Origin of the sequence: Flavobacterium tagetis (assembly GCF_016735615.1) — a bacterium.
In the GTDB taxonomy this organism is placed as follows: domain Bacteria; phylum Bacteroidota; class Bacteroidia; order Flavobacteriales; family Flavobacteriaceae; genus Flavobacterium; species Flavobacterium tagetis.
On record NZ_JAERSF010000004.1, the window covers coordinates 288,358 to 346,028 of the forward strand.

The window sequence follows — 57,671 nt, forward strand, 5'->3', positions numbered from 1 at the left end:
TTTCTGTCCGAAAAGATTTTGTTCCTGTTCATCCATTCCCATTTTTCGGTAACGCCAGTCGAAGCCAATAAAAGGCATTAACCATTGATTTTTCCCAATGTAACGTCCGATATGTGTTTCGGTTTCGTAACCATGTTTATCGTTATAACCCAATCTCCATTCAGTTCCAATGCTCCAACGTGTGTTGCTGAACATTGCTTCACCATCATTTCCGTTGGTTGCAAAATCATTTTCAGCCATAAAATGAAACATACGATCGTCCATTTTCAGCATTTTAAAAGCCATTTCAGGATGATGCATCAACGGATTTGGCGCTGAATTTTCATAACTAAAAATCCTTCCCATTCCAGCCATCATGTGATATAAAATATGACAGTGAAAGAACCAGTCGCCATCAGCATTGGCCTGAAACTCGATCGTATCGGTTTCCATTGGCATAATGTCAATTACGTTTTTTAGCGGAGAATAATCGCCATGTTCGTTCAAGATTCTAAAATCATGACCATGTAAATGCATCGGGTGTCGCATCATCGAACCATTGTATAAAACGATACGAACGTTTTCTCCTTTTTTAATTAAAATTTTATCGGTTTCAGAAACCACTTTATTATCTAAACTCCACACATAACGATTCATATTTCCAGATAAAGTGAAACGCAATTCTTTTACAGGTGCATCTTTTGGAAGATTTGTTTTAAAAGGAGATTTCAGCATTCCGTAATTCAAAGTCACAATTTCAGAAGTTTCAGTGCTGTCACTTTCCATTTTCATGCCTTTCATATTATGATTCGAATGATCCATTTTTGGTTTTGCATTTTCATCTTCACCCGAAATTTCAGGATACATTACAGCATTCATATCCATTTTGTTCAAAGACATATTCATGCCCATGTCGTTCATGTCGCCGTTCATTTTCATCATGTCGTTCATCATTTTCATCCCTTCAAAATATTTTAATTTCGAAAGTTGATGAACAGGCTGTTTTTCTCCACTTCCTAAAAACAAAGATGCAGATCCCGTTCTATCTTCGGCTGTAGCCAAAAAGGCAAAAGATTTATTATTTTCTGGAATTGTAACCACAACATCATAAGTTTCAGAAACCGCAATAATTAAACGATCGACTTCTACTGGTTCAACATCGTTTCCATCACTTGCTACAACGGTGATTTTTCCTCCACCATAAGCCAGCCAAAAGTAACTGGAAGCACCTCCATTGGCAATTCGTAAGCGGACTTTTGAACCTGGTTTAAGATCTGAAAACTGCTGTTCATTTTTTCCGTTAATTAGAAACTTTTCGTAATAAACATCGCTGACATCCATGGCGTTCATTCGTTTCCATTCGTTGGTCACTTTGGTCGAAAAATGCCCTTGTTTGATAGCTTCGGAATAACTTTGAGTCGTTCCTTTTTTAATCGCAAACCAGTCATTGGCATTGTGCAGCATTCGCTGAATATTCTCTGGTTTCAAATCTGACCATTCGCTTAAAATAACTGGAATCGTCGGCAAATCGTCAATTCCCTTTCTAATTGTTGAATCGTCTTTTTTCTTATTGATGATAAAAAGTCCGTACAAACCAATTTGTTCCTGCAAACCAGAATGACTATGATACCAATACGTTCCATTCTGAATAATTGGAAACGTATATTTATGTGTTGTTCCAGGTTCAATTGGCATTTGCGTAAGATATGGAACTCCGTCTTCTTTATTAGGCAGAAACAATCCGTGCCAGTGCATCGAAGTAGTTTCCTTTTTCAATTCGTTATGTACATAAATTTCTGCAATATCGCCTTCGGTAAAAGTCAGCGTCGGCATCGGAATTTGTCCGTTCACAGCAATGGCTCGTTTTTCTTTACCCGAAAAATTGACAATCGTATCGTGAACATGTAAATCGTAACGTACGTATTTCTGCGCCTTTAACTGAAAAGCAATTAAAAATAAAAAAAGAATATATTTGATTTTCATGATAGATTATAATTTTAAGTCTTTATTTTAAATTGAACACAATTTAATTTTAACACATAGAAACATAGTTATTTGAAGATTAAGAAAGGCGTTTCACTTATTTAAACACACATAGTTACTATGTGTGGAAACTTGTTTCTTCTCTTATCTTTTTTTAGACACAAAAATCTATGTTTCTATGTGTTAAAATAATTACGTTCCAACTTACAATTTTAAATTTCTCAATCGCAAAGCATTTACTATTACGGATACTGAACTCAAACTCATTGCCACCGCAGCTAGCATCGGCGAAAGCAATATTCCTAAAAACGGATATAAAATTCCAGCTGCAATTGGCACGCCCAAAGTGTTATATATAAAAGCAAAGAATAAATTCTGTTTGATGTTTGACATCACTGCGTGACTTAGATTTTTAGCTTTTACGATTCCATTTAAATCGCCTTTTACTAAAGTAATTTTAGCGCTTTCGATGGCAACATCAGTTCCCGTTCCCATTGCGATTCCAATATTGGATTGAGCCAGAGCAGGCGCATCGTTGATTCCGTCACCCGCCATGGCAACGATTTTTCCTTGTGCCTGAAGACGTTCGATTTCTTTTAATTTATCTTCTGGAAGACAATCTGCCTTGAAAGAACTCAGATGCAAATGTTCGGCAACGGCTTTTGCAGTATTATGATTGTCACCAGTCATCATGATTACCTCAACACCTTGAGCGATTAATTCTTTAATGGCTTGAGCACTGTTTTCTTTAATAGCATCGGTAATGGCTACGAAACCTAAAACGCTTTTTTCAATAGCGATGTACGAAATAGTTTTTCCTAAATTCTGTTCAGAAATTACTTTTTGTTCTAAATCATTAGAAACAGAAGCACCAATTTCATCCATTAATTTTTTGTTTCCTAAAGCGACACTTATGTTTTCTATAGTTCCTAAAACTCCTTTTCCTGCAATAGTTTCGAAACCTTCAACTTCTTTTAATGAACTACTTTTTGCTTTCGCGAAATTTACAACGGCCTGCGCAAGTGGATGTTCGCTATGCTGATTTAAAGAAGCAATGTTTTGAAGCAGAAAATCTTCGTCATTATTTATGGCGTAGATTTTTTCTACGGATGGTTTTCCTTCAGTTATCGTTCCTGTTTTGTCTGTAATTAAAACATCAATTTTATTCATGTTTTCCAGAGCCTCGGCATTTTTGATCAGAATTCCGTTTTGAGCTCCTTTTCCAACGCCAACCATAACTGACATTGGCGTAGCCAATCCAAGTGCACAAGGACAGGCGATAATTAAAACTGCAATCGCATTGATTAATCCGTAGACATAAGCGGGTTCTGGACCAAATTTTGCCCAGACAAAAAAGGTTACAATCGAAATGAGAACTACAGTTGGCACAAAATATTTAGAAACGCGATCGGCTAATTTCTGAATTGGAGCGCGAGATCTGCTTGCATCATTTACCATTTGGATAATTTGTGAAAGCATAGTTTCTGAACCGACTTTTTCGGCAATCATAACAAACGATTTTGTGCCGTTTATAGTTCCGGAAATTACTGCATCGCCTGTTTTTTTATCAACCGGAATTGGTTCTCCGGTAATCATCGATTCGTCGATACTGCTTTCTCCAGAAGTTATTTTTCCGTCAACTGGAATTTTTTCTCCTGGTTTTACACGAAGTAAATCACCTTTTTTGATATTGTGAATGGAGATTACTTTATCTACACCGTTTTCAACCAAAGTTGCTTCAGTTGGTGCTAATTTTAATAATTCTTTTATTGCCCCATTTGTTTGGCCGTGCGCTTTGGCTTCCAATAATTGTCCTAATAAAACTAAAGTGATAATTACAGTCGCAGCTTCAAAATACAAATGAATCGTTCCGTGATGTGATTTGAATTCCGAAGGGAAAATATCTGGAAAAAACATTCCGACAATACTAAATAGGAATGCAACGCTGGTTCCGATTCCGATTAAAGTAAACATGTTTAAATTCCAAGTTACTATTGATTTGTATGCGCGGACAAAAAACATCCATCCCGCATAAAATAAAACTGGAATCGAAAATAAAAGCTGAACCCAATTCCATTTTTCAATAGACATAATATTGTAAAGTGGATTATTCGGAATCATTTCTGACATAGAGATAATGAAAATAGGAAGCGTAAATAGAATCGCAATCTTCATTTTCTTCAATAAATCAGTATAGGTTTTGTTTTCTTCACTTTCTGAAGCCTGCATCGGAACTAAATCCATTCCGCAAATCGGACAATCGCCTGGTTCGTTTGAAACGATTTCAGGATGCATTGGACACGTAAACTGTGTTGCGGTTACGGCAACTTGCGGAACTAAGTCCATTCCGCAGACTGGACAATCTCCAGGTTTGTTATACGTTTTATCGCCTTCACAATGCATTGGACAATAATAAACACCATTTGCAATATGCGGGTGTATTTTTTTAGTTTCTGTTTTATGATGATTGTGATTGTGACCATTATGTTCTTTTTTATGACTAGAACAGCAAGATTTAACGGCAGTTTCCCCATGATTTTTAGGAGAATCCATTTCAATAGTATAATTTCCCGCAGCCGATAAAACTTCCTGAAATTTTTCTGTCGAGACGTGCTTATCCATTGTTATGGTTGCTGTTGGCGGATTCAAACTAACTTCTGCATGAACGCCTTCAACTTCATTTAAAGTTTTTTCGACTTTAGTTCGGCATCCATTGCACGACATTCCTGAAATTATATATTGATGAGTCATTGTATTGGTTTTTAAGTATTACAATGCAAATTTCCGAAGTATCTGTGAGTTCGGTTTGTATAATTTTGGGAATGATTTGTAAGATTTACTAAATGTTTTTTTAACCGCAAAGGTCGCAAGGATTTTTGAAATGCTGGGTTTTATAAAAAGCGCAAGGTTCGCAAAGCTCTTCGAACTATAAAAAGTTAGCCACAGATTAAAAAGATTAACACAGATTTTTAAAAATCCTTCTAATCCCTTTAATCTGTGGCTAAATAACTTTGCGAACTTTGCGTAAACCTTTAGCGTCTTTGTGGTTAAAAAAACTACAAATTCTCGATCTGAATACGCTTATTATCTTTCAATTGTTTAAATGAAGTAGGAGTGTAGCCAGTATTTTTTTTGAATTGATTGCTCAAATGCGCCACATTGCTGTAATTAAGAATATCGGCAATTTCGCTTAACGAAAGCTCATTATAAATCAACAATTCTTTTACTTTTTCAATTTTCTGGCTGATGAAATATTTTTCGATAGTTGTATTTTCAATTTCCGAAAATAAGTTGCTTAACGAATTATAATCTTGATTGAGGTTTTCTGCCAGATATTCTGATAGGTTGATTTTTAAATCATTGTTTTTATGATGAACCAAATCGACGATCAGGTTTTTTATTCTTTCGACGGTTTTTGTCTTTTTATCATCAATTAAATCAAAACCTAAGGCTTGAAGATTTTCTAATAAAACTTCTTTTTGCTCGTCGCTGATTTCTTCTTGTAACTCAACTTCTCCTAATTCTACAGAAATAGGTTGAAGTCCGAGTTTTTCGAACTCAGACTTCACTACCATTTTGCATCGGCTGCACACCATATTTTTGATGTAAAGCTTCATATTATTTAATCGTTTCTACCACATTTCCACAAGTCAGCATAGAAGAACCGTAGTACGGATTCTTAACTGCTTTTTCTTTGCTTAACCAGTCTGCATCTGCCATTGGGCAATATTGTTTGTAAACCGGCTGATCTGGATTTGCAACTTTTATTAAATCGTAAGTGTTTTTTGATAAAGATTTAAAAGTCTCACGCTGTTTTTTAAGATCTGTTGTTGTCGAAATACTTTTGGCATCAGCAGTCAGTTTTTTAACTACTTTCATCCAAGCTGTATGTTCGTTGCTTTTTAACTTATCCATTTTTACCGCTGTAATGGCAGTTAATAAAGCTGCGGCTTTCGCCGAAGTTAATTTGCTGTCACTTTTAATAAGAGCATCTTTTACAGAAAAATAAGCATCGTAAACCGATTGCAATTGAGAATCTGCAGTTTCGAATATTGTTAATTCAGAATTATTGTTTTTTGCCTGAATCGTATTTGCACCAAATATTACCGTAAGTGCTGTTGCTAAAGCTATAATTGATTTTTTCATTGTATGTTTTGTTAGATTAAAGGTTTTAAATTTCCTTTAAAGTTAATTAAAAATTGGTTTCAAAAAGACCCAATATGGGCTGTCACAAATACAATAATTATATTTTCGGCTTAAGCCAAATAGAAACAAATCCAGAAGAAATATTGGATTCGTTATAAGAAGAAATAGTATTTTTTAAAGAAAAATTGAACGCGTCATTTTGTAAATCAAAATCATTTGAGTTTAAAATAACAAATTGCATTGTAGAAGTTGTACAGCCAGAATGACTGCATTTGCCGTCACAATTGTGTTTTTCTTGTTTTGAAGTTTTCTTTTCACAGCATTTTTTTGAACAGCTGTTTTCTTCTTTGGCAGTAATTTCTTTAGAGTGTCCAGTATGGCATGCGTAAGTATAACTTGGGTTCAAAAAGAAACTAAGTATTATAAAAAGCATTATTATGTGGATTTTCTTTTTCAAAGAAATTGTTTTTAGTAGCACAAATTTAGCTAAAAATGTTCGAGGAAATAACTTTTTAAGATTTCGCTAACTAGAGTTTTTTAAAATCTGTCGGTTTCATGTTTTTACGTTTTTTGAAATAATTGGTCAAATGACTTTCATCGGTAAAGCCAAATTCGTACGCAATCTGTTTAATCGGCAATTGATTGTTGTGAAATCTTTTTTCGATTAAAGTCAATCGTAAATTATGAATGTATTCGCGATAACTAATGCTGAAAGTTCTTTTAAAATAAGCGCTAAAATAGGTTTGAGCGATATTAAAATGCTCTGCAATTACTTTTACTTGCACCAATTTCGGCTGGTAAATATTCTGATGAATGTAATTAGCAATTTGTTCACTATCCAAATGAGTCGATTTCATCTGCAAATTCATACCTCGAATTGTTTCTTTAATTAAACCAAAAAGGGAAAGAATTTGATAGAAAACTATTGGAGATGAGGTAACATCTATATAATGTCCATAAGTTACAATGTTTTCAACTGTATTTTTTAGAATCGTTTTGCAAGGTTCGTCAAACTTCAAAACAGTTTCTTTTAAGATTTTATCTCGCATGAAACTTTCTGGAGTATTTACTAAAAATTCATCGCAAGTAAGATTCTGTTTTGAGTTGAAATAATTATCAGTGAATTTGATAAAAATGAATCGGGTACTTTTCTTTATGTCAAAATAATGTTCGTCATCTGGAGAAATAACAAATAAATCCCCTGCTTTATACGGCAGCAGATTATTATTCAAGTGATGGATACCACTTCCTTTCTTTATATAAATGATTTCGTAATAGGTATGAGTATGCGGAGGAAGATGAAATTTCTCTTCTTCAAATTCATCCAAAACAAGCGTTTTAAACTGATTTAATTTCGGCATAACATAAATGTACAATTTTATATCGCAAATTTACAACTTTTTTTAAGGTTAACGGTGTTAATTTTGCGTCGTAGAAATCTATTCCTTTCTACAATAATCAAAATGAAAAAAAGTCTTATTGCACTCTCTTTAGGAGGGTTAACTATTGGTATTACAGAATTTGTAATGATGGGATTACTCCCAGATATTGCTTCAGATATGAAAGTGTCAATTCCGGTTGCTGGATATTTAATTTCATCTTATGCACTTGGAGTTGTTATTGGAGCGCCTTTATTAGTAATCGCAGGAAGAAATTATGCACCTAAAAAAATGCTTTTAATTCTAGCTTTAATGTTGGCAGTTTTCAATGCGTTGTCAATTATAGCTCCTAATTATAATATTTTATTTGCTTCTCGATTTTTATCTGGATTGCCTCACGGTGCATTCTTTGGAGTGGGAGCGGTAGTCGCAAGCCGTTTAGCAGATAAAGGAAAAGAGGCACAGGCAATCTCTATAATGTTTGCCGGTTTAACCATTGCTAATTTAATAGGCGTGCCGATTGGAACCTATATTGGCCATCATTTTATTTGGCGATATACTTTTGTATTAATTGCTATCGTAGGTTTACTAACCTTTCTGGCTATTTATTTATGGATGCCAAATCTTGAAAAAGGAGAAAGTGTAAACATGAAAACACAGCTTCAATTTTTTAAGAAAACAGAGGCTTGGTTAATTATCGGAATTACAGCAATTGGTTTTGGAGGTCTTTTTGCCTGGATCAGTTACATCGCACCTCTTTTAATTAATGTATCAAAGTTTTCACCAGAAGACGTTTCATCAATCTTGATTTTAGCAGGATTAGGAATGGTAGTGGGGAACTTTGTAGGAGGTAAATTGGCAGATCGTTTTTCACCAGCTCCAACCACTTTAGCTTTATTGCTTGTTATGTCTACCGATTTGGTTTTGGTTTATTTCTTCTCGTTCAATCAATACGTATCCTTATTTCTGACTTTCTTAACTGGAGCTATTTCATTCTCGGTTATTGCACCAATTCAGATGCTAATGATTCGTACGGCAAAAGGAGCAGAGATGATTGCTTCAGCTTCTCTTCAAGGAAGTTTTAATATTGGAAATGCTTTAGGAGCTTTTCTAGGGGGATTGCCTTTAGCTGCTGGATTTAGTTATTCTTCTCCTAATCTTATTGGAGTGTTAATGTCAGTAATCGGAATGGTTATTACATTTGTATTGATGAGGTTACATCAAAAACAACTACAATTGCAACGTATTTAAATATACTTAGAATTTATTTTTTTAGCCCTTAACTTTTGTTTAAGGGCTTTTTTGTGCTTATAAGGGTGCAAACTTATAGTCAAAACTACCTTTTCTTTCATCTCGTTAATCTTATTTATAGGTAAAATCATTGTAATTTTTAAAACATCAATAAAAATTTTTCATTTTTTTTGGCTTGATTTTAACTTTTTAAGTGTAAAAATAACACCTAATATTTTTGTAAGTAATATTCATGTAATCGATTGTTTTTTTTGTAAAAATCAAATCAAATGAACGATTAGTAATAATATTATTAATATTTTATATTGTTATAAATTGTATATGTCATATAAAAAAGCAGTAAAATTTTCAATATGTAATTTTTTTTATGAATTTTTTGGGAAATTTTATTTTTCGTTTAGAAAAAATATCTATGTTTGTGTAATCGATTACAACTTTTTTTTGATAATCCGAAATCGATTAAGTAAAGGAGAAAAAATAGAGCAGGAATAAAGCTTTAATAGAGATATAAAGAAAATACTGTTAAAATAAAACCGCAAAAATTAACTATAAAATGAATTGAAAGTAACCACAAAAAACCACTAAAACCACCAAGAAAAAACATTTAATAACTTAAACAATCAACCATGAACTTTAAAGAACTATTAAACAAAGGAGCAAATTTTTGCTTTAAACTTGTTTTCTTACTGTGCTTATTGATCGGTAGACAAGTACACGCTCAGGGCACAACGATAGAGGGAACCGTTAAGGATGCCGCGGGACTTTCTCTTCCTGGGGTAAACGTCTTAGAAAAAGGAACTAAGAACGGAACTTCTACCGATTTTGATGGACATTATAAACTAAAGCTTACCAATCCAAAAGCGGTTTTAAGTTTTTCATTTATCGGATTTAAAAGTATTGACATTTCTGCAGATGGAAAATCGAAAGTAAATGCAACGATGTCTGAAGATTCTAATAATTTAAATGAAGTTGTTGTAATTGGATATGGAACTTCTAAGAAATCTGATTTGACTGGTGCAGTTGCTACGTTTTCTGGAAGTGAGGCTCGTAAAATTCCAGTTCCAAACGTAGCAGAAGCTTTAACGGGACGTGTTGCGGGGGTTCAAGTAACTTCTTCCGAAGGGTCACCAGATTCAAATGTGCAAATTAGAATTCGAGGAAATGGATCATTAACACAAGACGCATCTCCATTGTATATCGTAGATGGATTTCCGGTAAACAATATTAATGATATTTCTTCTTCTGATATTGACACTATGACGATATTAAAAGATGCATCATCTACTGCAATCTATGGTTCTAGAGGAGCTTATGGAGTTGTTATTGTAACTACTAAAAAAGGTAAAGATGGTAAAATTGCTGTAAACTTTAATATGTTCTATGGAATGAAAAAAATGGCTAATACTATCGGTGTTACATCTCCAGAAGACTACGTAAAATGGCAGTACGAATATGCGATGCTTAAAGATAATACTGATGTAAGCTCTTACGAAAAATATTTTGGAGCATGGCAGGATTATGATATGTACAAAGGCATGAAAGGAAACAATTGGCAAAAGCAAGTTTTTGGACGTACCGGGGAAGTGCAGAGCCGTGACTTATCTATTCGCGGTGGAAGTGAAAAAATGAATTATAACTTCAATTATGCCCATTATGATGAAAAAGCAATTATGTTGGGATCGGATTTTAATAGAAACAACTTATCTCTTGCATTAAATAGCAAAGCTTCTGATAAAATTGATTTAAGTTTCACGATGCGTTATTCTGATACAGAAATTAATGGTGCGGGTATGAATGAACAAAACGAAGCTTCTTCAGCAGATTCTCGTTTAAAAAATGTTGTAGGATATGCCCCAATTCCGGTTCCAGGTTTGACAACAGATGATACAGATGAGGCAGTTTCTGATAATTTAACACATCCTTTTGTGGCTATTACAGACAACAACCGTCAGCAGTTTAGAAAAAACTTTAACATGTTGGGGAGTTTTTCATGGAAATTCACTCCAAATCTAATTTTCAAGACAGAATTAGGTTTAGATAACTATAACTATCAAGATTATCGTTACTACGGACGTACAACTTATTACGTAAAAAACACTCCGGCAGCAGAAAGACAAGGAATGCCAGCGATGATAATGGGAGATAGAAAAGATACACGTTTTAGAAATGCAAACACGCTTAACTATGACATGAAAAAAATAGTTGGGGAGGATCATTCTTTAAAATTTCTTTTGGGAGAAGAGTCTATCGATTTTAAAAGAAACGATTTGACAAATACTATTCACGGATTTCCATTATCTTTTGATTTAGATGATGCTAAAAAATTAACCACACAAGGAACTCCAGTTTCGGTTGATAATTTCTACTATCCAGATGATAAATTACTTTCTTTCTTTGGACGTGTAAATTATGATTATAAAGATCGTTATTTATTTACAGCTACATATAGAGCGGATGGGTCTAGTAAATTTTCTGAAGGTAATAAATGGGGATTCTTTCCTGCGGCGGCGGCAGCTTGGAAAATATCAGGGGAAGAGTTTATGAAAAATGCAACATGGATTAATTTGCTTAAACTAAGAGTAAGCTACGGTGAAGCGGGTAACAACAATATTCCAACAGGACAGATGGTTCAAAGTTTTGTTTCTACAAGTTCTACTTGGATTAATGGCGTTAATAATTATTGGGCATCTTCTAAAATTATGGCTAACCCAGATTTGAAGTGGGAAACTACTGTAACACAAAATATAGGTTTAGATTTTGACTTGTTTAAAAATAAAGTAACAGGATCTGTGGAGTTTTATAAAAACATCACAAAAGATTTATTGATCAATTTCCCAATTTCGGGAGGAGGTTATGATTCTCAATACAGAAATATGGGTGAAGTTCAAAACAGTGGAGTTGAAGCTACTTTAAACCTTAACCTAATTGAAAAAGCTAAATATGGATTAAGCTTATCTTTCAATGCAGGATTTAATACTAATAGAATTAATTCACTTGGCGTGATGAACAATTTTGGATGGGCTTCTGGATGGGCTTCTACAGCCATCGGAAATGACTATTTAGTAAACGTAGGAGAGCCAATTGGTATTATGTACGGATATAAAAGTGATGGACGCTACGAAGTTTCAGACTTTGATTATAATGCAGGAGCATACACTTTAAAAGCAGGAGTGGCAGATGGGACTACAATTGTTGGACCAATGAAACCTGGCGCTATGAAATTAAAGGATATTGATGGTGACGGTAAAGTGAATGCTAATGATCTTACTGTTATCGGAAATGCTAATCCTAAAACTACAGGAGGTTTTGTTCTGAATGGAAATGCTTATGGTTTTGATCTTTCGGCAGCATTTAATTATAGTATAGGTAATGATATCTATAATGCTAATAAAGTTGAATTTGCTACTTCAGTCCCAAATGGACAATATAGAAATTTAAATTCTGAAATGGCTGATGGAACAAGATGGACGAATCTTGATCCTAATACTGGACAGTTAGTAACTGATCCTGTAGCTTTAACAGCTTTAAATGCAAATACTACAATGTGGTCTCCTTATATGCCTCGTTATGTTTTCAGTGACTGGGCTGTTGAAGATGGGTCTTTCTTAAGACTTAATACTTTAAGTTTAGGTTATACTACACCAGAAGCTTTAACCTCTGCATTAGGGGTTTCTAAATTGAGGTTTTATCTTACGGCTAGTAATGTTTTTGTTTGGACTAAATATTCAGGTCCAGATCCTGAGGTTTCAACAAGAAGAAACACACCGCTTACACCAGGAGTTGATTATTCAGCTTATCCAAGAAGCAGACAGTTGATATTTGGTTTAAACCTTAATTTCTAATTCAGTAAAATTTTCACAAGATGAAACATAAAATATTAATTGCAGGAATTGCACTGGTAAGCCTTTTTACATCCTGCTCAGAAGATTACTTAGATGCTCCAGCAAAATCAACATTAGACGAGTCAGTTATTTTTTCTAGTCCAGGATTAGCTGAAGGAGCGATTGACGGGATTAAAATTCCGTTTGCAGAAACTAACTCTTACAGAGGCCGTTTTCTTCCTTTTTACGGATTGAATACAGATGTAGAGTGGTACAATTCTTCGCAAACTGTTAGTGATGCATCAGATTTATGTACTTATGATGCACAAAAAAATAACTCTCAGATGAATACGACAAACAACGCTTGGGCAATGATGTATTCTGGTATTGAGCGTGCAAATATTGCTATCAGAGGTTTGCGTACTTATGGTAATCCAACACCAGGATCACAGTTAGGATATTTGCTTGGAGAAGCTTTAACGTTAAGAGCTATTTATTATGCAGACTTGATTAAAGCTTGGGGAGATGTCCCTGCTAGATTTGAACCAGTAAACAATGCAACACTTTATGTTGAGAAAAGCAGTAGAGATATTATCTACAAACAACTTCTTGCTGATTTAGCAGAGGCATCCACATTAGTTCCTTGGCCAGGTGAAAGCACAGCAACAAGTACCGTAGAAAGAATTAATAAAGCATTTGTAAAAGGATTTCGTGCTCGTTTAGCAATGGCAGCCAGCGGTTATCAACAATATCCTGATGGTATTAGAAGAAGCACAGATCCTGAATTGTCTGTAGGAAATATGTATGCATTAGCTTTAGCAGAATCTCGTTCTGTTATTGCAAGTGGAAAAGCGCATCTAGAATCTTCATTTGAAACTTTTTGGAAAAACTACAACCAAGAAAAAATTAATGCAGGAGGTGAGTCACTTTGGGAACTTCCATTTGCAGACGGTAGAGGTCGTATGTTATTTACATTCGCAGTACGTCATACTACAGAAGACCAGTTTCATAGTAATGGTCCAAATCGTGGTGGAAGTGCTGGCCCTCTTCCTACAGTATTTTATGATTACGATCAAGCAGATACGAGAAGAGATGTAACTTGTGTCCCTTATAAATATGGTACCGCAGTAAATAATATTGCAAAACAAGAACTAGGAGCCTTAAATACATGGTATTTTGGAAAATACCGTTACGAATGGATGACGCGTTTTGTTACTTCGGATAATGATGATGGTGTAAATAAAATTTATATGCGATATGCAGAAGTTCTTTTGATTGCAGCAGAAGCAGCGAATGAATTAGAAGGGCCAGCAGCAGCAGCACCTTATCTCAAAGAAATTAGAAGAAGAGCATTTCCAACTGCTGTTCAAACCGAAAAAGTAGAAAACTATGTAAATGGATTGTCTTCTAAAGAAGCGATGTTTAATGCTCTTGTTGACGAGAATAAATATGAGTTTACAGGCGAAATGGAACGTAAACAAGCTCTTATTCGTTGGAATTTATTAAAGGTAAAATTAGATGAAGCCAAAGTAAAAATGAGGCAGCTTGCGGATCGCACAGGTGATTATTCAGATGTTCCTGCAACATTATATTATAAATACCAAGCGGATAATGTAAGTTTAAATATTTACGGACTTAATCGTGGGGAAACAACTAATCCAGGTGCAGACTGGACACAATTTGCATGGACATGGACAGGTGCTGCAACCGAAACTAAGATCAGTACTTTATATAAACCTGGAGTTAATCCAGACAATAGACAATTCTGGCCAATCTGGCAAGTATTCCTTGATGGAAGCAATGGAAAATTGACTAATGATTATGGGTATTAATAACTTGCTGAAAATTAATAAAGTATTATTATGAAAACAAAATATATAGTAAAAGGGTTAATTGCCACATTAGTATTCATGCTTACTTTTTCTAGTTGTGAGACCTTTAATGAGGCTGTGATTGAAAATTTGGATGTAAGTAGAGAATTCTCTCCACTTGGACTTACAGCTAAAATTAGAAACTCAACTACAGTAGAATTAAACTGGACTGTTAAAAAAGAAGAAAATCCAGATCATTATGTAGTAGAATTTAGTGCTGATGATCCAAATTTTACAACAATTTTTAAAACTGTAAATGTAGCGCCAACAGAACTCCCTGTTCAAGTAGCATTAGAAGGAGAAACTGTTTATTCTATCCGAGTTAAGGCGGTTAGTGCTACAGGGTTAGAAGATTCTAAATGGTCTGTAACTACTGCAACTACTTTGTCAGAGCAAATTTTCTTTCCAGTGCAAGATGCAGATATAGATGCTACTAAGGTAACTTTGAGATGGACTCCAAATAGCGCCGTTACACACATTACGGTTATGCCAGGTAATATTTCACATACAATTACTGCTGACGAAAAAGCAGCTGGTGTTGCTACTATAACAGGCTTAACCGGTGAAACTGATTATGCGGCGACTTTGTATAATGGAACAAAGAAAAGAGGTAATGTTACTTTCAAAACAGGAATCGATATTGGAACTGGTATTTTGGTTAAACCAGAAGATGATTTAAATGCAAAAATTGCAGCTGCTGAAGCAAATGCTGTTTTAGTACTAATGCCTGGAGACTACAATGTTTATACGGGAGAAATTATTTTAAACAAGCCAATTACAATAAGAGGTTTACGTGTTGCAAATAAACCAAAACTGAGCGTTAGATTTACTTTAAATTCTGGAGCATCTACTTTAAGTTTAATAGATTTAGAATTAGATGGTAAAAATACACAAACAGATATTATAAAGTACAATCAAAATGGCAACTACGGAAAATTACTAGTTAGTGGTTGTACAATACACGATTATCAAGGTTCATTTACTAATACAGCAACAGGTGTTGTGGCCAAAATTGAATCTATTACTGTAGAAAACTCTGTAATGACGAATATCGATACAGCTTCTACTGGAGAATTTATTGATTTCAGAACTAGTATTGTTTCGAGTATTGTTTTAACAAAAAGTACATTTAATAGTTGTGCAGCAGCTAGAGCATTTATTAGACTAGATGCCGCTACAGGAACAGGAACAGGTCTAACAAGTAATGTCTTAATAGATGGTTGTACGTTGTATAAAGTTACAAATACGACTTCGGCTGGAGGTTATCAAATATTATACATTCGTTTTGTGGGTAATGCTACAACAGTGCGTAATTCATTATTTGCGGAGACAATTGCTAGATATGCAAATCAAGCAGCTACAGTAGCTCCAACATTTGCAAATAATAATTATTACATTGCAACAACACTTAATGCTGCGGCTCCAACAGCTCCTTTGAAATCAGATAGTGCTGGAACTTCATTAAATCCTCAGTTTGTTGATGCTGCAACAGGGAACTTTAAAGTTCAAAACCAAACAATTATTGATAATAATATCGGCGATCCTCGTTGGTTAAAATAAAAAATCGTGGTTGATTAAATAGAAAAAGCGGGATACAATTTACTTTGTAATCCCGCTTTTTTAGTTTTCAGTCGCGGTCCCAGTCTTCAGTCATGGGGGTAGCTGAAAACTGAGACTGAAAACTAACAACTACTCAATAAATAAATCAAATTTTTCTAATAAACCTGCAAGTGCCGTATGAGAAACCTTTGTTCCTTTAATCTTATTTTCTGATGGATCAAAAGCATAGTTTCTGGAAGTTCTAAAATCTGTTTTTTCCAAAATGCTTTCCACGAAAGTGGCACCCGAAAGATCGCAGTTTTTAAAAATAGCCAGCGATAAATCGGTATTCGAAAAGTCAGTTTCTTTTAAAGAACAATCTGTAAAATAGGTTTTCTTTAGTTTTTTGTAAATGAAAGTAGAATAGTCCAAAACACAATCTTCAAAATTCATAGAAAACAAAAAACTATTGCAGGCACTAAAATCAAGCCCCATTAATTTACAGCCAATAAATTTGATGTTTTTCAAACCTGTATTTCTTAGCACGGCCAATGAAAGATTGCAGTTTTTAAAAGTAGAATCCATAAAATCATTATGACTCAAATCGCTTTTAGAAAAGTTGCAGTTAATGAATTCGCAGTTTACAAATTCGGTATTGGCTAAACTCTGATCCGAATAATCAATCGTTTCAAAAGTTCGGTTTTGGTATAATTTTGATTCCATAATAAATTTAAAAAGGCATGTAAGGTTTTATTCTAATTCGATGCAATCGAAAACAGAATTGTTTTGAAGTAATGCTGTAACATTCAATTCGCTGTCAACTCGTAAGATATTATCGCAATCTTCAAGATCGAAATTCCATTGAGATTCTGGTAATAATTGATTTAGTAATGCAGAAGCCGATTCAAATTTGGCTTGGTTATCAACGGAAGTTTTAAAAACATAAATCATAATTTGCATTTTTGAGGAAGCAAATTTCTGAAAAACGTCTAGATATTTGTTAGGATTCTCTAATCAATAATTGGGACTTATCAATCAATTTTCGATATCGAATTGGAGAAATTCCTTCTGTTTTTTTGAAAAAACGACTAAAGTAAGATTGATCTTCAAAGCCTACTTGTGCTGCTATTTCACCTACAGAAAGGGTAGTTTGAAAGAGTAAATATTTAGCTTCGAGCAATATGTTTTCGTCAATCCATTTAACAGCAGATTTTCCTGTTATGGTCTTAACACATTTATTTAAATGGTTTGGAGTGACATTCAATAGAGAAGAATAGTAATTTACCTGATGCTGGGTTTTTATATGATCGTGAATCAATTCTTTGAATTTTGCTGTAATGGCTTCTGCTGCCGAAATGTTTTTTACAGTTTTTACAGCATTTTTATTCATCTCGTAAAATAGCGTAATCAGATACGATTGAACAATATTCAAATCTGCAATTGTAGTTTCCGAATATTCCTTTTTCAATCGCTCGAAGATGTTTGTAATTGGTTCAATGTCTTCGGAAGCCAGTTTGATTTTCGGATTTCCAGAAATTTTCAAAAAATCAAAATCATTCAACAATTCGCGACTGCCATATTTCCGAATCAAAATATCAGGATGAAACTGGCAGATATAACCTTTGTGAATATTATTGATATTGTCTAGCGAAAAGATCTGACCAGCGGGAACCATAATCATTTGATTATCGGTCGTAACATATTCCTGGTATCCTAATTTCATAACATGCTGACCAGAAGAAATAAAAATTAAAGTATGGCAAGAATGTTTAGAAGGTGGAACAGGATGCTGCATTTGCATCATTTCTTCAATTTCCAGACAGAAAAAATGATCCGAATTCGATTTGAAAAGCAAATGAATAGGATTGTCTTCTCCTAAAAATTTCTCTCGAAATCCTTTTGGGCCATACGTTTTTATTTTCTCTGCCTGCTTCTTTTTCATTTTTAATAATATAATCTAAAGTCAAGCAGTTTGCACAGATTGTAATGTTTAGCATAAAGATCTTCGACCACTTCAATCAAATTGTCGTTTTCCTGATACAGACTAAAAAAGGCTTTATCAATTGTACTGCAACTCGCAATTTTATTATAAGTAGAACCGTAGCCAGAAATAGCTCTAGCACCAGTAATATCTAAGAAATATTGTGCTTCTTCTTCGTTTAAGTCTAAAACTTTAAGATTGGCAAAATGAATAATTTTACCTTTCATTTTTCCTTCAAACAATTCGGCAATTTCTTCAATGCTGTAATAATAATCGTGAAGGCAGATATTGTTTTCCTGACCAGGCATTGCTAGATAAATAATTTCATAATCTTTGAAATTATGATCTTCGTAAAGTAAAATATTCAAACTTTCTTCTAAACCCTCAATCGTGTCGCAAGTTTTATGAATGCTCGAAATGCCTTGGTCAATAGCCAGTTCTTCAAGACATTTTACCACATGTGTCGGGGTATGATCGTCTATATCTTTAACGCCTTCAAGGCAGAAAATAAATTTTTCATTATCCATGCAGTTTTTCCTTTCTTTTTTAAGACTTTTTTAGTGGTTCTAGCAAATGTATTTTTTAAATCATAAAATCCAATAGATAAAACGGACTTTAACGTCTTTTTTGGATTTTAAATTTAAGTTAGAGCAACGTAAATTTTTAAACGTATTTTTGTAAACCGAAAAGGAGTTACGCATGATACAAATTAACCAAACAGCATCCTTTGCTGTTGAAGATATATTATTCTGTTTTGCGCTCGAATCTGAAGCAGCAGAAGTTTTTAAAGGTCACAATGTTTTAATTACGGGAATCGGAAAAGTAAATGCAGCTTACGAGTTGACAAAAGCCATTCTAAAGAAAAAGCCGTCTGTTATTGTAAATCTGGGTTCAGCGGGAAGCAGCTGCTTTCAAAAAGGTGAGGTAATCTGCTGTACCAAATTCGTTCAAAGAGATATGGACGTTCGCGGATTAGGTTTTGCATTATACGAAACGCCTCTTTCTTGTTTACCGCCAGTTTTAGAATATGGTTTGTTAATGGATAATCTAAAAGAAGGAATCTGCGGAACAGGCGATAATTTCGAAATGGGACATTGCTCAGACGCCTACAATGTGGTTGATATGGAAGCTTACGCTCTAGCTATGATTGCCATGAAAGAAAATATTCCGTTTTTAAGCCTAAAATATATTTCTGATGGAGCCGATGATAATGCTGCTGAAGATTGGACGGTTCAAGTTCATAAAGCAGCTATTGCTTACGGGAAAATTTTAGGGTTGATAAAAGAATCTGAAGCCATTTCTTAGTTGAAATGGCTTTTTTATTTGTCGGTAATTTTATTAAGCCAAATTGATGTTTCGGATCATTTCTTTAATCAATTTTAAAGCTTCAGTAGATGTTTTTCGAATAATGATTTTATTCTTTTTATCTTTTATTAAAGCCGTAAACTGATTGTCTTCTATATTGATATCAACAATAGTTCCGCCATATTTTAAAGTGGTTTCTGCAATTGCAACAGGTAGATTCGTGGCGCCAGAAGTTCCTAGAATAAAAAGTATTCCAGAGTTTTTGGCAATTTTCAAAGAACTGAATTTTTTATTTGTTTGTTCATCGTAGTATTCATCAAACCATAAAATATTTGGTCTCATCCAACTTCTACAATTTTTGCATTTTAAAAGCTCTATTTCTTTTTCAGTTAAATCTTCATCGATGTCTTTTCCTTTTATTTCTTCGGGCAGATTTATAATTTCTTTGCAACCGTTTGAACACTTTATTTGTCTATTATTTCCATGAATTTCGAAAATCCTTTCTGTTCCGCTTAATCGGTGTAAGTTGTCTATATTTTGAGTAATCAGATGAAATCTGTCTTTTAAAATGTTTTCAATTTCAACCAATTCGTAATGACTTGCATTTGGCGTTGCATTTTCGAACATTTTTTTTCTAAACAATGAATATTGCCAAACTTCTTCGGGGTTTTCTTTGAAGTATTTAAAAGTTCCAAACTCTTCAGGTTTGTGAAATTTTGTTCCCTTGATCCAAATACCATCAACACCTCTATAGGTCGGAATTCCACTTTCAGAAGAAATTCCAGCACCAGTTAAAAAAGTAAAAAGGTTTCTTTTGTTTTTAGTTGAAACTTGTTTTATTATGTTTTCTAATTGTTCCATGTATAATGAAAAAAGGATAAATCTTTTTGGATTAAATATAAACTAAAAATTAATATCTAAAAATTGTGAGTTTTTATGAATTGCTAGCGGAGCAAAATATTTATAGTATAATTTAAATTCCCATATTCAAAAGCTCCAGCGGAGCGACATATTGAAAATACCTGATTTTAGTATAAATAAAGAATGAAAAACGACTAAATAAGCTTCATACAATAAAACTGATAAGTATTTGATGGGTTATTTTTAACTAATATGAAATGTTTGTTTACTAGTCAAATTCAGAAACTTTTTAACTTTATAACCTTCATATTTTACTAACTAAAGACCTTCAAAAACCAAAATGATTTTAACTATGAAAAAGATAATAATGCTGTGCTGTGCTTTTCTGTTAATGGGAAAAACAATAGCGCAGGAAATTCCGTTGGTGGCTAATATTTCCTCGCGAAACAATATTACTTTAAACGGAAAATGGAGTTATATCGTAGATCCGCTGGAAAACGGATATTTTAATTACCGTTTAGAACCTTTTAAAGACAACGGATTTTTCGAAAATAAAAAGTGGAATACCACAGAGTTGAGCGAATATAATTTTGCAACCTCAGCAGTAATGGATATTCCGTCAGATTGGAATTCGAAAGACCAAAGATTATTTTTTTACGAAGGAACGGTTTGGTTTCAGAAAGACTTTAGCTATAAGAAAGATTCCAAAAGCAAAGGAATTCTCCATTTCGGCGCGGTTAATTATGATGCAAAAGTTTATGTAAACGGAAAATTGGCAGGAACACATATTGGCGGTTACACACCTTTTAATTTTGACGTAACCAATTTATTAGTTGACGGAAATAATTTCGTAGTCGTAAAAGTCGATAACAAACGCCACAAAGACAACGTGCCAACCGTAAATATGGATTGGTGGAATTATGGCGGCATTACAAGAGACGTAACTCTGGTTCAGGTTCCGAATACTTATATTGAAGATTATTTAGTTCAATTGGATAAAAAAGAAAAAGGAAAAATTTCAGGTTGGATAAAATTAAATAGCGAATCGGCAAATCAGTCTGTTTCGGTTTCAATTCCAGAACTGAAAATTAAAAAGAGCGTTACGACTGATGCAAAAGGAATTGCCTATTTTGAAATTAAAGCCAATCCCGTTTTATGGACGCCAGAAAGACCAAAATTGTATGATGTAACGATTTCTAAAGCAGATGAAAATATCGCGGATCAAATTGGTTTTAGAACTATTGAAACGAAAGGCAAAGAGATTCTTTTAAACGGAAAAAAAGTCTTTTTACGCGGAATCAGCATTCATGAAGAAGCGCCTTTCAGATCTGGAAGAGCTTGGTCTCAAGAAGATGCCATTACGTTATTGACTTGGGCAAAAGAATTAGGCTGTAATTATGTTCGTTTGGCGCATTATCCGCACAACGAAAATATGGTAAGAGAAGCTGAAAAAATGGGATTAATGATTTGGTCTGAAGTTCCGGTTTATTGGACCATTTCGTGGACAAATCCAGATACGTATGCTAATGCCGAACGTCAGCTCCACGATATGATTTACAGAGACAAAAATCGTTGCGGAATCGTAATTTGGTCAATTGCCAATGAAACGCCACATGGCGATGACCGAGATGCTTTCTTGAGCAAACTGGCAAAATATGCGCGCACGCAAGATAATTCTCGTTTGATTAGTATGGCGATGGAAGTTACTTCGAGTTCAAATAACATCAACACGCTTCATGATAATATGAATGAATATGTAGATATTGTAAGTTTCAACCAATATTTGGGCTGGTACAGAGGAACCAATGAATCTTGCAAAGACATGCAATGGGTAATTCCGTACAACAAGCCCGTTATTATAAGTGAGTTTGGTGGCGAAGCGCTGCAAGGTTTGCACGGCGATAAAAAAGAACGTTGGAACGAAGAATATCAAGAAGAATTGTACATTCAGAATACACAAATGTTCGATCGTATTGAAGGTTTAGCAGGAGTTTCACCTTGGATTCTAGTTGACTTTAGATCGCCAAGAAGACAATTGCCAAACATTCAGGATTTCTTTAATCGTAAAGGATTAATTTCAAGCAACGGAATTAAAAAGAAAGCTTTTTATGTGATGAAAGATTGGTACAAACAAAAAGAAGAAGAATATAAGTAAGACAAAGTAGAAAACCTTCAAAGTCATTTTGATTTTGGAGGTTTTTTTGTGTTTTTTCCTTAATTTTATTTAAAAAAAAGAACACTTTAATGGAACTAGAAATTGTCATAAGATTGCTTTTAGCGGCATTTTGGGGAGCTTTAATTGGTGCCGAAAGAGAATACAGCGGAAAAGCAGCTGGTCTTCGCACCACGATAATGATTTCTGTTGGGGCTTGTTTCTTTACGTTTATGTCCGAATGGATTGGCGGAGCAGGAAATCCAGATAGAATAGCTTCTAATATTGTAACGGGTTTAGGTTTTCTTTGCGCAGGAGTGATTTTTAGATCAGATAATCATGTTAGCGGCATTACGACGGCTGCAACAATATGGTCTGTTGCAGCAGTTAGTATGGGAGTAGGAGCGGGTTATTATTTTGCATCGGCTTGTGCGGCCTTGATGATTCTTTCCATTCTTACGGTGCTTACTTTTCTTCAGAATAAAATAGACCTCATCAACGCACATAAAACCCTTCAAATAACTTTTAAACGTTCTGATAGCGGATACGCAAGATGCAATGAGCTTTTTTCAGTCTATGGCGTAAAATCAAAACTGATTACACAGCGTCGTAATCTGGATCATATAGTTTTAGAATGGCAAATACATGGTCCAAAAAAATCTATAGAATCTTTGTATACAGCACTTTTGCAAGACCCTGTTTTTGAGGAATTAGTATTATAACAACAAAAAATATGAATTTTAATTTACAGCCCGTTTTAGAAAATGATCTTTGCATTTTGTCTCCTTTAGAAGAAAAAGATTTTGAGGCTTTGTACAAAGTAGCTTCCGATCCTAAAATTTGGGAACAGCATCCAAACAAAGACCGATGGAAAAAAGAAGTCTTTGAAAATTTCTTTGAAGGAGCCATGAAAAGTAAAGGCGCTTTTAAGATTATAAGTAAAGAAACAGGAGAGTTTATCGGAAGTACAAGATTTTACGATTTCAATCAAGAAGATGATAGTATTTTTATTGGCTATACTTTTTATGCGGTTTCTTGCTGGGGAAAAGGCGTGAACCAAAGTGTAAAAAAAACAATGTTGGATTATCTTTTTCAATATGTTTCGAAAGTGAAATTTCATATTGGTTCAGAAAATATCCGATCACAAATTGCGATTTCAAGAGTAGGAGCCAAAAAAGTGGACGAAGAAGAAGTGGCTTATTTTGGAGAAAAGCCAAAATTGAATTTTGTATATCAAATAAATAAAGAGGATTGGGCTAAATAATCATTTTCTAGCTTTAGGTTTCTCTTTAATTACGGAAAAATAAGAAGTGCTAAAAGCAGAAAGACTTTTGTAACCAACCATAAAAGCAATTTGGCTCAAGGTATATTGGTTCGCATCGAGAAGTTCAATGCTTTTTAGAATACGAATTAACTGCAAATATTTCTGAATTGTAATATTGGTGTTCTGTTTAAAAATACGCTGTAAACTTCGAACCGACATTTGTGCCAGTTTTGCCAGTTCTTCAATATCAAAAGTATATTGATAATTTCTGTTGATCTCGTTGCAAACTGGAATTAGACGGCTATCGGTGGGAACAGGAATTTGAAGGGAATTATTTTCCTTGCAAAACGAAGGAAGACTGGTTAAAAGCGCATTTAAAAAGCTAGTCTTTTCTTCATTGTCAATTAATTCTTTATCCCATTTAGAAGCGTACAAAATCATTTCTTTCAAAACAGGAGGAGCTGAAAATACGTGTACATTTTTATAAAAATCTTTTTCGGGAATCGATTTAAAAAGTACAATCATCAGATTTACTGTTTTAGATTCTGAAGTAATGCGATGTTCTTTGGCAGAAGGTATCCAGATAACATGGTTTTGAGGAACGAGATATACTTTTTCATCCATGTGAAAATATTGATACCCTTCTTCAACAAAAGTTAGCTGAGAACGATGATGTTTGTGTTCATAATCATCATGTTTCCAATTTGTATCATACCACACGTAGGCATTGGTCGCTATGTCGTCTACATAATGGCCTTCGCTTTTTTCAGATAATCCGCATTTTAAATTGGCGTTTTGCATATACTTTTTGGCAAAGTTAATAAAAACGTCAGAGCTATTTTTGTGAATCAATATAATTTAAAACGACATGAAAAAACTGCAGCTTTTTTTAATAGCAATTTTAGCACTGACAAATACTGTAATTACGGCACAAAATAAAACGGCAAATGTATTAGTGCTTATTCATTCTGATAATGGAGGAACATATGAACTGGCGAAAGAAATAGCAAAAGGAATAGAAAGCGAACCGAATGTTCGTGCAGTAATTAAGCAAGTTAAAGCATCTGCAAACGCAAAACTTAAAGATGTGCCAGTTGCTACAGTTGACGAACTGAAAACCTACGATGGAATTGCATTTGGTTCTCCGGTTTATTTCGGAAATATTAGTACAGCTATGAGTGATTTCCTTTCAAAAACGGTTGATTTATGGACGAATCATGCTTTAGAAGGAATGCCGGCAACCGTATTTATGTCGGCAGGAAGCGGAGCTGGAAAAGAATTGGCATTGCAGTCTTTTTGGAATAGTCTAGCTGTGCACGGAATGGTTTTGGTTTCAAACGGAATTAGAGGAAACGAAAAAATAGATAAAAAGATTCCGCAGGGAAATTCGGTATTAGGAACTACGAGTTTGGCTTCTTTAAAAGATGTACCAAGACCAACAAAAGACGAACGTTACTTGGCAGAATTACAGGGAAAAAACTTTGCAAAAGTTGCATTGGCACTAAAAGGAACTTTTTTGAAAAAGGAAATAGCAGAAAAACAGCAAACGTCAATCAATGATGTATTAAAAGAAAAAAATATTGTGCTGCCACAAGTCCCAAAACCAGCAGGAAATTATCAGCCTTTTGTGCGTTCAGGAAATTTGATATTTATTAATCAGGTTGCTTTAAAAGATGGGAAGATTTTAAATCCTGGGAAATTAGGCGTAAATCTAGATGAACAGAAGGTAAAAGACGCAACGCAAGCAACAATGCTTAATGTAATTTCAGTTTTGAATGAAGCTCTTGATGGCGATTTAAGCCGTGTAAAACGATGTGTACAGCTTACAGGAATTTTCAATACCAAAGACGATTACACTAAACACGCCGATTTAATGAATGTAGCTTCTAATCTTACTGTTGAAATCTTCGGGGAAAAAGGAAAACATGCCAGAGCCACTTTTGGAGCTTCATCTATACCAGTTAATTCTTCGGTTGAAATACAAGCCATTTTTGAAGTGGAATAAAACAAAATATTAAAAAAAAAGAAAAACCCTTAGACAGCAATGTTTAAGGGTTTTCTAATTTATATAATAGATTTTTATTTCACCAAATAATCAACTTGATCAGCTTCGCAAAGTCTAAAATAGCCAAAGGCGAAATTATTGGAATCGGAAGTGTTGATAATATTTCCTCTAATATTTCCTGGAGGAACAAGAAACGGATTTGAGCTTGAAGCTTCTAAAATTAATTTCCAGTAATTATAGAAGTTTTTAGAAACGCCTCTGTGCGTAATTGTAACCGTATTTCCAGGTTTCATTTTGTCTTCATTAGAATATCTTGTACTGATTTCGTTTCCGTTATAAAATTCATCATTTGTAATTTCATATTCGGGATAAATCAAAAATGAAGCTTGATAATCGGTTACATAATAATTGATCTGATCTGCTGGGTCGTTGTAATAAAAAGTCAATTCAATGATATCTGTTCCGTCAAAATCAGGAACGATATTTTGTTCGATTTTAGTGATTGGAGTTGTAGAAGTTAACTTTTCTGTTGCGGTAAAACTTTGCCCTTCAGCATTGATAAATAATTTATAATCGGCATCAATTACAGGAATAAAATTGGTGCATTTGTAAACTCCTGCCTCAGTTTCGTTAAAGGTAAAAACATCTCCGTTACTGTTTTCTATTCGTACTTGTGCGCCAGAAACTTTTGGCGTAGAATTGTTGTAATAAGGAGCCGTTTTACTAATTTTTATAGTTTGTTCCTTTCCGTCAGTTCCTTTTTTCCAGATTATTTCAGCATCGATTACCAATTTGGTTTCACCAGTTTCCAGATCCAGATTCACCACATCTTCGCAAGAAGCAAAAGAAAAAACAAAAAGAAGACTTATTAATGCCAGCGCTCTATTCATTATCGTATATTTTTTCAATTTATTCATAGCATTAAAATTTAAAATTATAAGAAACCCCAGGTACAATTCCGAAAATAGAAAGTCTTCTGGTTTCATTTGCTCCTGTATCTTCATTGGTCGTAAAACTCATAGAGGCAGCATTTTTTCTGTTGTAAATATTGTAAAGGCTAAATACCCAATAGCTTTGCCATCCTTTCTTTTTATCTGGTTTTGGCGTGTAAGTTGCCGCCACATCTAAGTGATGGAAAAGCGGTAATCTGTTTTCATTTCTTAAAGAATAATTCGGAATATGAATGCCTCCCATTTCGTAGTATCCATTGGCATAAGTAACAGGCTGACCAGACTGTAAAGTGAAATTTCCATTAAAAGACCATTTCGGGTTCAGTTCATAACTTCCTACAATGCTCAGATTATGCAGTTTGTCATAACCAGATAAATACCAGTCGCCATTTGCAATTCCTGGTTCTTCGGGAGTTCTTCCCGGAGTTTTTTGTTCAGCTCTTGATAAAGTGTACGAAACCCATCCGGTAAAAACGCCAGTATTTTTTCTGAACAACAATTCCATTCCGTAAGATCTGGCTTTTCCGTTTAGAATAACTTGCTCAATATTGTTGTTAGCCAAAATATCAGCGCCGTCAATATAGTCAATACGATTTTGAACATTTTTATAAAATAATTCGGTTTCTAAAGAGTAATCTCCGTCTTTGAAATTTCTAAAATATCCCATAGCATACTGATCCAAAAGCTGAGGTTTTGTAAAAGGTCCGCTTGGTGTCCAGATGCTCATTGGCAACGGTGACTGTGTATTTGATAAAATATGAATGTACTGTGCCATTCTATTGTAACTTGCTTTTATAGAAGATTCGTCATTAAAAGCATAAGACAAGGCAGCTCTAGGTTCGAAATTATTAAACTTGTTGATGGTTTTTCCTTTTCCGTATGAAATGCTTCCGTTTGGCGTTCCTTCCTCATAAATTTTATATAACGGATTGTATACAACCGCCTGACCATTTTCGTAAGTGCTGATGGTTTCATCTCCTAAACGATAAAACATGCTGTAGCGAAGTCCGTAACGGAAATTCAGTTTCTCTGTAATCTGATTTTCAAAATCAACAAAAGCAGAAGCCTCTAAAGCATATTTTTTGTCCAACTGCATATAATTAAACTGAGAATCTGGAGAAGTAGGTTTTACAACTCCAGGATTGAAATTGTAATACAAACCATCAACACCATAATTGATTTTGAACTTCTCAGACTGCTGGAAATTCCAATTGTACTTCAATCCGTAACTCGCAATATTGCTATCCCATTTAAAACTTTCGATCGGAATTTCTAAATTAAATCTATAATCACTGTAGAAAGTAGATAAATTGCTGTTTAAGCGGTCAGAAAATTTATGTTTCCAGCTTAAAATTCCCATTGTGCTTCCGTAGGTGCTAGCAAAACGATCATTAATATCGAATATATCATTTCCAAAATAACCAGAAAAAGACAAGGTGTTTTTAGCATTAAAGCGATAATTTAATTTAGCATTCAAATCATAAAACATGGCAGAGTTGTTATTATCTGCCAGTTTCATGAACAAATGCGCGTACGAGGCACGTCCGGAAAGGATAAACGAACCTTTTTCTTTTTGTAAAGGACCTTGAACTAAAAGTCGGCTTGAGATAATTCCGATTCCTCCGTTTACTTTATATTCTTCAAAATCTCCTGTTTGCTGTGTAACATCTAAAACAGAAGAAACGCGTCCTCCAAATTTTGACGGAATTCCGCCTTTATATAAATCTAAACCATTAACGATATCAGCATTAAAAATAGAAAAGAACCCAAACATGTGCGAATCTGCATATACAGGAGCGCCATCTAAAAGAATCAAATTCTGATCGGCAGCACCTCCGCGGACATTAAAACCAGAAGAAGCTTCACCAGCATTGGTAACTCCAGGTAAAGTCAAAATTGATTTTAACGGATCAGGTTCGCCCATTGCAACAGGAATTTTTTTGATTTCCTGCATAGAAAGCTTATTAACACTCATTTGTGTTGTTTTGATGTCAACCGCTTTGTTATTCATTACAATAACTTCTCCTAGTTGCTGGCTATCTGGATCTATGTTGAAATTGACTCTATTATCATCTGTAACAGAAACTCGTTTTTCCTCATTTTTAAATCCAACATAACTTACTTGAATGGTATAATTTCCGTTTGGAACATCAATGCTGTAATTTCCATTAACATCTGTTACAACACCAGTTTCCAATTCTTTAATAAAAACATTGGCGCCAATAACGGGTTGTCTTTCATCATCAAAAATGCGGCCTGTCAGCTTACTTTTTTTTTTGGTCGGCTTCTGAGTTTGAGCTTTCTGTTTTACAAAAATATTATTGCCAGTTATAGAAAATTGTACAATAGAAGTTTGGTTCAATTCCGAAATAAGTTTGCTCATTTCGATATTCTTATACGTGTTTTTTTGCGTAAAATACTTTTTATTGGTATCTATCTGATCTGTAAAAGCAAATTTAAAATCGGTTTGACTTTCAATCTGTTTGAAGAATTCTTTTAAAGTTACGTTTTGATCTACAGTTACTGTGACGCTCTGGGCAGACATACATAAACTGAATAAAAAAAAGCACGCTGAAATTATATGCTTCATGAAATTTTGTATTTTTGAATATTATTAAATGGATAACTTAATGTTATCCTGAACATTAAGGAGGATGTGGAGTTTCGCGGCTTACATCCTTTTTTGTCTTCATTGAAAAGTGATCTGCTTTAAATCTTCATTTATTTCAAAGTTTAGGTTATACATTTCTGATAGTAATTGTAGAATCGTTTTTAGATCTTCTTTTCGATTGATTCGAATAGTGATTTTCTGATTTTGGTTTTCTTTCGGAAGAACCACTTTATAGCCATAATTCTCTTCGATGTAATGACTTACAGCAGAAAGATTTTCATTATCAAAATCTATAAAACGGCTAAATTCTGATACTGAAGCAGTTTGGTTTCCGTATGTGAATTTCTCCCCTGGTTTCAAAATCCATTTTTGGCTTTGGCCTTTTACATTCATTTGAACGCTTCCTTCAAAAAGCTCGACGGTCACTCGTTCGTTTTCAGTTTCTTTAACTATAAAAGAAGTTCCTAAAACAGTAGTTGTTGTTTCATCGCAAAAGACCTGAAAAGGATGCTGTTTGTCTTTTTTAACTTTAAAATAAGCTTCACCATCAATTTCAATTTTTCTGTTTAAAGCAAAATTGTTTCCGTAAATAATTTTAGAGTTCGGACTTAATTCTACTTTTGAGCTGTCTGGTAAAACGACATATTTTATAGTTGAGGTTTTATTCTCAATTACATTTTCGGCAAGAACTGCATTTTCAACAGAAGCTGATGTTTCGGTAAAATAAATTCCAGTTCCAATAAGTGCAAAAAGTAAAACCGAAGCCGCAGCATAAAGATGCCAAGGCTTATATTTTCTCTTCTTCTCAGAAAATGTTTTAGCATGAAATTGTTCCCACGAAGCTTCTTTATCACTGTCGGAATGAGATAGGGGAGATTCTTCCCATAACTTTTTAAATTCTTCGTCAAATTTTTCCTGATCCATCTTTTCTAGATATTAAATAATTTGACAATGAAATCCTTGTTTGGTAAAAACACTGTAAACCATTTCTTTGATTTCTCGATTCGTTTCTATTTTAAGGATGTTTTCGCGTCCTTGTTTATCAAAATTTATGATACAGTCAGAAATGACAAACTGAAGATAAGCCACAAGCAAGCTTGCATCTTTCTTTGTTTTTACATTAGTTTTATACGCTTCGATATGCATTTTTAGTTCTTGTTTTATAGTATAACAAACGAGAACTAAAAAGTTCCTAATGGTTTTCGATTTTTTTTCGAATAAATTTACTGGCGAGATAAATATGATTGGCAATGGTCTTTTCAGAAAGATCTGTTAATTCTGCAATCTCCTTATAGCTAAGGTTTTCCAGTTTGTGTAAAGTGAATATTTTTTGTTGCTGTTCTGGAAGCTGATTAATAAAATTTTGAAGTTTTTCTTGTCTTTCTTCAAAAATTCCTGAGTCAATTTCCTCATCAATCATTTCAACTTGAGAAGGATCAAGCGGAATTATTTTATTTTCCCTGTTGACATGATTGAGAATAATGTTCTTACAGATAACAAATATCTGTTTGTCAAACAGCACCTCTTCGTTAAGCAGTTCTCTTTTATTATATAATCTTATGAAAGTTTCTTGAACAAAGTCTTCGGGAGTAAATACAGAAGAATTAAATCGTTTAGCAATATTTATCAGTTTATCATAGTAGCTGAAGTAAACTTCTTTGAAAGCTGTTTCATTACCTTTTTTTAAACTTAAAATAAATTTTTTATTGTCCATAACGAAAATATCGTGACTAGCTTCCTAGTTCTAAACTCACTGGTTTCAATATTATTGTATTCAGAAATTGAGTAATCTTAATCAGGAATGTAATAAGTTACAAAGTACCGTAATTTAATTCAAGATTTGACGCTTTTATAGAATAAATGTTACAAATTGTTTGCTTCTTTTTTTATTTATAAAAACAGATTGTTGGCTAATATATAACGCTAGTATTGTCATTTTTATTGGTTTTACAGCAATAAACCGATTTTTTATCCTTAAATTGTTGTTTACAAAATTCAACTACTATGACTTTGAAAAGACTTTTAGTTTTAATCATTATCCCTCTCTTAATTTCCTGTAATAATAAAAAAGAGCAAGAGCTTACAGAAAGAGAAAACGCACTTTTGGAACGCGAACAGCAATTTGCTGATAAAGAGGCTGAATATGAACTATTGCTGAAAATGAAAGATAGCCTTCAATCGGTTGTTCAGGTAAAAGATACAGTGCCTAAAATGAAAGTTTGGCCAGATAGCTTAAAAATAAAATGGAACAGTAAAATGATTTGCAGAGAATCGAATTGCACCAATTATGTTATTGGCGATCAGCGTACGGAAGTATGGGAATTTGTATCAGATTCTACAGGTATGTATGCTAATGTGTTAAACAATAACGAGATTAAAAGAGTGTTTAGAGGGCAGTATTTGGTTAATAAAATAGTGCTTGATTCTTCCAAAGAAAGTTCTGCCAAAAGCAATGTAAAGATTAAAGTCATTTTAGACGATATCAAAAAGAATGTCATTAAAGGCACACAGACTATAACAGGACAGGACAACTGTACGGCAAGATTCTCGGTAGAACTTACGCCATCTAAAAAATAATTTATGTTATTGAGCATACATCATATAACTCTTCCTATAGAAGATCCGCTTTTAAAATATCTTATTGAGATTATTATAATACTTTGTATTCCGCTTTTATTAAATAAAATAAAGGTGCCACATTTACTTGGGCTTATCATTGCAGGAGCTCTTATTGGGCCAAATGGTTTTGGTGTTCTTTCAAGAGATAGCAGTGTTGTAGTAACGGGTACAACAGGATTGCTATATATTATGTTTTTGGCTGGACTAGAAATTGATATGGCCGATTTTAAAAAAAATAAATGGAAGAGCATTACATTTTCTCTTTACACTTTTGCCGTTCCTTTTATTTTGGGGCTTCTTGGAGGCTACTATATATTAGGTTTCTCGTTATTGACTTCGGTACTTTTTGCTAGTTTATTTTCATCGCATACCTTAATTGTGTATCCAATGGTTAGCAGTTTAGGAATTGCTAAAAATCTGGCTGTAAATGTGACTGTAGGCGGAACCATGATTACAGATGTTCTCTCTCTTTTGGTTTTGGCTGTTGTAGTTGGAATGTCGCAGGGAGATGTAGGAACGGCGTTTTGGCTGAAACTTTCCATTTCGATGGTAATTTTTACTCTGATTGTTTTATTAGTGTTTCCAATAATTGCCCGCTGGTTTTTTAAAACTGTAGAAGATAAAATTTCGCAATATCTTTTTGTGGTCGTGATGATTTATTTTGCCGCACTTCTCGCCGAACTTGCAGGTATTGAATCTATCATTGGGGCATTTTTTGCCGGATTAGCATTAAACCGATTGATTCCGCATACCTCATCTTTGATGAATAGGGTAGAATTTGTTGGAAACGCCATTTTTATTCCTTTCTTCTTAATGAGTGTCGGAATGCTAATTGATTTTAGTGCTTTTATACAAAGTTGGGAAACTTTAGGAGTTGCTGCAGTAATGCTATTCGCTTCAATTGGAGGAAAATATTTTGCAGCCATACTCACCAAGAAAACATTCAAACTTACAAATGATGAAGGTCTTCTGATATTTGGTTTGAGCTCGGCTTCTGCAGCAGCAACATTGGCTTCTGTTATGGTGGGATATAATATTATCATTGGAGAGACAGATGCTGGAGAACCAATCAGGCTTTTAAATGATCATGTTTTAAATGGAAGTATTCTTTTGATCTTAATTTCCTGTACCGTTTCGTCCTTCGTTTCTATGGCAAGCGCTCAGCGCATAGCTGATGCAGACAAAGACAATAAGGTATCGGGTAAAAGTGAAGAAAAAGAAAATATTCTTTTAGCGCTTAATCACGAAGAGACTGTAGAAAAGATGGTGAATCTGGGACTGATGGTAAAAACATCGACTAACACAGATCGTATTTTTGCTGTAAATGTTATTAATGAAGAAGAAAATGAATCTTCGGTAAAAAATGCAGAAAAGATTCTAGAATCTGCTGTTAAAGCAGCTGCAGCTGCCGATGTTACATTGAATCCGATTACGCGTCATGATAATGATACAGCCAGCGGAATTAGTAATGTTATTAAAGAAAAAGAAATTACAGATCTTATTGTAGGATTGCAAGGAAGAAAAGGATTTTCGGCTTCTTTTGTGTACAATTTATATAATGGCTATCTTAAAAATAAAAATGTAAATCTAATGGTTTATCATGCTGTTCAGCCCGTATCGACAATTAAAAAATACGCTGTATTGATACCTGAAAATGCAGAAATGGATGCTGGATTTTTTCATTCAATGTTAAGAATTTGGAATATCGGACGCAACTCTGGAGCAAAAATGAGTTTCTACGGAAAAGACAAAACCATGCTGATTTTGCAGAGAATTGTAAAGAAAGCATCAATTGAAGCTACATTCAATACAATTGGCTCTTGGCAGGAAGCGCAAGAAATTGCTTTTGATTTAGGAGAAGATGTTGGATTAATTATTATGATGGCCGATAAAGGAATGCATTCTTATGTTCCGCGTATGCAGGATGTGCCAGATCTCCTTAATAATCGAGTAAGAAATAATAATTATATGCTTATTTATCCTTTTACTAAAACTGAAATAAATACAACGGAGAAAAGAGCTGTAAGCAGACACGACGATTTTGTGGAGATTGGTAAAGTCATTCGAAATATTTTTAAATAGTAAATAAAAAACAAAACCCTTAAATAGAGAAACGTTTAAGGGTTTTGTCTTTTATATATTGATAGGCTTTATTTTCTTTTACAGAAGTATTCCAGCTTTAAGTTTAAGAATTTAGCGTAAGCATCATTTGAATGTCAACTCTATCGTAAGACGACGAAAGACCTTTTATTTCTATAAAACCTAATTTTTCATACAATTTGATAGCTGGTTTCAGTTTGGTATTGCTTTCCAAATAAATTCTAGAAGCACCTTTGTCAACAGCCCATTTTATTGCAGATTCAGCCAATAATAATCCAACTCCTTTTCCTTGCGCTTTTGGACTTACAGCCATTTTTGCTAATTCGTAATCGTATTCTTTTTCGTCACTTTTAATTAAAGCGCAAACGCCTAAAACTTCATCATTTAAAATTGCAGAAAAAATTTCGCCACCTTTGTTAATGATATATTCTTCGGCATGATCGAGAGCTTTTACATCATTAGGTTCTACTTCAAAATAATTTGAAATCCATTCTATATTTAAATCCTTAAAACTCTTTTGGTATTTCGGACTGTAGGTTGCAATTTCTACGCGCTCTTTATTTTTCATAATGCTATTAAATGCTATTTTTTATTATTCTGCCTAATTTTTTTAAATCAGATTCTACACGTTCATTCCATTCTAAAACATACGTTAATCTCATGCAGTTGTTATATTGATTGTACTGCGAAAAAATTCTTCCCGGCGCAAAAACGATTTTTTGAGTCAAGGCAGTGTTGTATAATTCTGTTGTAGAAATTCTTTCATCTAATTCTACCCATAACATAAAACCGCCTTTTGGCTGCGCTATTTTAGTATTATCTGGAAAATAAGATTCTACAGCGCGATTAATTTGGATATAATTGGCATAAAGTTTATTTCTAAAGGTTTTGAGATGATGATCATAACGTCCGTGTTCTAAGAAATCAGCAATAACATCTGAATATAAAGAAGAATTGCAAACCGTTTGAACCAGTTTTTGACGAATGATTTTGTCTTTAAACTTTCCCGGAGCAATCCATCCAACGCGATAACCCGGAGCAAGAGTTTTAGATACAGATCCGATCCATAAAACTAACCCAGCTTCGTCATAAAATTTACAAGGCTTCGGGCGCTCTGAACCAAAGTAAAGATTGCCGTAAATATCGTCTTCAATTAATGGAATGTTGTATTGTGTAATTAATTTTACCAGTTCTTGTTTGTTTTCATCAGGCATTTGAAACCCCATTGGATTATTGAAATTGGTGACAAAACAACAGGCTTTTATCTCAGGCAATACTTTTTTTAAAGCATCGAGATCTATTCCATACAAAGGATGGGTCGGGATCTCAACTGCTTTTAAACCTAATGCTTTAATGGCTTGGAGTATTCCAAAATAAGCTGGACTTTCTACCGCAACACTGTCTCCTGGAGATGCTACTGCCATAAGAGCGTTGTAGACAGCATGCATGGCGCCAGAGGTAATGACAAGGTCGTCTTCGGTAATTTTTCCCTCCATGACAATTGCCCATTTTGCAATGGCACGTCGAAGTTCTTCAGATCCTTGGACGGGTTCGTAGGTTGTGCCGGCGTCACTTCTATTTCTTACAGCATTGATGATTCCTTTGTTAAGTTTTGCAATTGGAAGAAAATTTTTTCCAGGTAATCCAAGTGCAAATTGTGTGACATCCGTTTGATTGATCGTGCCAAAAACTTTGTCGATAAGTTCTTCGGGTGTATTTTCTGTTTCCTGATTGTCTATACTTGCAATTGTTGGAAGTGCCGTTGTGCGTTGCGAACTTTTGCTCACATAATATCCCGTTTTTGGACGCGATTCTATAAGAGAGCGGCTTTCGAGTTCTAAATATGCCTGTTTAATGGTATTTAAACTAACATTATGCAGCTTTTGCGCACTTCGCACAGATGGTAATTTATCACCAAGCACCAAAGTTTCATTGTGAATTTGATCTTCAATGATTTTGGCAATCTTTAGGTATAATGTTTCTCGGTTCTTCATTTCTGCTTTTTTTGAGCGTTTAAAAATTCAGGTAATGAATAAAATGCTCTGTGCTTTGTTTCAGTTGCATGGCATTGTTGAAATTGGCACTTCTTTTTTTTCTTAGAAAATTTTTGATGTACTCATTAAATGCTAATCGATCTTCATTTGTCAAACTTCCGTTATCATAAATTTTAAATCCGATTTCATTATTTTCATCCAATACTAAGCTGGCAAACGAATTTATTTCGTTGTCTTTTTCGCAGAGAAGAAAAGGCATTCCAAAAAGCATTCTATCTTCAGCTTTCTCACGCATATTCTGAATGAATATGTTTTGCAAAATCTCCATATCAAATACATAAACTTCTCTAAATGTTGTTTTTTTCTGTGTGACTGCTTTAGATTCCATATCTTTTTTTAGCAAAATTATTGCGATTATAGATTTGGGTACAGATACAGAAAATAGTTTTTTTATGGGTACAGATAAAATTACTGCTTTTTGATGATAAAATGAAGATGTTGAAAAAAGAAAAACCTTGAATGTTCTATTCAAGGTTTTTTAATATTTTAAAATTAGAGAAAAGGAAAAACGATTATTGATTTTCTTTTTCCAAATCTGCAGCAGAGATCTGATCTAATATATTCGTTTGATTTGGCGAAATGTAATTTTTGTTTTCAACAATCTGTTCTTTCTTAAAAAGAAGATCTAATGCATTATACAGTTTTAATAAAACATCTTTGTCTTCTTTGGCAATATCTAAAGCAGTATTGAAATTAAAAACATAATTATTCGAATTGCGTACTTCGACTTTAATTGTTTTAGATGTGATCTTAAATTTTACTATGTCCATATATTACAAAATTACCTCTGCAAAATAACTATTTTAATGGGAGTTATTGTAGATATTTTTTGATTTTTTAATTGCTAAGAATTTTTATTTTCTTGTTTTAATTTCAACAATACATCCATTGCTTTAAAAGCGTCCTTTTCATCAACAAATATATGGTCGTGTAAATATGCCGCAACTACATTGCAGCTGATATTGACATTTCCTAATGCTTGAGAAAATGCCGCAGTCAAACCTACAGCGGCTAAAGAAGAATGGACTTCCAGAGTAATCCAAGAAGCAATGTAGGAGAATTTAAGATTAAGTTCTTCTGCAAAGCATTTTTCTAATACTACGGTGATTCCTTCTTTTTCTTTAAATAGAAACAAAATTTTTGAAAAGGGAACCTGATCTAGCGAATCTACTTTTGTAAAAACATATTTTCCATCGTTTAGAACTGGATTAAGATTCTTTAAAATAGTGCTCAAGTTTATTTCGCCTTCCATAAAATCAGGTTTGTTTTTTGTTTAAATATAATAAAAAACCCTTAAACATTTCTGTTTAAGGGTTTTACCTTCTAAGTAGCGAGGACGGGAGTTGAACCCGTGACCTCAGGGTTATGAATCCTGCGCTCTAACCAACTGAGCTACCTCGCCTGGACTGCTATCATGAATTCCTGATTGCGGGTGCAAAGATAGAAATAATATTAAAGCACGCAAGCATAAAATGAAGAAAAAAAAATATTTTTAAAAATGCATTGTTTTTGGACATATATTCTTATATTTCGAAAAAAATTAAAGTAGCACATGGATTCAAAAATACGTTACGAAATCGAGTTTCCGATCAATTCTTCGCCACAATTATTGTATCAATATATATCAACGCCGTCAGGTTTACAAGAATGGTTTGCTGACAATGTTAATTCGAGAGGTGAATTTTTTACTTTCATCTGGAATGATTCGCAGGAGAGAGCACGTCTTGCTTCAAAAAAATCTGGTGAAAAAGTAAAGTTCAAATGGGTTGACGATAGCAGTAAGGATACTGAGTATTTTTTCGAACTCCATATTTTAGTCGATGAATTGACTAAAGATGTATCGCTTATGGTAGTAGATTTTGCTGAAAAAGAAGAATTAGGCGAAGCTAAACAATTGTGGGAGAACCAGATCTCAGATCTAAAACATCTTATAGGATCTGTTTAGTAAAAGTCTATTTTATACCTTATATTTGCCCTGAACAAAATTCAGGGTTTTTTTATGATTAATTTTAACGGAAACATTGGGAAAGAGGATAATATACTAACTCTAAACCGCGCTTTTTTGTATGGTGACGGAATATTCGAAACAGTAAAAATTGTCAACGGAAAAATCTTGTTTCTTGAGGATCATTATTTTAGACTAATGGCTTCAATGCGCGTGGTTAGAATGATGATTCCGATGGATTTTACAATGGAATATTTTGAAGAGCAGATTCTTAATTTGGTAAACGAGCAAGGAATTGCTGCTTCAGCACGTGCAAGAATTACCGTTTTTAGAAATGATGGCGGTTTATATCTTCCAAAAAGCAATGATATTTCATTTTTAATCAACGCCATTTCTCTTGGAAATAAATCTTACTCTATAAATGCAAACGAATACGAAGTAGATCTGTATAAAGATTTCTATGTGACAAAACAATTATTATCGTCTCTTAAAACGACTAATAAGATGATTAATATTACGGGAAGCATTTATGCAAACGAAAATGACCTAGCTAACTGTATTTTGCTGAATGATAGCAAAAATGTTGTAGAGGCGCTTCAAGGGAATGTTTTTATGGTAATGGGTAAAAAACTTATTACACCTCCAGTTTCAGAAGGTGCTTTAAACGGTATTATGCGTAAACAGATTTTAGCACTGGCTAAAAAAGTAGAAGGCATAGAGGTATTAGAAGAAGTAATTTCACCTTTTGATCTTCAAAAAGCAGATGAATTATTTCTGACCAATGTAATCACAGGGATACAGCCGATAACTAAATATCGAAAAAAGGAGTTTACAACGAATCTGGCTCATTTATTAGTGCAGAAACTAAATGAATCCATCTCTGAAAATTAATTCAGATATGGATTTTCAGGTGCGTTAGACCATATAAGATAATCGCCGCCAAGCTCAATAATCTGCTCTTTCCAAAAGTGGGTAGTAGATTTTCCGATAATTTTATTTTTGTAATTATTATCAGCAATAATCCAAGAGTTTCCTTGCATCTCATTCTCAAGCTGATTTTCTTCCCAACCAGTGTAGCCTAAGAAAAAACGAATATTATTTTTACTAATAGATCCGTTGTTTATTAGGTCTTTGGTTGACTCAAAATCGCCACCCCAATAAATCCCGTTTGAAATCTCAACACTATTTGGGATTAAATCTGGAATATTGTGAATAAAATAAAGGTTGTCTTGTTCTACAGGGCCTCCGTTATATATCTTAAAGTTAGCATCAATCTCAGGTATTAAGTCATTAATAGTATATTTTAATGGCTTGTTAATTATAAAACCAATTGATCCTTCCTTGTTATGGTCTGCTAATAAAATTACCGATCTGTTAAAAGATAAATCTCCAATTATTGAAGGCTCGGCAATAAGCAGGTGTCCTTTTTTTAATTTTTCTGAAATCATACGGTTACAATTTTTATTAAATTTAGTCATAAAAAAATTAAAATCACAAAAAAAATCGTTAAACCGCATAAAAAAACCTTCCAGAAGGAAGGTTTTAATTATATTATAAGTTTAGAGAACTTTCTTACTTAGTTCACTGCACCTTCTAATTCAGCACCAGCTTTAAATTTTACAACGTTTTTAGCTGCGATTTTGATAGTTTTTCCTGTTTGAGGGTTTCTACCGTCTCTAGCAGCTCTTGAAGATACTGACCATGATCCGAAACCTACTAATGAAACTCTTCCTCCTTTTTTCAAAGTAGTTCCTACATTACCTAAAAAAGACTCTAAAGCTAATTTCGCCGCAGCTTTTGTGATTCCTGCATCAGCAGCGATAGCATCGATTAATTCTGATTTGTTCATAATAATTAGTTATTAATTGTTGGTTAAAAAAAATTGTTAATACACAAATTTAGTAGGAAATCCGTTGCGTGCAAGTGTTTTCTTTATTTTTAGCAAAAATTGTTAATAACTTGCTTTTTTTGTTCATAAAGAGTGTTGTTTATCGATGAAAAACAGGTACAAACCCCTGTTTTACTGACCTTAATACACTTTTGCAGCTTCAGAAAAACTCACTCCATTTAATAATTCTGAAGCAAGCATTCTCTTTTTTCCTGGAAATTGTAGACTTAATAACTGAATAAAGCCGTCTTTTATTGCAATCTTGATTTCTTTTTTACTGCTAATTAACTTTCCAATCTCATAAGAATGTGATTCTGAGACAAGTTTTGCCTCATAAATTTTGATGTTCAATTCTTCATTTTGGTCTTTCAAGTAACACCAAGAAGCAGGATATGGACTTAAACCGCGAATCAGATTATTGATTTCTGCTCCAGATTTTGTCCAATCAATTTTGCAGTTTTCTTTATTTAATTTATAAGCCGTTTTAATATCATCGTTATCTTCCTGAATAGTTGTTGTTACATTTCCTTTTTCAATAACCTTTAAAGTATCAATAACAGTTGCGCTTCCTAAATGCATTAATCTGTCATGTAATTGTCCAGCAGTTTCTGTTGGCTCAATTGCAATTTCAGAATTTAAAATCATGGCGCCAGTATCAATTTTATCATCAATAAAGAATGTGGTAACACCAGTTTTAGTTTCTCCATTAATAATGGCCCAGTTAATAGGAGCGGCACCACGATAGTTTGGAAGTAATGAAGCATGTAGGTTAAAAGTTCCTAAGCTTGGCATTTCCCAAACTACTTTTGGCAACATTCTAAAAGCAACCACGATTTGAAGATTAGCATTTAAAGCTTTTAATTCTGCTAAGAAATTTTCGTCTTTTAAGTTGGTTGGCTGCAATAAAGTAAGATTGTTAGCAAGGGCATATTCTTTTACAGCCGAATATTTTATTTTTTGTCCGCGTCCTGCAGGCTTATCTGCAGCAGTAATTACGCCGACAACTTCATAGTTATTTTTAATAATGGTATCCAAAATGCCAACGGCAAATTCTGGCGTTCCCATAAATATAATTCTCAATTTCTCCATTATGATTTTAAAGTGTATTTATTATTCGCTTGTATGATGATATGGTTGTTTTCGAGCAATTCCTGAAGAACCGATAAAATATCTTTTGTGTCCATTTTGATCTGGTTTTCAATTTCTCTCGAAGTCAGAGAAGCCGTTCTAAGCAAAGACAAAATCTTATCTGCAATCGAATCGGCTTCAGTAATTTTTCCTTTTAGTGTAATGCAATAAGAACAAATACCGCAATTTTCTTTGGTTTCTTCTCCAAAATAATCCAGAACCAATCTATTTTTACAGGTTTTGTTATCCTTTATATAATGAAGAACCGACAAAAGCTGTTCTTTTTTAACCTCGTTTTGTTTCTCTAAATATTTCGAAACTCTATTTATAGTAAGATCATCCTCGCGGATTTCATTAAATAATATAGTAGCATCGTTGTTTTTAGACTTGTATTCTATAATTTCCTTTTCTTTTAATTTTTCTAAAAGAGCGGTAACCTGTTCTTCGGTGTGATGTGATTTTTTAGCAATTAAACCAAGATTCAGATTGGATTTTACGTCATAAATTCCAGGATAAGTTCTCAAAATAGTCAGGATAATCTCTTCATCATTTGGATTCAAACTCATATATCGAATGACTTCCTTAGATTCTATTAAAAATTGTGCGCTAATTTTTTCTGAGAATTCTTGAGACATCGTAATAATTCCCTGCTGATTTAAAAATTGTAAAGAATTATAGGTTTTGAGAGTAGGGAAGTCGTATTTATTGCAAAAATGATTCAATTTAAATGAAAAAGATTCATCTAAACCTTCGCCATATGCAATCTGAAAATAATTACAGAGTTTGATGTACATTGTTTTTAAAAACTTCTTGTCGGGAAGAATGTTTATAAACTGCTGTTCGGTCTGGATCATGTCCGAATTATTGTAAAGCAATACCGAAAAAGCTTTCTCGCCATTTCGTCCCGCCCTGCCAGACTCTTGATAATAGTTTTCTATGTTTTCTGGAAGCTGTGTGTGAATAACGGTTTTAACATTGTCTTTGTCAATTCCCATTCCAAAAGCATTTGTTGCCACAATAACTTGCGCTTGCTGTGACATCCATAATTGCATGTTTTTGTCTTTTTCTTTAGACGAAAGTCCGCCGTGATAATACGTTGATGTAAAACCTAAAGATTGCAATTGCGAAGACATATTCAGACATGCTTTGCGATTTCGTACATATATAATGGAAGGCTGCGGATTCTTTTTCAGAATCTGTTCAGTACGATATAATTTATCTTCGACTTCAAAAACCATATAAGCGATATTTTTTCGCTCAAACGATTGCTGAAAATGCCTTGGATTTTTTAATTCTAACTGCGTTCTAATATCTTGAATAACTCTTGGAGTTGCTGTAGCGGTCAGAGCTAAAAACGGAATTTTAGGGAAGAGCTTTTTCAGTTCCGAAATTTTAAGATATGCAGGTCTAAAATCATGGCCCCATTGCGAGACGCAATGCGCTTCGTCAATAGCAATTAAATTGATAGGTAAATTTTTAATACGCTCCAGAATCCAATCAGATTGTAGGCGTTCTGGAGATAAGTAAAGAAATTTATAATTTCCGTATTGGCAATTGTCTAAAAGATCAATCAGTTCTTCGGTATGAATTCCGCCAGTAAGAGCAATCGCTTTAATGTCCCTTTTCTGGAGATTGGCAACCTGATCTTTCATTAAAGCAATCAAAGGAGAAATAACAAGACAGATTCCTTCCTGCATCATGGCGGGAACCTGAAAACAAATTGATTTTCCGCCGCCCGTAGGAAGTACGGCAAAAGTATCCTGTCCTTCAAGAACAGAATCAATAATTTCTTTTTGCAACGGTCTAAAACTGTCGTGTTTCCAGTATTTTAGAAGAATATCCTGCGCTCCGAGCATTGCCTTGGTTTTAAAGTTAAAAATTTAGAAAACAGTTTCTAGTTTTGCAACTTTAAACCATACCGCTAAATTTTGTCTAAGATATAAAGAATTCTGTTTTCAACTGTATCTTTAGGAACTTCAATAAGTTCGTAACCATATTTTTTGTAAGTTTCAACAAGGTGCTCTTGGATTTTTACAGCCTGATCAAAATTTTCATAACGTTCAGAATCACTTTGGTAAATTTCTTCCCAAGGCGGTAAAATAAAAGTTTTAGAATATTTATAATCTTCGCATGCTTTAATGAAACTTTCCGGATAATCGTCGCCAATGTAATCCATATAAGCTACCACATCTGGAATTCCTCGGTCAATAAAAACCACATTGTCAGGTTCTTCAAGAGCATTTTTGTATTGTTCAATACGACCTTCCAATAACATTTCGCTAAACAAAAGTGGCTGTTCTAAAAACAACTGTTCAATACCTTGTTGTTGCGCTTTCATGGTAACCTGTCTTGAAATTTCAGGATAGCAGCAAAAGCCACGAGCTACCAATTCGTTAATAAGTGTTGATTTTCCAGTACCAGGTCCGCCAAGCAGGACTATAATTTCTTTTTGCACTATTCTAAAAATAAAGGGCAAATTTACCTAAACTTATTTATAATTAAAAAGAATATTTACTTGAAGCGAAAGATTTGGCATTTTTTATAGTCATGGGTTCCTGCTGTCCGTTGCAATCTTTTGCTTTTTAAAGGAAAAAGCAAAAGGATTTCCGCTTCCATCAGGGCTAAAAAGGAGAGATGGTTTTGTTTTTGGAATTGTTTTAAAGAAGAAAGTCCCAGCGGGACAATATATTTATAGAAAAATTATACATTATAAATCAAAAGCTCCAGCGGAGCGACACAATTTGGATAATTTATATGTCGCTCCGCTGGAGCTTTTGATATGCGGGAAATTATTTTGCTATAAATATTTTGCTCTGCTGGAGCAGTTTTTATTTGAATTGCCGTTGGTTTTAACCAACGGGTTAAATGATTTTTTTAAATCTCGGCTTTAGCCAAATAAACTATTCGCAAAATGAATACTTCCCAGAACTTTTCCCATTTTTAGAAGGCATAATCAAATGTGATTGGAATTTTTTCCCCTTCAGAACATCATTCACAAAATCTAAAACATATTGCTGTCCTTCATGAAAAAGATAACCAGAGAATTCATGTCCGCCACCGCAGAAAGTAATCAGTTCTATGTCTTTATGCAAGTCATTCATTTGATTGTAAACCGCATAAGAGCCAAAAAGAATCAGCCAGCCAGAAGCATTTGTTGGGCAAGAACGGTGCGAACCCGCTGCATAAGGAACTGTATCATCATTATTTCCATGAGCCAATAACATCGGAATTGCTTTTTCTTTCGTAATCAAATTGATATCCTGAATCGCTCCCGAACCTCCGATGAAGCCTTTGTATTTAAAGTTTTCAGGCAGATTGCTTTTATATAAATTCATTAATTTATAATCCCAAAACGATGCGTGGAAACCAATTTCGGCACCAGCACTAATTCCTGAAATAAAGATTTTTGAAGTATCGAGATTGTATTTGTCGGCATTCTCAATCATGAAAGCAGTTGCTTGCCACATATCGCTCACGCCAATTTGGATAGCTTTTATTTTTTCGCTCAAAGTTCCTTTACATCCAAAATCTTTTCCTTTCATGTATAAACTATATGAAATGCTTGCAACGGCATAACCATTTTGCGACATAAATTTTCCGAAATCTTTTTCACTTGTGCGTTCTCCACCAGAAAAACCTCCGCCAAAAGCAAACATAATTAACGGGATTTTTTCTCCTGCTTTTTTCTTTGGCAGATACAAATCTAAATCTAGTTTTAAAGTGTCATTTTGGAAATAAGCTAAGGTTTTGATTTCTTGTGCTTCAATATTGTTGAATATAAGGACGATAAAAAATAAAAGGATTTTTTTCATTGTAATGTGTTTTAATCTCGCAAAGACGCAAAGTCGCAAAGTTTTTCTGCCACGACTCGAGCGATAGCGAACAGGCGAAGCAATTTCACGAATTTTAGCTAATTATTATTTTTGATTTGCCAAGTTAATTAAAATTAGGGAAATTGAATTTTAGGATTTAATAATTTGTGTTAATTAGTGTAATTTGTGGCAAAAAAACAGCCTCATTTTTAGAGTCAAAAAATCTAAAATCTAAAATCATAAATCTGAAATCAAAAACGTATATTTGCGTTTATTTTTAATTACGAATGGAGAACGATAAAGAAAAAAATACAGCCGAATTTTACGAAAGATTAAAAGTGGAGCTTGATAACGCAAACACTTGGCCAGCAGAATACTTGTACAAATTTATTGTGCCTTCTGTAGCAGATAATGTAGAGCGTGTTGAAAAAGCTTTCGATAGAATGGGAGCGGTGATTAAAACAACAAAATCGAAAACTGGTAAATTTACCAGCGTTTCTGTAGATGTTACTATGCACAGCTCAGATGATGTAATCAGTAAATACAAAGAAGTTTCTACAATAGAAGGTATAGTTTCATTATAAACTTATGATCGAAAAATATAAAAGAGAAGCCGCTAGCGACGTTGTTTATAATTTAGAATACAATTCTGAAAGACAACGTTTGATTATCCCAGAATATGGCCGTCATTTACAAAAATTGATTGATCAGGCAACTGCAATCGAAGATGATGAAACGCGTAATAAAGCCGCAAAATACATCATTCAGGTTATGGGAAGTCTGAATCCGCATTTGCGTGACGTACCAGATTTTCAGCATAAACTTTGGGATCAGCTTTTTATTATGTCTGATTTTAAACTGAATGTTGAATCTCCGTACCCAATTCCGTCAAGAGAAGTTTTGGAGCTAAAACCGGATGCTTTGCAGTATCCGCAGAACTTTCCAAAGTATAGATTTTATGGTAACAACATCAAATATATGATTGATGTTGCCAATAAATGGGAAGAAGGCGAAATGAAAAATGCATTGGTAATGGTAATTGCCAACCACATGAAAAAATCTTTCTTAAGCTGGAACAAAGACACTGTAAAAGACGATGTTATTTTTGAACATTTGTATGAATTATCTGGAGGTAAAATCAATTTATTACACAGTACAGAAGAGCTTTTAAATACAACAGACTTAATGCGTACAAACAAACGCATGTCTAATAAAACAGCTTCTGGTGCTCAACCAAAAATTCAGAACAACAAAAATAACAACAACAAAGGCGGTCAAAAAAAGACATTTCAAAAAAACAATAATCAGAAATAAAAAAGGGGCTAAGATGCTAAGTTATTAAGATGCTAAGATTTTAGCTCAGAACCTTAGAATCTCAGAACCTTAGAACCTAAACAAGATCTATGGGAATTTTTAAAATCGAAGGAGGAACTCCTTTAAAAGGAGAAATCACTCCACAAGGAGCAAAGAATGAGGCATTACAAATTTTATGTGCCGTGCTTCTAACAGGAGAGAAAGTGAAAATTAATAACATTCCTGATATTATAGACATCAATAAATTAATCACTTTGTTGGGGAATTTAGGTGTTAAAATTCAACGCAACGAACCAGGTTCGATTACTTTTCAAGCAGATGAAGTTAATGTTGGATATCTAGAAACTGAAGCTTTCAAAAAAGAAGGTGGAGCGCTTCGTGGTTCTATTATGATTGTTGGTCCGCTTTTGGCTCGTTTTGGGAAAGGATATATTCCAAAACCAGGAGGAGATAAAATTGGTCGCCGTAGATTAGATACACACTTTGAAGGTTTTATTAACCTTGGAGCAAAATTTAGATACAATAGAGAAGATCACTTTTACGGAGTGGAAACTCCTGAAGAAGGTCTTAAAGGAACAGACATGCTTCTTGATGAAGCTTCTGTAACTGGAACCGCAAACATTGTAATGGCTGCCGTTTTAGCAAAAGGAACAACTACAGTTTATAACGCTGCTTGTGAGCCATACTTACAGCAGTTGTGTAAAATGCTTAACTCTATGGGAGCTAAGATTACAGGAGTTGGTTCTAACTTATTGACTATCGAAGGTGTTGAAAGCCTTGGAGGTTGCGAGCACAGAATTCTTCCAGATATGATTGAAATTGGTTCTTGGATTGGTCTTGCGGCTATGACAAAAAGCGAAATCACAATCAAAAACGTAAGCTGGGAAAACTTAGGTTTGATTCCAAATACGTTTAGAAAACTTGGAATTACAGTTGAAAAACGTAATGATGATATTTATATTCCTGCTCATAAAGATGGATATGAAGTAAAAACTGATATTGACGGTTCTATCTTGACTATTGCCGATGCGCCATGGCCAGGATTTACACCTGACTTGCTAAGTATCGTTTTAGTTGTAGCAACCCAAGCTAAAGGTGATGTTTTAATTCACCAAAAAATGTTCGAAAGCCGTTTGTTCTTCGTAGATAAACTAATCGATATGGGAGCAAAAATTATGTTATGTGATCCGCACAGAGCTGTGGTTATGGGACATAATTTCGAATCTCAATTGAAAGCAACTACAATGTCTTCTCCTGATATTCGTGCAGGAATCTCATTATTGATTGCCGCGCTTTCTGCAAAAGGAACCAGCACGATCCAGAATATCGAGCAAATCGACCGTGGATACGAACGTATCGACGAGCGTTTGAGAGCAATCGGCGCAAAAATCGTGAGAGCGTAAATAAAAGTTAGCCACGACACGAGCGAAAGCGAACTGGCGAAGCAATTCACGAATTTTTATTTTCAAAGATTATAAAAAATAATTCGTGAATTCGTGGCGAAAAAAAATAGTCTAAATGACAAACGAACAAAAAGCTATAAAAGCTACATACTTTAGTATAGCCGGAAACACCTGCTTGGCCCTTATAAAAGGTCTTGCAGGTTTTTTTGGCAATTCTTATGCCTTGATTGCTGACGCAATTGAATCAACGACAGATATATTTGCGTCATTTTTGGTATTGTTTGGAATTAAATATTCGAATAAACCAGCTGACGAAAATCACCCGTATGGCCATGGCCGTGCAGAACCTTTAATTACGTTTTTGGTTGTAGGTTTTTTGATTACTTCGGCAACTATTATTGGTTACGAAAGTATCGCCAATATTGGCACTTCACACGATTTACCTAAATCTTGGACTTTGTATGTTTTAGGTGCAATTATTATCTGGAAAGAATATTCTTTTCGCTTGGTAATGAAACGAAGCAAACAAACCAATAGTACTTCTCTAGCAGCTGATGCTTGGCATCATAGAAGCGATGCTATAACTTCTGTAGCTGCTTTTATCGGAATTTCCATTGCTTTGATTATGGGAAAAGGCTACGAGTCTGCAGATGATTGGGCAGCACTTTTTGCCGCTTTTTTTATTCTCTATAATAGTTATAAAATTTTCAGACCTGCGCTTGGCGAAATCATGGATGAAAATTTAAATGATGATTTAGTAGAAGAAATTCGTGTTGTTGCTTTGACAGTTCCAGGTATTCTTGGAACGGAAAAATGTTTTATTCGTAAAGCAGGAATGCGTTATCATGTAGATCTACATGCTATAGTTTCGGCAAAAATTTCAGTAAAAGAAGGACATGATTTGTCTCATAAACTTCAAGATACTTTAAAAGAACAAATTCCGCAATTAGGAAATGTTTTGATACATATAGAGCCAGATGATTATCACTGAAAGAGGTTCTAAGGTTCTGAGATACTAAGATTCTAAGTCTTTTTCCTTGTCGAAGTTTCAAAATTTGACAAAGATTAATTTAAAAATCTGCTTAATTTACAATCTACTTGAAACCAGATTATAAATTAAGCAGATTTTTTCTTTTTGAAGTTTGAAAATCTTCGCACGAGTTTCGATTTCGCCCAGCTTGACAAGAATTAGTATTAAGTGCTTAAAGAAAACTCAGTATCTCAGAACCTTAGCATCTTTAATCCAATGCATTTAAGATTTTCAATCCAAAAACAACACCATTTTGCTGAATACCGCCTTGATAAGAATGCACATAATCGATTCGGAATAATTTGAATTTTCCAAAACCTAGATTATCTAAACCAATAGTAAATTCAGAATATGGTTTTCGGTCGGGAATTGCTAAAGCGTGAAAACCAACATTCATAGTTGATTTCAAAAGATTTAACAGCGGAATTTTATTCATGATAAAACCAGTGTCATTGTATTCGGTATGCATTTCAAAATAACTATCGTTTGTGCTGTTAGAATAATAAGGCATCATATTAAAAACATTCAAATAGCGATCACTTGTTCCAATATGAGTTTGGTTTCCGTTAAAATGCCTGTAATCTATAAACGAAATATTTTCGGCATTAAAGAATTTTCCGCCTCTAAAATTGGTTCCTAAAAGACCTTTATTTCCAAGCGATAAATCATATTGAACCGAAGCGCCAATTCTTTCATACTCATATTTTTTTTCGCTTGCCGCGAAAGCTTTTTCAAAAGCCAAATACACCGTAGGATATTTATCGTTTTTAAAATTAAATCTTCCGTCAGGTCTAGAAATATATTTATTGCCAAAGTTGATTCTTGTTGTTACAAGAGCTTTAAATAAATGATGCTGATTGAAAGCTGGAGTTGTAAAATCATCAGGGGCCAAAGGATTATTAGAAGAATAAACATCATCTTTTTTGAAGAAAGAATAATCAGTTGTATTGAAAAGCGGTTTGCGCTGTTCGTAGCCAATTTTTCCAGTAAGATTTATTCCATTTGCAATATCTTGTCCGTAATTGATTTCTGCAAATTCCAAGTTGTATAGCTTCATGTAGTTATCTTTAAAAAATAAGGAACTGATAGAGTTGACAAACTTGCTAATTGGTTCAGCACTATTAAATTGAGTTGTTTTTACACCTCCCGAACCCCATATTGTGGCATAATTAATAGTGTTGAAACGATGGCTAAATTCACCAATAGCACGAAAACGTTCATCAGAAAAGCCATAGTTAAAAGTGGTGCTTATTGAAGTGTTTGTTCCTTTTTCTTCATCCCATTTTCTAAAAGAAAAACCAGAATCTAGATTAAAACCCTGAACGGTATTAAAACTCAAAGAAGCAATTTTCAACAGACCTTTATAATCAAAAGAATATTTCTTAAAAGTGTTTTTATAATCATAGCCCATTAAAATATCCCAAATCTTAAACTTGTTGTTTTTGGCGTCAATAGAATCGGCGTATTTTTTTGATTTTCGAATAGTCTGAAGGCTATCTTTCTTGGCATAATCTGAACTTTCTTCAATCGTTAAAGGAATTGGACGAATTTCATTCCAGAAAGCATCATCTTTTTTGTTGGCATTTAGTTCAAAAGCAACAATTTCATTTCCGAAAGTTTTCTTTTCAAATGATGCTGGAAATTCATAGTTAGAATAAACATAGTTGAAATTTCCAGAAAACTTCACGCCAAAAATTCCTGCATTAAAAGAAAGCGTCTGAGCATTCTTAGACCAAATTTTATTTTTGGTATTGTAGCTAAAACTCTGTTTTAAAGTCATGATTTCTGTGAACTCATTTTTCATTCTATACCCTTTAATATCTAAATCAATGGCATAAATCGCAAAACTATCATCTACAATATAAATGTAACCTTCAAAAACGGGTTCTTTATCTCGTTTAGGAATAACCTTGATTTTGTTTATCTGCTGATTATTATCATCATAAAAAGTGCTTTCCAATTTGTATTTGTAATAATTGAAAGCATTGTCGGCAATAGGAGAGATGAGTTTTACATCAAAATCTAAAGTGTTATCATAAAAATCATAAGTCGATAGGGCGGCCGTGTTATAGCTATAACCACGGTTGTTTCCAGAAATTTTTGAAGCAATGATTTTCTCTTTTAGTTTATCTGGTTTTTCAAAAGTAACTTTAGAAATAGTTTCAGATAAGTACAAAATTCCCGTTCCTGTAGAATCTAGATTAGATGCCATATCTTCGCCCAAATCTACTTTTTTACCCAAGATTTTTTTAGGAAGATCTTTAACTTTAAACATTCCTTTCGAATAAAAATCGGCTGTATATCTACCGGTTTTATCTGAGTTTTCTTTTTTATGTGCTATTGCACTTTTTATAATAGCATTAGCAGGATTATTTTTAGGGTCAATAATCACTTCGTTTAATGCAAAACTTTCTTCCTGAAGGCTAACATCGACATTGACCATTCTTGTTGCAGCAAGAACCGTTATTTTTTTCGTTTTATAACCTAAATATTGGAAAGTGATGATGTTTCCTCCAATTTCTTTTACATTCAGCTGATATTTTCCCTGTTCATTTGTCGTGGTTCCAGCATACGTGTTTTCTTCAAAAACAGATACAAAAGGAAGCGGATTTCCTTTGTCGTCTGTTACAGTACCTCTGATTTGACCAAAATTAGAAAGCGAAAAAAATAAAAAGGCAAGTAAAGTATAGTTTCTCATACAGGTTTTGGTTGTCTTACAAAAATATAATAAGTTAAATCTGAGCTTATTAATAATTTGTTAAATTGAATGAGAAGTATTATCATTCTGAGTGAACTTAAAGTCTTCACTCAGAATGACATTATGCTATAAAAAGGATTGAATAGCCAATTCGTAACTTTTTAGTCCAAAGCCTAAAATAACACCTTTTGCATTTCCAGATAAATATGATTGATGTCTAAAGCTTTCGCGCGCATAAGTATTTGAAATATGAACCTCAATTACAGGCGTAGTAACCGCTTTCATGGCGTCACCCAAACCTATAGAAGTGTGCGTATAAGCGCCAGCATTCAGAATAATTCCATCAAATGAAAAACCAACTTCCTGAATTTTGCCAATCAGTTCGCCTTCAATATTACTTTGATAATAAGAAAGTTCAATATTTGGAAATTTTTGTTTCAACGTTTCAAAATAATCTTCAAAAGTTTGGCTTCCATAAACTTCAGGTTCACGTTTTCCTAAAAGATTCAAGTTTGGTCCGTTGATAATGCAGATTTTCATAAAAGTAATTTCGTTTTAATTAAGGAATGTAAATGCATTTTATATTTCACAAATGGCATTTCACACATAAGTGTAAAAATAAAAAAACCGCACTAATAAATAGAGCGGTTTTTGTAAAAGTATGTGATATTCTTTTAGAACATGTATCCAGCTGAAAGTTGGAATACAGAGTTTTTAAAATCAGCATGTTCTGAAATTTCTGTCAAACCTATTCCGTAGCGAGCTTGAACAAAAAGACCTCTAACAACTTTTAATCCTAAACCAGCATTTAGAGAAAAGTCAAATGTTTTTGGATCTGCCACATCAAATTCTTTTTTATTGCTAACAAGGAATGATGCCTGTGGACCAAGTTCTAAGCTTAAAGATTTAGTCATATAGATTTTTGCCATTACAGGAATAGCAATATATCCCATTTCATTTTTAAATTCTGAAATTGCATTTTTATAAGTAGCTCCTTGAGTAGAATATAAAAGCTCTGGCTGAATTGAGAATTTTTCTAATAATTTAACTTCTGCTACAAGACCTGCGTGGTAACTTGTGATACCTTCTTTGTCAACAGAAATTCCATCAAAGTCAGAACCACCTGTTTGGTTAGCAAAGTTAACCCCTGCTTTAACACCGATTTGTACAAATTGTGCGTTTACTGCCGCTGATGTTGCAATGAACATTACAGCCGCTAAAAGTATTTTCTTCATAAAAAGGTTTTTAAAAATTGGTATTTTAAAATGTTATTTAAAGTTCAAAACTACATATTTAGGATTTTATTGCATTATAATTTGGATTAAATAATTACTAAAATTCCCACTCAAATTGCTTTTTGTTGTTTCGAAAATGCCTTTTTTTCTTTTAAATATTTGATTTTCAATTGCTCTTTGTCGAGTTTGTTTTTGCCTTATTTTAATGCTTTTTAAACTTATTGCGGAGTATTTTTTGTAAGTCTAATCTTGGTTTTGTTAAATATTAATCAAATAATATTTTAAAAATTATGAAAAAAATTGTTTTAGCTGCTATTGCAGTATTGACTTTCGGATGGGCAAATGCTCAGGAACAAACAGCAAAAGGAAAGTGGTTAATTGAGGCGAATACTGGTTTTGGTGCTGGTGTTGGAAGTACTAGTTTTGGTTTAGCATCATCTGATGGTGAAACTCAATGGAACATTGGTGCAGAAGGAGGATATTTTGTAGCTGATGATCTAGCAGTAAAAGTTGGTTTAGGTTATGGAGATTCGGGACATGACGACAGTACTTTTGCTTACAAAATCGGAGCAAAATATTACATTGCTAATAAATTTCCTGTTGAAGCTTCTTATAATGGTGTAAGTTACAAAGGGGCTGATGAAAATCCTTCTTATTTAGGTTTACAAGGAGGTTATGCATGGTTTATTGGAAAAAATGTTTCTGTTGAACCAGGAGTGCGTTATAATATCTCATTAAATGATGATTATTATAAGAGTGTTTTCCAATTAAATATCGGTTTCGCATTACACTTCTAAAATATTTAGTTAATGGTGTTTTTTTGAGAGTCTTTCCAGATATGGAAAGACTTTTGTTTTTTACTTAATTTTAAATTTTCAGCTAATTCATGTTTTTTTAACAATGAGTACGTTAGTTACTATTTTATTTGTTAAATTCCTAATATACATTTATGAAGAATATTTTTATATTTGACTCATTAATTTAACCCAAAACAAATTAGAATGAAAAAAATTATTTTATCTGCCATTGCAATTATGGCTTTTGCATTTACAAATGCACAGTCAACAAGATTTGGAGTAAAAGGAGGTCTTAATATTTCAAGTATTGTTGGAGGAGACGTAGATAATACTAAATCATTAGTAGGATTTCATGTAGGTGGTTTAGCCGAAATCCATGTTGTTGAAAAGTTTTTTATTCAGCCAGAGCTTTTATTCTCTGCTCAAGGAGCTAAATTTGATGGACCTTTTGGAACTGATGGAGACTTAAAATTGAATTATTTAAACATTCCAGTATTAGCAAAATATTACATTGTTGACAAGAAATTTAGTGTAGAAGCTGGTCCACAACTTGGTATTTTACTATCTGCTAAAGCAGATGGAGAAGACTTTAAAGATTATACAAGATCAACAGATTTAGGGTTTAATTTAGGAGCTGGTTATGATTTTACTGAAAATTTCTTTGTAGGTCTTCGTTATACTATTGGTTTGTCTCCTATTTCTGACAAGGATGTTGATAATTCAGATGACTATTATGACAGTGCTAAAAATGGTAATTTCCAGATTTCTTTAGGATATAAGTTCTAATTTATAAATCCATTTTTATAAATATTTCCAAAAAGCCTTTCCATTGTGAAAGGCTTTTTATTTATAGATTTTTGTCACAAAATAAAGACTATTCTATGTAAGTATATTTTTATATTTTCGCGACAAATTTAATCCAGAATAAAAATGAAAAGAATTCTTTTATCTTTGTTTGCATGTATGGTATTTGCATTTGTGAATGCTCAAGACAACCATTTTAAAGTAGGAGCTCACGTTGGTCTTCCAATTGGTAAATCTTATGATTTATTCGATATGAATTTAGGCATCGATGTCGCTTATCTTTGGAGTATTAACGATAAATTTAGCGCGGGAGTAACAAGTGGCTACACAATGTATACGAGTAAAACATATATAGGGCAATTTGGAAGAATGCAAAGAACTACAAATCAGAATTTTGTGCCAGTAGCGGGAACAGCGCAATATTCATTGTCAGAGAATTGGTTTCTTGGTGCAGATTTAGGATTTGCTATTAATGTTTATGGAGATCTGGATCGAGGCGTTTTATATCAGCCAAAGTTTGGTTATCAAACAAAAAAGATTGAATTGTTTGCGGCTTATAAAGGAATTGCAGATGAATATACAGTTTCTTCTTTAAATCTAGGATTTAATTACAAGTTTTAAATTTCTTATGTAGCTTATAACCTTCCTCAAATTTGGAAGGTTTTTTTATGCCAAAAAATCACTTACTTTGTAGATATGAATTGGAACAGATATATAAAAGATTATCAGTCATACTTGAGGATTGAGAGGGGTTTGTCTAAAAATACAATAGAAAACTATGGCTTTGATATCGAGCGTTTATGTCTTTTTCTGGAAACCAATCAGATCGATGTTTCTCCAATAAAAATTTCTGATGAAACATTACAGCAGTTTATTTATTCAGTAGCTAAAGAGGTAAATCCAAGGTCGCAGGCTAGGATTATCTCTGGCCTAAAAAGTTTCTTTAATTATCTGGTTTTTGAAGATTATAGAAATGACAATCCTTTAGAATTGATAGAAGCACCCAAAACGGGCCGTAAATTGCCCGATACTTTATCGCTCGAGGAAATTGATCGCCTGATTGAGACAATCGATTTAAGTACTAATGAGGGCGAACGAAATAGAGCAATGCTTGAAACTCTATATGGTTGCGGTTTGCGTGTATCTGAATTAATCTCACTTAAAATTTCAGATCTTTTTTTTGATGAAGGTTTTATTAAAATTACGGGTAAAGGAAATAAAGAAAGATTTGTTCCGATAGGTTCGCTAACTCAAAAATATATTGATATATATAGAAATGCGGTTCGTTCAAATCTTAATATCAAAAAAGGGGCTGAAGATACTTTATTCTTAAATCGTAGAGGAAATCAGTTAACTCGTGCTATGGTTTTTACTATCATTAAAGATCTTGCGCAAAAAATGGGACTCAAGAAAAGTATAAGTCCACATACATTACGGCATTCTTTTGCGACACATTTACTTGAAAATGGTGCAGATTTAAGATCAATTCAGTTAATGCTTGGGCATGAATCGATTACAACAACAGAAATTTATGTGCATTTAGATCGCCGTTTTCTAAAAGAAGTAATGCATAGTTTTCATCCTAGAAAATAATTTTTTACTGTATTGTGCGTTTTTTATTTTGGAAATTTATATATTGTGTTAAAATTTATCTTGAAATAGAATAAAAGCAGTAAAACCTTGTGGTTTGTTCTGCTTTTCCGAATAAGTTCTGAATATCTTATTTACATAAAAAAGTAGTGTATGGTTTTTGATTTATATGGAAATGACGATTGCTTAGAGGTAAATAATTTTTACAAAAAGTTGTTGGCCGAAATGCCTGACCTACTTTTTCAGTTTGTTATTGATGCTGATAACAATTACACCTTTCCTCTTGTAAGTAAATCAGCAGATGAAATATTTGAGCTTTCAGCAGCAGATTTTAATAATGATATCAAGTTTATAGTTTACGATCGAATCTTACCACAAGATCGTGAGCCTTTTTTTCAGTCTTTAGTCAAAGCTAGAAAAGAAATAAAACCTTGGGAAATTGAGTTTAGAGCAACTCTTCCTAATAAAGGAATTCGTTGGTTTAAGGTTTCTGCAAAAACAGAATTTGCAGCAAATGGAAATGTTATTTTTTATGGTCACGTTTCAGATATTACTGAATTAAAAGATAAAGAAGAAAAGCTTAGGATTTCTGAAGAACGTTTTCAATTTGCTCTCGATGCTTCTACTGCTGGAATTTGGGATTGGGATATGGTGACCAATAGCGTTTTTTACTCTTCATTATCGCTTAAAATTTTAGAATTAGAATCAGCTGATATTTTTGATGATCCTGAGCGTTGGGATAAAATTGTGCATCCAGACGATCTTCCAAAATATTATTCAGATATTCATGAGCATTTTGATAATAAAATTCCGTTTTACGAAAATTACCATCGTGTAATGACTTCTAGCGGTAATTATAAATGGATTTTGGATCGTGGAAAAGTTATTAAACGCGACGAAAATGGAAAACCTTTACGTGTAATTGGAACGCATACAGATGTTTCAGCTCAGAAAGAAAAAGAGTTGGAGCTCATGAAAACAATGAAATTGTATAGTGATCAAAATAGCCGTTTATTGAATTTTTCGCATATTGTTTCTCATAACCTAAACACACAGGCTGGAAATATAAAATCGATTTTAGATCTTATTGATGCTGATGTTAATAAGCAGACGGTAACAGAAATGCTTGAATATTTGCGTGCTGTTTCCAACGATCTGAATGAAACTATTTTAAATCTTACTCAAATTGTAAAAACGCAGAGTAATATTAATATAGCAGTTGTGCCATTAAAGCTTTGTGAGTATATTGAGAAAACTATTTCGACAATTAAAGGTTATGATAAACAGCGTAAAGTCACAATTGTAAATAATGTTCCGAAGTATTTAACCATTAATTTTAATCCGGCTTATATGGAAAGTGTTTTGCTGAATTTTACAACAAACGCAATTAAATATGCGCATCCAGATCGTGACCCGATAATAACATTTGATTTCGCAATTGAACCGGAAGGTTATAAATCGCTTAAAATTACAGATAATGGCCTGGGAATCGATTTGAAAGTTTATGGAGATTTATTGTTTGGAATGTACAAAACCTTTCATAAACATGAAGAGGCACGAGGCATAGGATTGTATATTACAAGAAATCAAATTGAAGCGATGAAAGGAACTGTTGAAGTAGAAAGTGAAGTAGGAGTAGGAACAAGTTTTAAAATTGTTTTTAATGATATGTAAAACGTAAATAGATTATAAAAAATAAAGGCTGTCAATTTTGACAGCCTTTATTTTTTATTGATGTTTCCTGAGATTATTTAGCAATGTTTACAGCTCTTGTTTCCCTAATAACTGTAACTTTGACCTGTCCAGGATAAGTCATTTCTGTTTGGATTTTTTGCGAAATCTCGAAAGATAAGTTTGCAGCATTGTCATCAGAAACTTTTTCACTTTCTACAATTACACGAAGCTCTCTACCAGCTTGGATTGCATAAGCATTTTTAACACCGCTGAATCCGTAAGCTACATCTTCAAGATCTTTCAAACGCTGGATGTAAGAATCAAGAACCTGACGTCTAGCACCTGGTCTAGCTCCAGAAATAGCATCACAAACTTGGATAATTGGAGATAATAATGATTTCATTTCAATCTCATCATGGTGTGCTCCAATTGCGTTGCATACTTCTTCTTTTTCACCGTATTTCTCTGCCCATTGCATACCT

The 57,671-nt window shown here is 33.6% G+C and carries 54 protein-coding genes and 1 tRNA gene (2 of these 55 only partly in view); 22 read left to right on the forward strand and 33 right to left on the reverse strand.

Going from position 1 to position 57,671, the window contains the following annotated elements; genetic code table 11:
* The 6 genes from JI750_RS19135 to JI750_RS19160 form a co-directional block, all read right to left on the reverse strand.
* On the reverse strand, positions 1-1,962 hold the 5' portion of the coding sequence (locus tag JI750_RS19135) for a multicopper oxidase family protein (RefSeq protein WP_202005961.1). 279 nt of this gene lie to the left of the window's left edge; the window shows 1,962 of its 2,241 coding nt (coding positions 1-1,962); the start codon lies at positions 1,960-1,962; its stop codon lies off the left edge, out of view.
* Positions 1,963-2,166: 204 nt separating this feature from the next.
* On the reverse strand, positions 2,167-4,713 hold the full coding sequence (locus JI750_RS19140; RefSeq protein ID WP_202005963.1) for a heavy metal translocating P-type ATPase: 2,547 nt from the start codon (positions 4,711-4,713) through the stop codon (positions 2,167-2,169).
* Between the two features lie 305 nt (positions 4,714-5,018).
* A complete protein-coding gene (locus JI750_RS19145) occupies positions 5,019-5,579 on the reverse strand; it encodes an AraC family transcriptional regulator (RefSeq protein WP_202005965.1) in 561 nt (186 codons plus the stop codon).
* A 1-nt stretch (position 5,580) separates the two neighbouring features.
* The gene (locus JI750_RS19150; protein ID WP_202005967.1) at positions 5,581-6,108 is read right to left on the reverse strand and encodes a DUF3347 domain-containing protein; all 528 of its coding nucleotides are present in this window, start codon (positions 6,106-6,108) and stop codon (positions 5,581-5,583) included.
* 97 nt (positions 6,109-6,205) lie between these two features.
* Positions 6,206-6,565, reverse strand: a complete 360-nt coding sequence (locus tag JI750_RS19155; RefSeq protein ID WP_236673102.1) for a hypothetical protein — start codon at positions 6,563-6,565, stop codon at positions 6,206-6,208.
* Between the two features lie 70 nt (positions 6,566-6,635).
* A complete protein-coding gene (locus JI750_RS19160; RefSeq protein ID WP_202005969.1) occupies positions 6,636-7,469 on the reverse strand; it encodes an AraC family transcriptional regulator in 834 nt (277 codons plus the stop codon).
* A 102-nt stretch (positions 7,470-7,571) separates the two neighbouring features.
* Between JI750_RS19160 and JI750_RS19165 the strand changes: the two genes are divergently transcribed.
* The 4 genes from JI750_RS19165 to JI750_RS19180 all read left to right on the forward strand — a co-directional run bounded on the left by JI750_RS19165 (position 7,572) and on the right by JI750_RS19180 (position 15,990).
* Positions 7,572-8,738 (forward strand): MFS transporter, encoded by a 1,167-nt coding sequence (locus JI750_RS19165; protein ID WP_202005971.1) that lies wholly within the window; start codon positions 7,572-7,574, stop codon positions 8,736-8,738.
* Positions 8,739-9,364: 626 nt separating this feature from the next.
* Positions 9,365-12,580 carry a SusC/RagA family TonB-linked outer membrane protein gene (locus tag JI750_RS19170; protein ID WP_202005973.1) on the forward strand — a complete coding sequence of 1,072 codons (3,216 nt, stop codon included), beginning with the start codon at positions 9,365-9,367 and terminating at the stop codon, positions 12,578-12,580.
* Positions 12,581-12,600: 20 nt separating this feature from the next.
* Entirely contained in the window at positions 12,601-14,391 is a 1,791-nt protein-coding gene (locus JI750_RS19175; protein ID WP_202005975.1) for a RagB/SusD family nutrient uptake outer membrane protein, read from the forward strand.
* 30 nt (positions 14,392-14,421) lie between these two features.
* Positions 14,422-15,990: a DUF5123 domain-containing protein gene (locus JI750_RS19180; protein ID WP_202005977.1), complete on the forward strand. Its 1,569-nt coding sequence runs from the start codon at positions 14,422-14,424 to the stop codon at positions 15,988-15,990.
* Positions 15,991-16,119: 129 nt separating this feature from the next.
* Here JI750_RS19180 and JI750_RS19185 read toward each other — a convergent pair whose 3' ends face one another.
* The 4 genes from JI750_RS19185 to JI750_RS19200 are packed head-to-tail and all read right to left on the reverse strand — an operon-like array spanning position 16,120 to position 18,477.
* On the reverse strand, positions 16,120-16,695 hold the full coding sequence (locus JI750_RS19185; protein WP_439649353.1) for a pentapeptide repeat-containing protein: 576 nt from the start codon (positions 16,693-16,695) through the stop codon (positions 16,120-16,122).
* Positions 16,696-16,719: 24 nt separating this feature from the next.
* Positions 16,720-16,920 carry a hypothetical protein gene (locus JI750_RS19190; protein WP_202005981.1) on the reverse strand — a complete coding sequence of 67 codons (201 nt, stop codon included), beginning with the start codon at positions 16,918-16,920 and terminating at the stop codon, positions 16,720-16,722.
* Between the two features lie 49 nt (positions 16,921-16,969).
* On the reverse strand, positions 16,970-17,911 hold the full coding sequence (locus JI750_RS19195; protein WP_236673103.1) for a helix-turn-helix domain-containing protein: 942 nt from the start codon (positions 17,909-17,911) through the stop codon (positions 16,970-16,972).
* 2 nt (positions 17,912-17,913) lie between these two features.
* A complete protein-coding gene (locus JI750_RS19200; RefSeq protein ID WP_111380078.1) occupies positions 17,914-18,477 on the reverse strand; it encodes a DUF6642 family protein in 564 nt (187 codons plus the stop codon).
* 172 nt (positions 18,478-18,649) lie between these two features.
* Between JI750_RS19200 and JI750_RS19205 the strand changes: the two genes are divergently transcribed.
* Positions 18,650-19,255, forward strand: coding sequence for a 5'-methylthioadenosine/S-adenosylhomocysteine nucleosidase family protein (locus tag JI750_RS19205; RefSeq protein ID WP_202005983.1), 606 nt, complete (start codon positions 18,650-18,652; stop codon positions 19,253-19,255).
* 33 nt (positions 19,256-19,288) lie between these two features.
* Here the strand turns inward: JI750_RS19205 and JI750_RS19210 are convergent, their stop codons facing one another.
* A complete protein-coding gene (locus JI750_RS19210) occupies positions 19,289-20,116 on the reverse strand; it encodes an SIR2 family NAD-dependent protein deacylase (RefSeq protein ID WP_202005985.1) in 828 nt (275 codons plus the stop codon).
* 352 nt (positions 20,117-20,468) lie between these two features.
* Between JI750_RS19210 and JI750_RS19215 the strand changes: the two genes are divergently transcribed.
* The 3 genes from JI750_RS19215 to JI750_RS19225 all read left to right on the forward strand — a co-directional run bounded on the left by JI750_RS19215 (position 20,469) and on the right by JI750_RS19225 (position 23,532).
* Positions 20,469-22,271, forward strand: coding sequence for a glycoside hydrolase family 2 protein (locus tag JI750_RS19215; RefSeq protein WP_202005987.1), 1,803 nt, complete (start codon positions 20,469-20,471; stop codon positions 22,269-22,271).
* A gap of 89 nt (positions 22,272-22,360) precedes the next feature.
* Entirely contained in the window at positions 22,361-22,990 is a 630-nt protein-coding gene (locus JI750_RS19220; RefSeq protein ID WP_202005990.1) for an MgtC/SapB family protein, read from the forward strand.
* 11 nt (positions 22,991-23,001) lie between these two features.
* Positions 23,002-23,532, forward strand: a complete 531-nt coding sequence (locus tag JI750_RS19225; RefSeq protein ID WP_202005992.1) for a GNAT family N-acetyltransferase — start codon at positions 23,002-23,004, stop codon at positions 23,530-23,532.
* Here the strand turns inward: JI750_RS19225 and JI750_RS19230 are convergent, their stop codons facing one another.
* Positions 23,533-24,333 carry a helix-turn-helix domain-containing protein gene (locus tag JI750_RS19230; protein WP_202005994.1) on the reverse strand — a complete coding sequence of 267 codons (801 nt, stop codon included), beginning with the start codon at positions 24,331-24,333 and terminating at the stop codon, positions 23,533-23,535.
* Positions 24,334-24,400: 67 nt separating this feature from the next.
* Between JI750_RS19230 and JI750_RS19235 the strand changes: the two genes are divergently transcribed.
* Positions 24,401-25,537 (forward strand): Atu1372/SO_1960 family protein, encoded by a 1,137-nt coding sequence (locus JI750_RS19235; RefSeq protein ID WP_202005996.1) that lies wholly within the window; start codon positions 24,401-24,403, stop codon positions 25,535-25,537.
* A gap of 74 nt (positions 25,538-25,611) precedes the next feature.
* Here JI750_RS19235 and JI750_RS19240 read toward each other — a convergent pair whose 3' ends face one another.
* The 5 genes from JI750_RS19240 to JI750_RS19260 form a co-directional block, all read right to left on the reverse strand.
* Entirely contained in the window at positions 25,612-26,454 is an 843-nt protein-coding gene (locus JI750_RS19240; RefSeq protein WP_236673104.1) for a DUF4249 domain-containing protein, read from the reverse strand.
* A gap of 4 nt (positions 26,455-26,458) precedes the next feature.
* On the reverse strand, positions 26,459-29,077 hold the full coding sequence (locus tag JI750_RS19245) for a TonB-dependent receptor (RefSeq protein ID WP_202006000.1): 2,619 nt from the start codon (positions 29,075-29,077) through the stop codon (positions 26,459-26,461).
* A gap of 99 nt (positions 29,078-29,176) precedes the next feature.
* The gene (locus JI750_RS19250) at positions 29,177-30,022 is read right to left on the reverse strand and encodes a FecR family protein (RefSeq protein ID WP_202006002.1); all 846 of its coding nucleotides are present in this window, start codon (positions 30,020-30,022) and stop codon (positions 29,177-29,179) included.
* Positions 30,023-30,034: 12 nt separating this feature from the next.
* Positions 30,035-30,244, reverse strand: coding sequence for a hypothetical protein (locus JI750_RS19255; RefSeq protein WP_202006004.1), 210 nt, complete (start codon positions 30,242-30,244; stop codon positions 30,035-30,037).
* Positions 30,245-30,290: 46 nt separating this feature from the next.
* Positions 30,291-30,812, reverse strand: coding sequence for an RNA polymerase sigma factor (locus JI750_RS19260; RefSeq protein WP_202006006.1), 522 nt, complete (start codon positions 30,810-30,812; stop codon positions 30,291-30,293).
* A gap of 290 nt (positions 30,813-31,102) precedes the next feature.
* Here JI750_RS19260 and JI750_RS19265 point away from each other — a divergent pair, with 290 nt between their 5' ends.
* Both JI750_RS19265 and JI750_RS19270 read left to right on the forward strand, forming a co-directional pair.
* Positions 31,103-31,675 (forward strand): hypothetical protein, encoded by a 573-nt coding sequence (locus JI750_RS19265; protein WP_202006008.1) that lies wholly within the window; start codon positions 31,103-31,105, stop codon positions 31,673-31,675.
* Between the two features lie 3 nt (positions 31,676-31,678).
* Positions 31,679-33,799 (forward strand): cation:proton antiporter, encoded by a 2,121-nt coding sequence (locus tag JI750_RS19270; RefSeq protein WP_202006011.1) that lies wholly within the window; start codon positions 31,679-31,681, stop codon positions 33,797-33,799.
* Positions 33,800-33,902: 103 nt separating this feature from the next.
* On the opposite strand, the gene JI750_RS19275 is transcribed toward JI750_RS19270, so the two are convergent.
* The 6 genes from JI750_RS19275 to JI750_RS19300 all read right to left on the reverse strand — a co-directional run bounded on the left by JI750_RS19275 (position 33,903) and on the right by JI750_RS19300 (position 37,273).
* The gene (locus tag JI750_RS19275) at positions 33,903-34,385 is read right to left on the reverse strand and encodes a GNAT family N-acetyltransferase (protein WP_202006013.1); all 483 of its coding nucleotides are present in this window, start codon (positions 34,383-34,385) and stop codon (positions 33,903-33,905) included.
* A 7-nt stretch (positions 34,386-34,392) separates the two neighbouring features.
* On the reverse strand, positions 34,393-35,811 hold the full coding sequence (locus tag JI750_RS19280; RefSeq protein WP_202006015.1) for an aminotransferase-like domain-containing protein: 1,419 nt from the start codon (positions 35,809-35,811) through the stop codon (positions 34,393-34,395).
* A gap of 19 nt (positions 35,812-35,830) precedes the next feature.
* Positions 35,831-36,199 carry a hypothetical protein gene (locus tag JI750_RS19285; protein ID WP_202006017.1) on the reverse strand — a complete coding sequence of 123 codons (369 nt, stop codon included), beginning with the start codon at positions 36,197-36,199 and terminating at the stop codon, positions 35,831-35,833.
* 184 nt (positions 36,200-36,383) lie between these two features.
* On the reverse strand, positions 36,384-36,641 hold the full coding sequence (locus tag JI750_RS19290; RefSeq protein WP_202006019.1) for a hypothetical protein: 258 nt from the start codon (positions 36,639-36,641) through the stop codon (positions 36,384-36,386).
* 74 nt (positions 36,642-36,715) lie between these two features.
* On the reverse strand, positions 36,716-37,123 hold the full coding sequence (locus JI750_RS19295) for an ACT domain-containing protein (protein WP_202006021.1): 408 nt from the start codon (positions 37,121-37,123) through the stop codon (positions 36,716-36,718).
* A 76-nt stretch (positions 37,124-37,199) separates the two neighbouring features.
* A tRNA-Met gene (locus tag JI750_RS19300) sits at positions 37,200-37,273 on the reverse strand.
* A gap of 150 nt (positions 37,274-37,423) precedes the next feature.
* Here JI750_RS19300 and JI750_RS19305 point away from each other — a divergent pair.
* Both JI750_RS19305 and JI750_RS19310 read left to right on the forward strand, forming a co-directional pair.
* Positions 37,424-37,816, forward strand: coding sequence for an START-like domain-containing protein (locus tag JI750_RS19305; RefSeq protein ID WP_111363668.1), 393 nt, complete (start codon positions 37,424-37,426; stop codon positions 37,814-37,816).
* Between the two features lie 54 nt (positions 37,817-37,870).
* On the forward strand, positions 37,871-38,707 hold the full coding sequence (locus JI750_RS19310; RefSeq protein WP_202006023.1) for an aminotransferase class IV: 837 nt from the start codon (positions 37,871-37,873) through the stop codon (positions 38,705-38,707).
* Here the strand turns inward: JI750_RS19310 and JI750_RS19315 are convergent.
* The 6 genes from JI750_RS19315 to JI750_RS19340 form a co-directional block, all read right to left on the reverse strand.
* A complete protein-coding gene (locus JI750_RS19315; protein WP_129748031.1) occupies positions 38,704-39,264 on the reverse strand; it encodes a YqgE/AlgH family protein in 561 nt (186 codons plus the stop codon). The genes JI750_RS19310 and JI750_RS19315 overlap by 4 nt on opposite strands.
* 128 nt (positions 39,265-39,392) lie before the next feature.
* Positions 39,393-39,665, reverse strand: a complete 273-nt coding sequence (locus JI750_RS19320) for an HU family DNA-binding protein (protein WP_008464760.1) — start codon at positions 39,663-39,665, stop codon at positions 39,393-39,395.
* A gap of 180 nt (positions 39,666-39,845) precedes the next feature.
* Entirely contained in the window at positions 39,846-40,793 is a 948-nt protein-coding gene (fmt, locus tag JI750_RS19325; protein ID WP_202006025.1) for a methionyl-tRNA formyltransferase, read from the reverse strand.
* Positions 40,793-42,688 (reverse strand): RecQ family ATP-dependent DNA helicase, encoded by a 1,896-nt coding sequence (locus JI750_RS19330; protein ID WP_202006027.1) that lies wholly within the window; start codon positions 42,686-42,688, stop codon positions 40,793-40,795. Before JI750_RS19330 ends, fmt begins: the two co-directional genes overlap by 1 nt.
* Before the next feature lie 65 nt (positions 42,689-42,753).
* Complete coding sequence (locus tag JI750_RS19335) at positions 42,754-43,287, reverse strand: AAA family ATPase (protein ID WP_202006029.1); 534 nt, start codon at positions 43,285-43,287, stop codon at positions 42,754-42,756.
* 445 nt (positions 43,288-43,732) lie between these two features.
* Positions 43,733-44,644: an alpha/beta hydrolase family protein gene (locus tag JI750_RS19340; RefSeq protein ID WP_202006031.1), complete on the reverse strand. Its 912-nt coding sequence runs from the start codon at positions 44,642-44,644 to the stop codon at positions 43,733-43,735.
* Positions 44,645-44,931: 287 nt separating this feature from the next.
* Here JI750_RS19340 and JI750_RS19345 point away from each other — a divergent pair, with 287 nt between their 5' ends.
* The 4 genes from JI750_RS19345 to JI750_RS19360 all read left to right on the forward strand — a co-directional run bounded on the left by JI750_RS19345 (position 44,932) and on the right by JI750_RS19360 (position 48,352).
* Positions 44,932-45,228: a DUF493 family protein gene (locus JI750_RS19345; protein ID WP_066033683.1), complete on the forward strand. Its 297-nt coding sequence runs from the start codon at positions 44,932-44,934 to the stop codon at positions 45,226-45,228.
* A gap of 4 nt (positions 45,229-45,232) precedes the next feature.
* The gene (locus tag JI750_RS19350) at positions 45,233-45,958 is read left to right on the forward strand and encodes a DUF4290 domain-containing protein (RefSeq protein ID WP_177212240.1); all 726 of its coding nucleotides are present in this window, start codon (positions 45,233-45,235) and stop codon (positions 45,956-45,958) included.
* Positions 45,959-46,047: 89 nt separating this feature from the next.
* Entirely contained in the window at positions 46,048-47,361 is a 1,314-nt protein-coding gene (gene murA, locus JI750_RS19355; RefSeq protein ID WP_026727609.1) for a UDP-N-acetylglucosamine 1-carboxyvinyltransferase, read from the forward strand.
* Positions 47,362-47,476: 115 nt separating this feature from the next.
* Positions 47,477-48,352 (forward strand): cation diffusion facilitator family transporter, encoded by an 876-nt coding sequence (locus JI750_RS19360; RefSeq protein WP_202006033.1) that lies wholly within the window; start codon positions 47,477-47,479, stop codon positions 48,350-48,352.
* Between the two features lie 247 nt (positions 48,353-48,599).
* Here the strand turns inward: JI750_RS19360 and JI750_RS19365 are convergent, their stop codons facing one another.
* The 3 genes from JI750_RS19365 to JI750_RS19375 form a co-directional block, all read right to left on the reverse strand.
* Positions 48,600-51,089, reverse strand: coding sequence for a DUF5686 and carboxypeptidase regulatory-like domain-containing protein (locus JI750_RS19365; RefSeq protein ID WP_202006035.1), 2,490 nt, complete (start codon positions 51,087-51,089; stop codon positions 48,600-48,602).
* A gap of 126 nt (positions 51,090-51,215) precedes the next feature.
* A complete protein-coding gene (gene aroQ, locus JI750_RS19370) occupies positions 51,216-51,629 on the reverse strand; it encodes a type II 3-dehydroquinate dehydratase (RefSeq protein ID WP_066035150.1) in 414 nt (137 codons plus the stop codon).
* A gap of 134 nt (positions 51,630-51,763) precedes the next feature.
* Positions 51,764-52,324 carry a porin family protein gene (locus JI750_RS19375; protein ID WP_202006037.1) on the reverse strand — a complete coding sequence of 187 codons (561 nt, stop codon included), beginning with the start codon at positions 52,322-52,324 and terminating at the stop codon, positions 51,764-51,766.
* A gap of 290 nt (positions 52,325-52,614) precedes the next feature.
* Here JI750_RS19375 and JI750_RS19380 point away from each other — a divergent pair, with 290 nt between their 5' ends.
* The 5 genes from JI750_RS19380 to JI750_RS19400 all read left to right on the forward strand — a co-directional run bounded on the left by JI750_RS19380 (position 52,615) and on the right by JI750_RS19400 (position 57,189).
* Positions 52,615-53,121, forward strand: a complete 507-nt coding sequence (locus JI750_RS19380) for a hypothetical protein (protein ID WP_202006039.1) — start codon at positions 52,615-52,617, stop codon at positions 53,119-53,121.
* Between the two features lie 204 nt (positions 53,122-53,325).
* Positions 53,326-53,907, forward strand: coding sequence for a porin family protein (locus JI750_RS19385; RefSeq protein ID WP_202006041.1), 582 nt, complete (start codon positions 53,326-53,328; stop codon positions 53,905-53,907).
* Between the two features lie 144 nt (positions 53,908-54,051).
* On the forward strand, positions 54,052-54,546 hold the full coding sequence (locus JI750_RS19390; RefSeq protein ID WP_202006042.1) for a hypothetical protein: 495 nt from the start codon (positions 54,052-54,054) through the stop codon (positions 54,544-54,546).
* Positions 54,547-54,621: 75 nt separating this feature from the next.
* Positions 54,622-55,518 carry a site-specific tyrosine recombinase XerD gene (gene xerD / locus JI750_RS19395; protein WP_202006044.1) on the forward strand — a complete coding sequence of 299 codons (897 nt, stop codon included), beginning with the start codon at positions 54,622-54,624 and terminating at the stop codon, positions 55,516-55,518.
* Between the two features lie 150 nt (positions 55,519-55,668).
* Positions 55,669-57,189 carry a PAS domain-containing sensor histidine kinase gene (locus JI750_RS19400; protein ID WP_202006047.1) on the forward strand — a complete coding sequence of 507 codons (1,521 nt, stop codon included), beginning with the start codon at positions 55,669-55,671 and terminating at the stop codon, positions 57,187-57,189.
* Between the two features lie 73 nt (positions 57,190-57,262).
* On the opposite strand, the gene rny is transcribed toward JI750_RS19400, so the two are convergent.
* On the reverse strand, positions 57,263-57,671 hold the final stretch of the coding sequence (gene rny, locus JI750_RS19405; protein ID WP_202006048.1) for a ribonuclease Y. It continues 1,151 nt past the right edge of the window; the window shows 409 of its 1,560 coding nt (coding positions 1,152-1,560); the start codon falls outside the window, past its right edge; its stop codon occupies positions 57,263-57,265.

What these genes read in the sequence shown, in the direction of transcription:
- JI750_RS19260 (WP_202006006.1), bottom strand. Translation starts at nt 30,812, where the DNA reads ATGGACAATAAAAAATTTATTTTAAGTTTAAAAAAAGGTAATGAAACA.
- JI750_RS19165 (WP_202005971.1), top strand. Translation starts at nt 7,572, where the DNA reads ATGAAAAAAAGTCTTATTGCACTCTCTTTAGGAGGGTTAACTATTGGT.
- fmt (WP_202006025.1), bottom strand. Translation starts at nt 40,793, where the DNA reads ATGGAGAAATTGAGAATTATATTTATGGGAACGCCAGAATTTGCCGTT.
- JI750_RS19265 (WP_202006008.1), top strand. Translation starts at nt 31,103, where the DNA reads ATGACTTTGAAAAGACTTTTAGTTTTAATCATTATCCCTCTCTTAATT.
- JI750_RS19350 (WP_177212240.1), top strand. Translation starts at nt 45,233, where the DNA reads ATGATCGAAAAATATAAAAGAGAAGCCGCTAGCGACGTTGTTTATAAT.
- JI750_RS19305 (WP_111363668.1), top strand. Translation starts at nt 37,424, where the DNA reads ATGGATTCAAAAATACGTTACGAAATCGAGTTTCCGATCAATTCTTCG.
- JI750_RS19230 (WP_202005994.1), bottom strand. Translation starts at nt 24,333, where the DNA reads ATGCAAAACGCCAATTTAAAATGCGGATTATCTGAAAAAAGCGAAGGC.
- JI750_RS19270 (WP_202006011.1), top strand. Translation starts at nt 31,679, where the DNA reads ATGTTATTGAGCATACATCATATAACTCTTCCTATAGAAGATCCGCTT.
- JI750_RS19280 (WP_202006015.1), bottom strand. Translation starts at nt 35,811, where the DNA reads ATGAAGAACCGAGAAACATTATACCTAAAGATTGCCAAAATCATTGAA.
- JI750_RS19220 (WP_202005990.1), top strand. Translation starts at nt 22,361, where the DNA reads ATGGAACTAGAAATTGTCATAAGATTGCTTTTAGCGGCATTTTGGGGA.
- JI750_RS19190 (WP_202005981.1), bottom strand. Translation starts at nt 16,920, where the DNA reads ATGATTTATGTTTTTAAAACTTCCGTTGATAACCAAGCCAAATTTGAA.
- JI750_RS19250 (WP_202006002.1), bottom strand. Translation starts at nt 30,022, where the DNA reads ATGGATCAGGAAAAATTTGACGAAGAATTTAAAAAGTTATGGGAAGAA.
- JI750_RS19320 (WP_008464760.1), bottom strand. Translation starts at nt 39,665, where the DNA reads ATGAACAAATCAGAATTAATCGATGCTATCGCTGCTGATGCAGGAATC.
- JI750_RS19295 (WP_202006021.1), bottom strand. Translation starts at nt 37,123, where the DNA reads ATGGAAGGCGAAATAAACTTGAGCACTATTTTAAAGAATCTTAATCCA.
- JI750_RS19235 (WP_202005996.1), top strand. Translation starts at nt 24,401, where the DNA reads ATGAAAAAACTGCAGCTTTTTTTAATAGCAATTTTAGCACTGACAAAT.
- JI750_RS19255 (WP_202006004.1), bottom strand. Translation starts at nt 30,244, where the DNA reads ATGCATATCGAAGCGTATAAAACTAATGTAAAAACAAAGAAAGATGCA.
- JI750_RS19200 (WP_111380078.1), bottom strand. Translation starts at nt 18,477, where the DNA reads ATGGATAATGAAAAATTTATTTTCTGCCTTGAAGGCGTTAAAGATATA.
- JI750_RS19390 (WP_202006042.1), top strand. Translation starts at nt 54,052, where the DNA reads ATGAAAAGAATTCTTTTATCTTTGTTTGCATGTATGGTATTTGCATTT.
- aroQ (WP_066035150.1), bottom strand. Translation starts at nt 51,629, where the DNA reads ATGAAAATCTGCATTATCAACGGACCAAACTTGAATCTTTTAGGAAAA.
- xerD (WP_202006044.1), top strand. Translation starts at nt 54,622, where the DNA reads ATGAATTGGAACAGATATATAAAAGATTATCAGTCATACTTGAGGATT.
- JI750_RS19365 (WP_202006035.1), bottom strand. Translation starts at nt 51,089, where the DNA reads ATGAGAAACTATACTTTACTTGCCTTTTTATTTTTTTCGCTTTCTAAT.
- JI750_RS19340 (WP_202006031.1), bottom strand. Translation starts at nt 44,644, where the DNA reads ATGAAAAAAATCCTTTTATTTTTTATCGTCCTTATATTCAACAATATT.
- JI750_RS19315 (WP_129748031.1), bottom strand. Translation starts at nt 39,264, where the DNA reads ATGATTTCAGAAAAATTAAAAAAAGGACACCTGCTTATTGCCGAGCCT.
- JI750_RS19195 (WP_236673103.1), bottom strand. Translation starts at nt 17,911, where the DNA reads ATGAAAAAGAAGCAGGCAGAGAAAATAAAAACGTATGGCCCAAAAGGA.
- JI750_RS19225 (WP_202005992.1), top strand. Translation starts at nt 23,002, where the DNA reads ATGAATTTTAATTTACAGCCCGTTTTAGAAAATGATCTTTGCATTTTG.
- JI750_RS19210 (WP_202005985.1), bottom strand. Translation starts at nt 20,116, where the DNA reads ATGGAACAATTAGAAAACATAATAAAACAAGTTTCAACTAAAAACAAA.
- JI750_RS19385 (WP_202006041.1), top strand. Translation starts at nt 53,326, where the DNA reads ATGAAAAAAATTATTTTATCTGCCATTGCAATTATGGCTTTTGCATTT.
- JI750_RS19275 (WP_202006013.1), bottom strand. Translation starts at nt 34,385, where the DNA reads ATGAAAAATAAAGAGCGCGTAGAAATTGCAACCTACAGTCCGAAATAC.
- JI750_RS19160 (WP_202005969.1), bottom strand. Translation starts at nt 7,469, where the DNA reads ATGCCGAAATTAAATCAGTTTAAAACGCTTGTTTTGGATGAATTTGAA.
- JI750_RS19140 (WP_202005963.1), bottom strand. Translation starts at nt 4,713, where the DNA reads ATGACTCATCAATATATAATTTCAGGAATGTCGTGCAATGGATGCCGA.
- murA (WP_026727609.1), top strand. Translation starts at nt 46,048, where the DNA reads ATGGGAATTTTTAAAATCGAAGGAGGAACTCCTTTAAAAGGAGAAATC.
- JI750_RS19345 (WP_066033683.1), top strand. Translation starts at nt 44,932, where the DNA reads ATGGAGAACGATAAAGAAAAAAATACAGCCGAATTTTACGAAAGATTA.
- JI750_RS19145 (WP_202005965.1), bottom strand. Translation starts at nt 5,579, where the DNA reads ATGAAGCTTTACATCAAAAATATGGTGTGCAGCCGATGCAAAATGGTA.
- JI750_RS19290 (WP_202006019.1), bottom strand. Translation starts at nt 36,641, where the DNA reads ATGGACATAGTAAAATTTAAGATCACATCTAAAACAATTAAAGTCGAA.
- JI750_RS19240 (WP_236673104.1), bottom strand. Translation starts at nt 26,454, where the DNA reads ATGAATAAATTGAAAAAATATACGATAATGAATAGAGCGCTGGCATTA.
- JI750_RS19150 (WP_202005967.1), bottom strand. Translation starts at nt 6,108, where the DNA reads ATGAAAAAATCAATTATAGCTTTAGCAACAGCACTTACGGTAATATTT.
- JI750_RS19205 (WP_202005983.1), top strand. Translation starts at nt 18,650, where the DNA reads ATGATACAAATTAACCAAACAGCATCCTTTGCTGTTGAAGATATATTA.
- JI750_RS19375 (WP_202006037.1), bottom strand. Translation starts at nt 52,324, where the DNA reads ATGAAGAAAATACTTTTAGCGGCTGTAATGTTCATTGCAACATCAGCG.
- JI750_RS19215 (WP_202005987.1), top strand. Translation starts at nt 20,469, where the DNA reads ATGAAAAAGATAATAATGCTGTGCTGTGCTTTTCTGTTAATGGGAAAA.
- JI750_RS19175 (WP_202005975.1), top strand. Translation starts at nt 12,601, where the DNA reads ATGAAACATAAAATATTAATTGCAGGAATTGCACTGGTAAGCCTTTTT.
- JI750_RS19400 (WP_202006047.1), top strand. Translation starts at nt 55,669, where the DNA reads ATGGTTTTTGATTTATATGGAAATGACGATTGCTTAGAGGTAAATAAT.
- JI750_RS19360 (WP_202006033.1), top strand. Translation starts at nt 47,477, where the DNA reads ATGACAAACGAACAAAAAGCTATAAAAGCTACATACTTTAGTATAGCC.
- JI750_RS19170 (WP_202005973.1), top strand. Translation starts at nt 9,365, where the DNA reads ATGAACTTTAAAGAACTATTAAACAAAGGAGCAAATTTTTGCTTTAAA.
- JI750_RS19310 (WP_202006023.1), top strand. Translation starts at nt 37,871, where the DNA reads ATGATTAATTTTAACGGAAACATTGGGAAAGAGGATAATATACTAACT.
- JI750_RS19285 (WP_202006017.1), bottom strand. Translation starts at nt 36,199, where the DNA reads ATGGAATCTAAAGCAGTCACACAGAAAAAAACAACATTTAGAGAAGTT.
- JI750_RS19380 (WP_202006039.1), top strand. Translation starts at nt 52,615, where the DNA reads ATGAAAAAAATTGTTTTAGCTGCTATTGCAGTATTGACTTTCGGATGG.
- JI750_RS19330 (WP_202006027.1), bottom strand. Translation starts at nt 42,688, where the DNA reads ATGCTCGGAGCGCAGGATATTCTTCTAAAATACTGGAAACACGACAGT.
- JI750_RS19180 (WP_202005977.1), top strand. Translation starts at nt 14,422, where the DNA reads ATGAAAACAAAATATATAGTAAAAGGGTTAATTGCCACATTAGTATTC.
- JI750_RS19245 (WP_202006000.1), bottom strand. Translation starts at nt 29,077, where the DNA reads ATGAAGCATATAATTTCAGCGTGCTTTTTTTTATTCAGTTTATGTATG.